Annotated in this window: 45 protein-coding genes (1 of these 45 only partly in view); 13 read left to right on the top strand and 32 right to left on the bottom strand. The window is 54.8% G+C overall.

Annotation, left to right across the window (positions count from 1 at the left end):
* Together C4S74_RS26840 and C4S74_RS26525 are read left to right on the top strand one after the other, a co-directional pair.
* The coding region (locus C4S74_RS26840; protein WP_219819055.1) for a hypothetical protein at window positions 1–267 on the top strand (267 nt) is incomplete at its 5' end.
* 129 nt (window positions 268–396) lie between these two features.
* Complete coding sequence (locus C4S74_RS26525; RefSeq protein ID WP_181024393.1) at window positions 397–567, top strand: hypothetical protein; 171 nt, start codon at window positions 397–399, stop codon at window positions 565–567.
* Window positions 568–709: 142 nt separating this feature from the next.
* Here the strand turns inward: C4S74_RS26525 and C4S74_RS12495 are convergent, their stop codons facing one another.
* The 3 genes from C4S74_RS12495 to C4S74_RS12485 form a co-directional block, all read right to left on the bottom strand.
* Window positions 710–1381 carry a GNAT family acetyltransferase gene (locus C4S74_RS12495; RefSeq protein WP_103995651.1) on the bottom strand — a complete coding sequence of 224 codons (672 nt, stop codon included), beginning with the start codon at window positions 1379–1381 and terminating at the stop codon, window positions 710–712.
* Window positions 1382–1457: 76 nt separating this feature from the next.
* Window positions 1458–2150 (bottom strand): GNAT family N-acetyltransferase, encoded by a 693-nt coding sequence (locus C4S74_RS12490; protein ID WP_103995650.1) that lies wholly within the window; start codon window positions 2148–2150, stop codon window positions 1458–1460.
* A 90-nt stretch (window positions 2151–2240) separates the two neighbouring features.
* A complete protein-coding gene (locus C4S74_RS12485) occupies window positions 2241–3098 on the bottom strand; it encodes a carbon-nitrogen hydrolase family protein (RefSeq protein WP_103995649.1) in 858 nt (285 codons plus the stop codon).
* 114 nt (window positions 3099–3212) lie between these two features.
* On the opposite strand from C4S74_RS12485, the gene C4S74_RS12480 reads away from it, so the two are divergent.
* The 3 genes from C4S74_RS12480 to C4S74_RS12470 all read left to right on the top strand — a co-directional run bounded on the left by C4S74_RS12480 (window position 3213) and on the right by C4S74_RS12470 (window position 6024).
* Window positions 3213–4007: a class I SAM-dependent methyltransferase gene (locus C4S74_RS12480; protein ID WP_103995648.1), complete on the top strand. Its 795-nt coding sequence runs from the start codon at window positions 3213–3215 to the stop codon at window positions 4005–4007.
* Between the two features lie 322 nt (window positions 4008–4329).
* On the top strand, window positions 4330–4791 hold the full coding sequence (locus tag C4S74_RS12475; protein ID WP_103995647.1) for a MerR family transcriptional regulator: 462 nt from the start codon (window positions 4330–4332) through the stop codon (window positions 4789–4791).
* Window positions 4792–4845: 54 nt separating this feature from the next.
* On the top strand, window positions 4846–6024 hold the full coding sequence (locus tag C4S74_RS12470; RefSeq protein WP_103995646.1) for an MFS transporter: 1179 nt from the start codon (window positions 4846–4848) through the stop codon (window positions 6022–6024).
* Window positions 6025–6094: 70 nt separating this feature from the next.
* Here the strand turns inward: C4S74_RS12470 and C4S74_RS12465 are convergent, their stop codons facing one another.
* The 3 genes from C4S74_RS12465 to C4S74_RS12455 form a co-directional block, all read right to left on the bottom strand.
* Window positions 6095–7699: a UDP-glucose--hexose-1-phosphate uridylyltransferase gene (locus C4S74_RS12465; RefSeq protein ID WP_103995645.1), complete on the bottom strand. Its 1605-nt coding sequence runs from the start codon at window positions 7697–7699 to the stop codon at window positions 6095–6097.
* A 46-nt stretch (window positions 7700–7745) separates the two neighbouring features.
* Window positions 7746–8738 carry a UDP-glucose 4-epimerase GalE gene (galE, locus tag C4S74_RS12460; protein ID WP_103995644.1) on the bottom strand — a complete coding sequence of 331 codons (993 nt, stop codon included), beginning with the start codon at window positions 8736–8738 and terminating at the stop codon, window positions 7746–7748.
* A gap of 86 nt (window positions 8739–8824) precedes the next feature.
* Window positions 8825–10000 (bottom strand): galactokinase, encoded by a 1176-nt coding sequence (locus C4S74_RS12455; RefSeq protein ID WP_103995643.1) that lies wholly within the window; start codon window positions 9998–10000, stop codon window positions 8825–8827.
* Between the two features lie 306 nt (window positions 10001–10306).
* Between C4S74_RS12455 and C4S74_RS12450 the strand changes: the two genes are divergently transcribed.
* From C4S74_RS12450 to C4S74_RS12425, 6 genes are read left to right on the top strand one after another with little or no spacing between them, the layout of a single operon-like run.
* On the top strand, window positions 10307–11173 hold the full coding sequence (locus tag C4S74_RS12450) for an AraC family transcriptional regulator (RefSeq protein ID WP_103995642.1): 867 nt from the start codon (window positions 10307–10309) through the stop codon (window positions 11171–11173).
* Window positions 11174–11214: 41 nt separating this feature from the next.
* Window positions 11215–11991 (top strand): prolipoprotein diacylglyceryl transferase, encoded by a 777-nt coding sequence (locus C4S74_RS12445; protein WP_103995641.1) that lies wholly within the window; start codon window positions 11215–11217, stop codon window positions 11989–11991.
* A gap of 5 nt (window positions 11992–11996) precedes the next feature.
* A complete protein-coding gene (locus C4S74_RS12440; protein WP_103995640.1) occupies window positions 11997–13409 on the top strand; it encodes a radical SAM protein in 1413 nt (470 codons plus the stop codon).
* Entirely contained in the window at window positions 13406–13840 is a 435-nt protein-coding gene (locus C4S74_RS12435; protein ID WP_103995639.1) for a hypothetical protein, read from the top strand. Before C4S74_RS12440 ends, C4S74_RS12435 begins: the two co-directional genes overlap by 4 nt.
* 50 nt (window positions 13841–13890) lie before the next feature.
* Window positions 13891–14799, top strand: coding sequence for a hypothetical protein (locus C4S74_RS12430; protein ID WP_103995638.1), 909 nt, complete (start codon window positions 13891–13893; stop codon window positions 14797–14799).
* Window position 14800: 1 nt separating this feature from the next.
* Window positions 14801–15406, top strand: a complete 606-nt coding sequence (locus C4S74_RS12425) for a hypothetical protein (RefSeq protein WP_103995637.1) — start codon at window positions 14801–14803, stop codon at window positions 15404–15406.
* 137 nt (window positions 15407–15543) lie between these two features.
* Here C4S74_RS12425 and C4S74_RS12420 read toward each other — a convergent pair whose 3' ends face one another.
* From C4S74_RS12420 to uvsE, 8 genes are all read right to left on the bottom strand, one after another.
* Window positions 15544–16503: an ABC transporter permease gene (locus C4S74_RS12420; RefSeq protein WP_009675785.1), complete on the bottom strand. Its 960-nt coding sequence runs from the start codon at window positions 16501–16503 to the stop codon at window positions 15544–15546.
* Complete coding sequence (locus tag C4S74_RS12415) at window positions 16504–17583, bottom strand: ABC transporter permease (RefSeq protein ID WP_009675789.1); 1080 nt, start codon at window positions 17581–17583, stop codon at window positions 16504–16506.
* Window positions 17576–19114: an ABC transporter ATP-binding protein gene (locus C4S74_RS12410; protein WP_103995636.1), complete on the bottom strand. Its 1539-nt coding sequence runs from the start codon at window positions 19112–19114 to the stop codon at window positions 17576–17578. The genes C4S74_RS12415 and C4S74_RS12410 overlap by 8 nt, the downstream gene beginning before the upstream one ends.
* A gap of 151 nt (window positions 19115–19265) precedes the next feature.
* Window positions 19266–20306, bottom strand: a complete 1041-nt coding sequence (locus C4S74_RS12405; RefSeq protein ID WP_103995635.1) for a BMP family ABC transporter substrate-binding protein — start codon at window positions 20304–20306, stop codon at window positions 19266–19268.
* 248 nt (window positions 20307–20554) lie between these two features.
* Complete coding sequence (gene ilvA, locus C4S74_RS12400) at window positions 20555–21811, bottom strand: threonine ammonia-lyase IlvA (RefSeq protein WP_103995634.1); 1257 nt, start codon at window positions 21809–21811, stop codon at window positions 20555–20557.
* A 193-nt stretch (window positions 21812–22004) separates the two neighbouring features.
* On the bottom strand, window positions 22005–25337 hold the full coding sequence (locus C4S74_RS12395; protein ID WP_103995633.1) for an efflux RND transporter permease subunit: 3333 nt from the start codon (window positions 25335–25337) through the stop codon (window positions 22005–22007).
* 213 nt (window positions 25338–25550) lie between these two features.
* Window positions 25551–27866: an S-layer homology domain-containing protein gene (locus C4S74_RS12390; RefSeq protein WP_103995632.1), complete on the bottom strand. Its 2316-nt coding sequence runs from the start codon at window positions 27864–27866 to the stop codon at window positions 25551–25553.
* Between the two features lie 175 nt (window positions 27867–28041).
* A complete protein-coding gene (uvsE, locus tag C4S74_RS12385; RefSeq protein ID WP_258042467.1) occupies window positions 28042–29001 on the bottom strand; it encodes a UV DNA damage repair endonuclease UvsE in 960 nt (319 codons plus the stop codon).
* A gap of 200 nt (window positions 29002–29201) precedes the next feature.
* On the opposite strand from uvsE, the gene C4S74_RS12380 reads away from it, so the two are divergent.
* Window positions 29202–29837, top strand: coding sequence for an FMN-dependent NADH-azoreductase (locus tag C4S74_RS12380; protein WP_103995630.1), 636 nt, complete (start codon window positions 29202–29204; stop codon window positions 29835–29837).
* A gap of 143 nt (window positions 29838–29980) precedes the next feature.
* Here C4S74_RS12380 and C4S74_RS12375 read toward each other — a convergent pair whose 3' ends face one another.
* The 17 genes from C4S74_RS12375 to C4S74_RS12300 form a co-directional block, all read right to left on the bottom strand.
* Complete coding sequence (locus C4S74_RS12375; RefSeq protein ID WP_103995629.1) at window positions 29981–30286, bottom strand: hypothetical protein; 306 nt, start codon at window positions 30284–30286, stop codon at window positions 29981–29983.
* A gap of 416 nt (window positions 30287–30702) precedes the next feature.
* On the bottom strand, window positions 30703–32781 hold the full coding sequence (locus tag C4S74_RS12370) for an ABC transporter ATP-binding protein (protein WP_181024392.1): 2079 nt from the start codon (window positions 32779–32781) through the stop codon (window positions 30703–30705).
* Window positions 32782–32787: 6 nt separating this feature from the next.
* Window positions 32788–34539: an ABC transporter ATP-binding protein gene (locus C4S74_RS12365; RefSeq protein WP_103995628.1), complete on the bottom strand. Its 1752-nt coding sequence runs from the start codon at window positions 34537–34539 to the stop codon at window positions 32788–32790.
* Between the two features lie 482 nt (window positions 34540–35021).
* Window positions 35022–36047, bottom strand: coding sequence for a cytochrome d ubiquinol oxidase subunit II (locus tag C4S74_RS12360; RefSeq protein ID WP_103995627.1), 1026 nt, complete (start codon window positions 36045–36047; stop codon window positions 35022–35024).
* Window positions 36044–37414, bottom strand: coding sequence for a cytochrome ubiquinol oxidase subunit I (locus C4S74_RS12355; protein WP_103995626.1), 1371 nt, complete (start codon window positions 37412–37414; stop codon window positions 36044–36046). Before C4S74_RS12355 ends, C4S74_RS12360 begins: the two co-directional genes overlap by 4 nt.
* Before the next feature lie 193 nt (window positions 37415–37607).
* On the bottom strand, window positions 37608–38330 hold the full coding sequence (locus tag C4S74_RS12350; protein ID WP_103995625.1) for a hypothetical protein: 723 nt from the start codon (window positions 38328–38330) through the stop codon (window positions 37608–37610).
* Window positions 38331–38341: 11 nt separating this feature from the next.
* Window positions 38342–38848, bottom strand: coding sequence for a hypothetical protein (locus tag C4S74_RS26225; protein WP_146065495.1), 507 nt, complete (start codon window positions 38846–38848; stop codon window positions 38342–38344).
* 24 nt (window positions 38849–38872) lie between these two features.
* A complete protein-coding gene (locus tag C4S74_RS12345; RefSeq protein ID WP_146065494.1) occupies window positions 38873–39811 on the bottom strand; it encodes an ABC transporter substrate-binding protein in 939 nt (312 codons plus the stop codon).
* Window positions 39812–39895: 84 nt separating this feature from the next.
* Window positions 39896–40870 (bottom strand): ABC transporter substrate-binding protein, encoded by a 975-nt coding sequence (locus C4S74_RS12340; RefSeq protein ID WP_258042470.1) that lies wholly within the window; start codon window positions 40868–40870, stop codon window positions 39896–39898.
* Between the two features lie 334 nt (window positions 40871–41204).
* Window positions 41205–42035 carry an aldo/keto reductase gene (locus C4S74_RS12335; RefSeq protein ID WP_103995622.1) on the bottom strand — a complete coding sequence of 277 codons (831 nt, stop codon included), beginning with the start codon at window positions 42033–42035 and terminating at the stop codon, window positions 41205–41207.
* 214 nt (window positions 42036–42249) lie between these two features.
* Window positions 42250–42510: a hypothetical protein gene (locus tag C4S74_RS12330; protein ID WP_103995621.1), complete on the bottom strand. Its 261-nt coding sequence runs from the start codon at window positions 42508–42510 to the stop codon at window positions 42250–42252.
* Window positions 42511–42600: 90 nt separating this feature from the next.
* The gene (locus C4S74_RS12325; RefSeq protein WP_103995620.1) at window positions 42601–43968 is read right to left on the bottom strand and encodes a sodium-dependent transporter; all 1368 of its coding nucleotides are present in this window, start codon (window positions 43966–43968) and stop codon (window positions 42601–42603) included.
* Between the two features lie 205 nt (window positions 43969–44173).
* Window positions 44174–45055 carry an ABC transporter ATP-binding protein gene (locus C4S74_RS12320; RefSeq protein WP_103995619.1) on the bottom strand — a complete coding sequence of 294 codons (882 nt, stop codon included), beginning with the start codon at window positions 45053–45055 and terminating at the stop codon, window positions 44174–44176.
* A 178-nt stretch (window positions 45056–45233) separates the two neighbouring features.
* A complete protein-coding gene (locus C4S74_RS12315) occupies window positions 45234–46289 on the bottom strand; it encodes an iron ABC transporter permease (protein ID WP_103995618.1) in 1056 nt (351 codons plus the stop codon).
* Window positions 46286–47293 (bottom strand): iron ABC transporter permease, encoded by a 1008-nt coding sequence (locus C4S74_RS12310; RefSeq protein ID WP_103995617.1) that lies wholly within the window; start codon window positions 47291–47293, stop codon window positions 46286–46288. Before C4S74_RS12310 ends, C4S74_RS12315 begins: the two co-directional genes overlap by 4 nt.
* A gap of 226 nt (window positions 47294–47519) precedes the next feature.
* Window positions 47520–48407, bottom strand: a complete 888-nt coding sequence (locus tag C4S74_RS12305) for an ROK family protein (protein ID WP_103995616.1) — start codon at window positions 48405–48407, stop codon at window positions 47520–47522.
* Between the two features lie 134 nt (window positions 48408–48541).
* Entirely contained in the window at window positions 48542–51034 is a 2493-nt protein-coding gene (locus tag C4S74_RS12300; protein WP_103995615.1) for a S1C family serine protease, read from the bottom strand.
* 197 nt (window positions 51035–51231) lie between these two features.
* On the opposite strand from C4S74_RS12300, the gene C4S74_RS12295 reads away from it, so the two are divergent.
* Complete coding sequence (locus C4S74_RS12295; protein WP_103995614.1) at window positions 51232–51612, top strand: LysM peptidoglycan-binding domain-containing protein; 381 nt, start codon at window positions 51232–51234, stop codon at window positions 51610–51612.
* 67 nt (window positions 51613–51679) lie between these two features.
* On the opposite strand, the gene C4S74_RS12290 is transcribed toward C4S74_RS12295, so the two are convergent.
* Window positions 51680–55123: the 3' portion of an S-layer homology domain-containing protein gene (locus tag C4S74_RS12290; protein WP_103995613.1), read on the bottom strand. It continues 810 nt past the right edge of the window; 3444 of the gene's 4254 nt are visible here — the last part of the coding sequence; its start codon lies off the right edge, out of view — the gene reads right to left on this strand; it ends in the stop codon at window positions 51680–51682.

The following is a 55123-nucleotide window of genomic DNA, read 5'->3' as shown; positions in this document are numbered from 1 at the left end:
CTTCAATCACTCGTTGTTCAGTTTTCAAAGGACAATCTTGTGTATGCTACTCTTTTGTATCGGCCCGTTTCTCTTGGCCGGAATTCCATAATAACATATCCTTTTTTTGAAGTCAATCTTTTTTTAAGATTAATTTCTCAGCTTTCGCTTCCGGCCTTGTTTTTCAAGGGCTTGTCCGTGTCAGCTAAATTAATGTACCATGTCAGCAATAGCTTTGCAACAGGTTTTTTATTCCAGTTGTTTTGTATGTACGAAACAATGCTATAAGCATATCCGTCTAGTGCTTTTTCTATACGCAGGAAAGTTACTCTTCTTTAAGAAGGTGCAGGCGCATATTCCCCGAACGGCAAACGAAAGCTAACTTCATCTGATTTGAGATAGAGAGGAGGAAGCCCCATGGAAAACAACACGCACAGAGGAAATTACAAGGGAACTGCGAATATGAATGCAGAGAATCAGGATATGGAGTTTGCGAACGACACTTTGGAGCTGGCTGAAGATAAACGAGCCATCCTAAATAAGGACAAGCTGGACACGCAAACCCCTGCTGTAAAAACGCAGGACTAAGCGAAAACAAAAGGGCGCCCATATGGGTGCCCTTTTTATAATTCTACGGAAAGGCTCAGCCATTGCCGTCCCGCTTGACCAGGAACAAGAAGAAGCGCAGGCTTGCTCCCAGTGCAGGCTCCTCCTATCATGCGTTATCCGCTTATAAGGGGAGCAGTGCTGTACGTTCCGCTGAACGGAGACGTGAGACCATCTCCTGCCACGTATGCGGTTTGTTTTCAAGTACGGCATAGTATCGGGTCAGAAAATCGGCGATAAGGGAAGACGGCAAGTATTCCGCGTCCTCATCCGTTGGCATGAAACATAAATCCAATTCGTTTACGGCTTCTCCGTCGTTCTGCCAGGAAGGGTGAACGTAAGGAAAGTCCAGTCTGCGGTAGCCCAGATGAGACAGAACCTCGCGGCGCACGAACGGATCCATCGGCTTTACGCCCCCAAACGTATGGTCTTCCACCCGGTAAGGATCATAGATCTCGGCGAACATGCCGATCATGGGCTTCCCGCTTTGAGCAGCCAGATCCGCCAGGTCATGCTGACGTTTACGGCTCAGGAATCTGCCGATGCCGAGGCCCGGCCGGCCGATTATGGTAAAGTCGGTCATTGCGATTCCCAGATCGGTGTAATAACGGTACTCGGTCGCACCTACAACTTCACCTTCGTGAACGGCTACAAACACCCGGATGCCCGGATCTTGCAGCGGTTCTTTCCACAGGTCAAAATCAAGCACCTCTTCAGCAGGAAAAACGGTCTGCATAAGCCGGTGCATTTTCGCAAATAAAGGGTCGTTGATGTCGGTAATACGTATGTAATCCATGGGCCTCATCCTCTCAAGTGTTGTTGCTTAAACTGCTATGTCCATCTCACATCTCTCCGGAAATAAAAAGCATCCTCTATAACAAGGGGTTTTTCCACTCCATCAAAAGGGCGTGGTTAAGGGAATCTTCGTCTTCCAGGTAATTGGGCAGTACGGCGACCGGCATGCGGCCGCAGCGGAGCAGAAAGGTCAGAACCGGGTCATGAAGCAGCCCCGCCAGAACCGCGTCGACGTATTGATCGGCGGTCATTTTGCCGGCCTGTGCCCCGTAACCGGGCATCCTTCCCCCGCCCAAGAGACGGCGCAGCCCCAAATGGACGACGGTCTCATACATGGAGAACATCAGCCATTTGCCCAGACCGAGCTTCCTGTAAGACGGCATTACGCAAACGTCCACTACATAGAGGGAATCTCCCTCGGGATCGTGGTTGCGGATATACCCTCCATCCGTGATTTCCTCCCAGGTATGCTCAAGGTGCAGGGGATCGAACCGGGTGCGGAGCGCCGTCATGGAGCCGACGATTTTGCCGCCGATCTCGATGCAGAGAGCTCCCTCGGGAAATAACCCCACATGGTTGCGAAGCTGCTCTTCGTTCCACCAGAGTTCCTCGGGAAAAGGCGGCGGAAAACTTAAGCGCTGTACCTCGATCAAAGCTTCGAAATCCGCTTCCGTGTAGCGTCTGATCAAAGAGGGAACCGGTTTCTCTCCGTCGAAAACGTACATTTTTTTCATATACTTGGGTGTCTCGGACTCCGATGTCGCATTCATCTCATTCCAGGCCCCCGCTTCGTTATAATTTTAGTGCCGCTTGCTCAACCCGCTTGCCTTTTTCAAATAGTGCGATCTTATGGTTATGTTTTATACCCAGTCGGTGTACAAATCGGTTCTGCGGTCGCGCCATGTGGTTACGGAGCCTTTCTCGCGGACTTCTTCCAAAAGGGCCAGATCCAGATCGGCGGTAATGATCATATCGTCGTTGATTTCACCTTCGGCCAGTATGCCGCGGGGAGGAAAAGGGACATCGTTCGGTGTAAGGACGGCCGCTTGTCCGAAATTTCCTCTCATAAAGTCAACGGTTGGAAGTGACCCGATCGTTCCGGTCACGACTACGTAGATCTGATTCTCGATGGTACGGGCATGGCAGGAGTAGCGTACGCGGTGGAAGCCGTGACGATCGTCCGTGCAGGAAGGGCAGAAAATAACGTCGGCGCCGCGGGCTTTGGCCATACGGACGATTTCGGGAAACTCCATGTCGTAGCAGACGAGAATAGCGATGCGGCCTTTGTCCGTGTCAAATACTTGAAGAGCGTCGCCGGCTCCCATGTTCCACTCTTTCACTTCCGTCGGGGTGATGTGCAGCTTCCTCTGCTCCCCTACCCGGCCGTCCGGATAAAATAAAAACGCGGAGTTATACAAGCGTTCGCCGTCTTCAATGATATGAGTGCCGCCGATGAGATGCATTCCGGTCGACTTGGCGAGTCCCTTGAACAGCTCCATATATGAGTCGGTAAAGGAGGGCAGATCGTTGATCGTCAGCGCTTCCTCCCCGGGATTGCGAATGGACAGCAGTTGGGTGGTAAAAAGCTCCGGAAAGAGCACGAAATCGGAATCGAATTCCTGCGCCGTTTTGACGTAATGCTCTACTTGATCCGCAAACTCCTCAAAGCTCGAAATGGTATGCAGATGATGCTGGACTGCGGAAACTCTGAATTTCAAAACGAACTCCTCCTTAGGCGGAAAAAACTTGTCCGCAAACCCGTATGAACCGGATGGATTTGCCGATGATTTTATTATATGATGAATGATTGTGGAACAAAAGGAGGAATCCCCGTGCAAAAACAATTCAGCGAACACAATCAGACGGCCTGGAACCAGCACGCTTACGAGGCTTGGCTGAACCGGTTCGGCACCCCTGCGGAAGCAGCTGCGCTTATCAGCCGGAATCCGGAGGGAGCCGTGCGGTCTTTCAGCCGTTTTCTCGGGGATCTCAGCGGAATTAAAGCCGTTAATCTGCTCGGCTCCCACGGCAGTAAAGCCGCAGCGCTCGCCCTGCTGGGAGCCAGCGAAGTAACGGTTGTAGATATCGCGGCGGAAAACGCCAAATACGGGACGGAGCTGGCGGAGGCTGCGGGAGTGCGTGTCCGTTACGTCGTCTCCGATGTGCTGGAGCTTCCCGAAGAAGAGCTGACCGGCGACTACGGTCTCGCGCTTATGGAATTCGGCATTCTTCATTATTTCTTGGAACTGAAACCGCTATTCGATGTAGTGTTCAGGCTGCTCGGTTCCGGCGGACGGCTGATCTTACAGGATTTTCATCCCGTTACGACCAAATTGATTTCTTCACGAGGATCGACCGCCAAGGTCCGGAAGCACAAAGTAACCGGCGATTATTTCGATACCTCTATAGAAGAGACGGATGTCGCCTACTCCAAATTCCTGCCGGGGCAGGATGAGTCGGCCTTAATTAAAGTCCGGCACCGTAAATGGACGATCGGGGAAATCGTTACGGCCGCCGCTTCGTCGGGATTATTTATAGAAATTCTGGAGGAAGAGCCCAACCGGTCTTCGGATATTTACGACAAAGGTATCCCGAAATCGTTCACGCTCGTGGCTAAAAAACTCTAGCGGGATGTAGCTCCGCCATGAAGGCCGCATCCAGATTCACAGGGGGATTGGACAGCGCGCGTCCGGATACCTTACCGCTATAAATTAGAACCGCCACAACAAGGTTTGTGGCGGTTTTTGCCGTTTGGCAAAGCCAAACCGATTTGGTTAGAAGACCCGGGAAACGATATACTTATAGAAGAAAGTTAATGGACATGGCTCTCCGTTATTAAGGATCCGGTTCAAGAAGATATACTGCAAATTGATCTATGGGGAAAAAGTTAACGTTGACGTTAACGTTAATTAGGAGTAATCTTGATATTAGCGACTGGGAGTGGTAAACATGACACGGTTAAAAATTGATGATGTCGCCAAGGAGACGGGATTGACCAAGCGGACGATCCGGTATTATGAAGAGATCGGCCTTCTGGAGCCGCCTACGCGCAGTGAAGGAGGCGTAAGGCTGTACACTCAGGAAAACGTGGACCGTCTGAAGAAAGTGCTGCTGGCCCGCGAGGTGCTCGGTTTTTCTTTGCAGGAGCTGCAGCATTTCCTGACGATCGATACGCTGCTTGCTTCCTACCGCGAAGGTTCGGACGGCTACGCCGTAGAGCTCAAGAAACAGGAGGAGCTAAAGCGCGTAGCGGACGGTCTCGCCGAACAGGTGGATATGCTTGATCTCAAGATTCATAAGATGGAGGCGTTCCGCAAAGATATGGAAGACCTGCTCTCCAAGGTGCGTGAAGCGATCGGCCAGCCTCAAACGGCGGCATCCTCCGGTAAGACTCCGTCTTCCGGACAATAGACGTGCTCGTGGCACCCACTTCCGGCCAGACTTGTGCGAGGGGTGCATATTTGTATGGATCAGGGAATAAAAAAGCAAACACGCGCACGTTACGTCACGGTGTTTGCAACTTTTCTTGCTTTTATGGGAATCGGGGTCGTCGATCCGATTCTCCCGATTATAGCCGAAAAAATCGGCGCGAATCCCGCGCAGATCGAGCTGCTTTTTACCGCTTATATCCTTACCATGGCGATTATGATGATTCCGTCCGGACTTGCGGCGACCCGCTTCGGCGATAAAAAAATGATGGTTGCCGGTCTCGCCGTCGTGACCGTCTTCGCTTTTCTGTGCGGCGCGTCCGGCGGCATTACCGAGCTCGCTTTGTTTCGGGCGGGTTGGGGCTTCGGGAACTCGATGTTCTTCGCCACCGCGATGACTCTGCTCATTGCTTTGACGCCTTCGGCCAATACCGCCGTCGGCATGTACGAAGCCGCGATCGGTCTCGGAATGGCGGGCGGACCGCTTGTCGGCGGACTGCTCGGCGGAATTTCCTGGCGGCTGCCGTTCATCGCGACAGGCTGTTTCGTTCTTATCGCGTTCCTGCTGGTGCTGTTCATGATTAAGGAACCGGAGAAAAAATCCGTCCGCAAAGCGGCGGGACTCAAAGAGCTTATGCATTTGGCGACCCATAAGCCGTTCCTGCGTGTGGCGGGTTCCTCCATGTTCTATTATTACGGATTTTTCGTCGTTCTGGCTTATTCGCCACTCATGCTCCATATGTCGGCTATCCAGCTCGGCCTTGTGTTTTTCGGTTGGGGCCTCATGCTTGCTTATGGCTCCGCGAAACTGGCTCACACTCTGGAAGAACGCTACAAACCTTCGCAAATCATTCCGTGGAGCCTGGGAGCGTTCTGCCTCATTCTGCTGCTGCTGTTCCTGGTTCACACGCTGTGGCTGCAGATTTTGCTGATTGTCGTCATCGGCTTGTTCTGCGGTTTGAACAACGCTTTGTTTACAAGCCATGTAATGGAGGTTTCTCCGTTTGAACGGAGCGTAACGTCCGGCGCCTACAATTTCGTTCGCTGGATGGGTGCGGCTATCGCTCCGGTGCTGTCGGGCTACATCGCCCACCACCTGTCGGCTCAGCTGCCTTTTGCAGTAGCGGCCGGCCTGGCGCTCGTCGCGGTCATTGCGATGTCCGTCTGGCGCAGCCGTCCGGCCAAAGCCGGGGCAAGCGGGCCGCAGGCCGGATAGGCGCTTACGGGCGGGCATCATAAAAAGCCTTTCGTTCCCCCTTACGGGAGGAACGAAAGGCTTTTTTGGCCTATTCGGCGGGTACGTAGCCGAGGCTGCCCAGGAAGCGGTCGAATGCCGCCTGACCGGCATCGCTCCGCTTGAACACGCCGGCATCTTCAAGCACCCGCTTGAATTTGCCGCCGATTTCCCGCTGCAGGAGTTCATGCGCCTCCTTCAGCGAAAGGGCCGTGCCGCTTGCGGCGACAAGCTCGCCGATCCACGCGGCATGCTTCTCCAGCGGATGGCCCGCCTCCAGGCCGTCCGCGCCGTTCCACGCGGAATCCCCGGTAAGGAATCCGGCGATTCCGCTGATTTCTTCCTGGAGACGGCCAGGAAGAACGGCCAGACCCATCACCTCAATCAAGCCGATGTTCTCCTTCTTGATGTGGTGAAGGTCGCGGTGCGGATGGAAGATGCCATCCGGATGCTCGTCGCTCGTGCGGTTGTTGCGGAGCACGAGGTCCAGTTCGTACTGCCCGGAAGCGTTGAACCGGGCGATCGGCGTTACGGTGTTATGGGGAACCCGTACACCGTCACCTCTTTCCGTAAACGCCGCGATGTCCGCCGACAGGTCGCTGTAGGCGCGCCATGCGGCGAGCAGCTCGTCGGCGGCGCGAAGGACATCCTCGCGGCCGCTTCCCGCGAGCCGCAGGACCGACATCGGCCACCGGACGATGCCGACCGAGACGCCGGGGTTCGTGCCGGAAGCGAACTCTCTCTCGACGGGAGCGAGCTCCATCGGAAATTTATGATTTCCCCCTTGAAAATGATCGTGGCTCAGAATCGAACCGCCGACAATCGGAAGGTCCGCGTTTGAACCCACAAAATAATGCGGAATCTGTTCGATAAAGTCAAAGAGCCTGCGGAAAGTCCCTTCCGATATTTTCATCGGGATGTGCTTTTCGTTCAAAACGATACAATGCTCATTATAGTAAACATACGGAGAGTATTGGAAGTACCAGGCCTCCCCGTCAATGGTCAGCGGTAGAATGCGCAGGTTCTGCCTGGCCGGATGATCCAGCCTGCCCGCATAGCCTACATTGTCCACGCACAGGAGACATTGGGGATATCCGCTCTGATTGAGCGTCCGCAGAAGGGCGATCTCCTTCGGATCTTTCTCCGGCTTGGACAGATTGACGGTAATTTCAAGATCTCCGTATTCCGTCGGAGCCGGCCAATACCCGTTCTTACGTATCCGGTCCATACGAATGTAGTTGCTGTTTATGCAAAGCTCGTAAAACCAGTCCGTCGCCCTCCGCACTCCGTCTTCCCTGGTGATTTCTCCGAACTGCCGGGCAACCTCGGACGGTCTCGGCATCAGCATCCCCATTAAACGGGCGTCGAGAAGATCTCGGTAAGTGGCCGTATCCGCTTCAAGACGTCCGCAGGCATATGCGTAGTCGAGTAAAACCTCGAGCATTTCTCCCGGCTCCGCGGCCACCGTTTCGTCTTCCGCGTCTGCGCCTTGATACGGCTCAGGAAGACCCAGCGCGTCCAAAAGCGCGTTCCTCGCCGCGCATACATCTAAGGCTCCGATCATCCCTTTCGCAAGGGCAAACGACACCAATCGTTCAACGGCAAGCGCTGCCTGATCAGCCTGAATTTGTGCTTTTTCCCGTTCCAAGTCCGTCATTCCTTCACTCACTCCTTACGCCCGGCAGGCAGGTAAACTCCAGATGCTACTTCTTGTCCGCGTATCCGTCCGGATGCGCTTGATGCCAAGCCCAGGCACTTGCGATGATCGCCTGGAGATTGTCCCGCTTAGGCTTCCAGCCCAATTCTTGACGGGCGCGTTCGGAAGAAGCGATAAGAACCGCGGGATCTCCGGCACGGCGGGCTTCCACAATCGCGGGAATCGGATGACCCGTCACCTCGCGGGTGATATCGATCACTTCTTTTACCGAAAATCCGTTGCCGCTTCCGAGATTGTAAACGCCGCTCTCCCCGCCCTGACGCAGCTTCTCTACGGCAAGAACATGAGCGTCGGCCAGATCGCTTACATGGATGTAATCGCGAATGCAGGTCCCGTCCGGCGTCGCATAGTCCTCTCCAAAGACGGAGATGTGGCTCCGTTGTCCGAGGGCCACCTGAAGGATAAGCGGTACCAGATGTGTTTCCGGCTGGTGATCTTCGCCGATCCGTCCGCTTTCATGCGCCCCCGCCGCGTTGAAATAGCGCAGGGACACGGACTTGATCCCGTGAGCGCGATCGAACCATTTGATCATTTTCTCCATAGACAGCTTGGTTTCGCCGTAGGCGTTCGTCGGCTCCGTCCGGTCGGTTTCGAGGATCGGCGTGTTTTCGGGTTCACCGTACGTGGCCGCCGTCGAAGAGAACACGATTCGTTTCACGTCGAATTTTTTCATTTTTTCCAGCAGGCAGAGAGTTCCGTAAACGTTGTTGTGGTAATATTTCGCCGGGTCCGTCATGCTTTCGCCGACCAGCGAATTCGCCGCAAAATGGATAACGGCGTCGATTTCGTTTTCCCGGAACACCGTGTCCAGAAAAGCTTCGTCCCGCAGATCGCCTTCGTACAGCTTTCCGCCCAGTACCGCACCGCGGTGCCCTTGCTGGAGATTGTCGACGATCACAACCTCTTCCCCTCTATCCAGCAGTTCCGCTACGGCATGAGAACCGATGTATCCGGCTCCGCCTGTCACCATAATCGCCATTTTTTCCGCCTCCCGATCGTTGTTTTTCTTTTCTATGGAAAAGAGCTCATCCGCTCATTGTATCCTCAATACAGCCCGGTTTCGGCCTAGCCTTGTATTCTACTTACGCCGTCTCCGATGCTGCAAACGTAGAAATCGGCGGTGAGACCCGTTTGTTCTTTGTAGCTCGATCCGACCTGCTCACGGAATGCTTCGATACTGTCTTCATGTACGAGTGAAACGGTACAGCCTCCAAAGCCGGCTCCCGTCATCCGTGATCCGAGAACTCCCGGAACGGCCAGCGCCGCCTCCACCATCACATCAAGCTCCCGGCACGTAACTTCGTAAAGATCACGCAAAGATTCGTGGGAACCCGTCATCAGCTTGCCGAAAGCTTCCAGATCATTTGCCTTCAACACGTCTATCGATTTCAGCACACGGTCGATTTCTTCCACGACGTGCCGCGCTCTCCTGCGGACGGTGTCGTCCTTAATGGCGTCTTTGTTCGCCTCGAACTGCTCCAGGCTGATTTGACCCAGAAGCGTCAGATCCGGAAAGCGGGTTTTCAGATCCCGGACGGCCTCCTCGCACTGGCTTCTGCGTTCGTTGTATGCCGAATCGACGAGGCCGCGGCGTTTGTTCGTGTTGCCGATCACAAGCTTGTAGCGGCCGCTTTGGAAAGGAACGAGTTCATATTCCAGGGTATCGCACATCAGCAGAATCGCATGATCTTGGCGTCCGTTGGCAACGGCAAACTGGTCCATGATACCGCAGTTTACGCCCATAAACTCGTTTTCCGCTTTCTGGGAAAGCAGCGCCAGCTCAACCCGGTCGACCGGGTACCCTTCCGCTTCCAGCAGCCCGTAACCCGTGACCACTTCGATGGAAGCCGAGGATGAAAGACCGGCCCCGTTCGGAATCTCACCGTGATACAGCATATCGTAGCCGGACCGCGGGCCTTGGCCTTTCTGCTGAAGCTGGGCGACGACGCCCTTCGGATAGTTCATCCAATCGTCTTCTTCCCGGTAAACCACATCGTCCAGGGAACAGGATCCTTTATGGGTGAAGTTGGTGGAAGCCATGCGAAGCAGACCTTCCTCATTTTTGCGCAAAAGAAGAGTGGTGCCGAAAGTCAGGGCAGCCGGAAAAACGTAGCCCCCGTTGTAATCGGTATGTTCCCCGATCAGATTGACACGGCCGGGAGCATGGAAAACTGTGATATCGTCTTCCACACCTCCGTAAAGTTCGGTGAATTGTTTTTTGAGGAGTTTAAGATCGGCCATTTCGGCACCGCCTTTAAATAGTTTCATATTTGAGTTGATATTCTAACGTATTATGAGTTCATCCTTCTACCTTCAGTATAAGCCGGAACACCCCGAAGTCCTATGGAATGATGTAAGGTTCATATGGAAAAATGTGATGTCCGATCAACCCTTGAGATGATAGGATAAAAGGAAAGCGGAGACGATGCAGGCCGGGGTATCCCTTTTGAGGGCAGTGATAGGCCAAAAAATATTTAACCTTACACTGCACCGCTTGCCGGCCCTTTTTCTCCACTTATTATCGCAAACAGGAGGACGTGAAGTCCAATGAAGCCCCAACCCACTTACTACGTCGTATCCAATCCGGAGCCGCCGGAAGATTCGGCTCTCCACATACTCTTCTCCGGCGAAAGCCAGACCAAGCCGCTTCACCGTCTGGGGCCGAAGGTGTACGATTACTACCTCATCCATACGGTTGTTTCCGGAAGGGGACGTTTTACCGCAGCGGGCCGGGAACGGCTCCTCGGCCCCGGCGACAGCTTCTGCATCGCGCCGGAGCAGCTCGTCGGCTATGAAGCCGACGAAGCCGACCCTTGGCGCTACTGCTGGCTCGCCGTCACCGGCGGAGAAGCGGCGGCGCACATGCGCAAGGCGGGCTTCACGCCGGAGCAGCCGGTTATTCACACGGCGCATGCGGGCAGCCGTGTTCCGGCGCTTTTCCGGCGCCTGCAGCGCGCGCTGAGGCATAAGAGCGGGACGGCCTCGCTTCGTGCGCTCGGGTACCTTCATCTGCTGCTTGCCGAATACGCCGATGCGGCCCGGCCGCCCTTACCCGAGACGGGCAAGGCCCATTCCCGCTCCCGGGCGGAGGTGACGGTGCAGCAGATGCTGCATTACTTGTCCGCGCAGTATGCCGAGGACATCTCGATCGAGTCCATGGCGGAGGCGCTCGGGTACAACCGGGCTTATCTGTCCCGGCTGTTCAAGGAGCATACCGGCCAGACGCCGGTGACTTTCTTGTCCAAGCTCCGTGTCGATAAAGCCCGGCAGCTTCTGCGGGAGCGGCTGGAACTGACGATCGAGCAGATTGCTTTTTCCGTGGGATTCCGCGATCCGCTTTACTTCTCCAAACAGTTTCGGAGATGGTACGGCCTCTCCCCTACGGAATACCGAAGTGATATGACACGTATGTAACGTGTGGTATAATTTACCTTAACTTTAGCGGGGAGGAACTCATGACTTTTCCAGTGTTTATCAACCTCGGCTTTATCCGGCTGCATCCCCACCTTGTTTTTGAAGCACTTGCCTATTTTATTGGATTCCGGCTTTATCTCTATACCCGAAGCAAGGAAAAACTCCAGCCGAGCCAGGCTCTATGGATTCTCGTCGGTGCCACGCTGGGTGCCGCCGCCGGTTCGAAAATGCTTTACTGGCTGGAAGACCCCGCTCTGACATTGGAGCGCTGGAACGATATGTCGTATCTGATGGAAGGCAAAACCATAGTCGGAGGGCTGCTTGGTGGGCTAATCGGCGTGGAATGGACCAAAAGAAGAATCGGGCACACCCGGTCCACGGGCGACGATATGGCACTCCCGCTCCTTGCGGGGATGACGATCGGACGGATCGGCTGTTTTCTGACCGGTCTGGATGACCATACCTACGGGACACCGACAGGCTGGGTAACAGGTGTCGATTTTGGCGATGGAGTTCTTCGACATCCGACTCAGCTCTACGAGATCGCCTTCCTGCTTCTTCTGGGCATCGCAATCGTCCTGCTGAAAATACGGTCCAGACAAAGATCTATTCACCTGCCGGATGGGATATTGTTCATTATTTTCATGGGAGGCTACCTTCTTTTCCGCCTGCTGATCGATTTTATTAAACCGACTCCCCACCCATACGCCGGACTGAACAACATTCAGCTCGCCTGCCTGGCGGGCCTGGTCTATTACTCGCTGCTTCTGCGGCGTAAGCTTGCTGCGAAACCTACCTTAATCGGGAAAGGAACCTGACCTCCATGCCTACCAAAAACCGTCCTTATTTGTTCTACGAGCTCACCAACAGCATATGCTCCCAATGTCTCCGTAAAGTAGAGGCCAAGGTCATTATCGAGGATGAGAATGTTTATCTGCTTAAATATTGCGGCCGGCACGGCCGGGAAAAGGTTCTCATCTCGGACGATGCGGAGTATTACAAGCGGTGCCGCGAATTTTTGAAGCCCGCGGAAATGCCCCAGCACTGGAACACCCCGATCCGTTACGGATGTCCGTACGATTGCGGGCTGTGCCCGGACCATGAGCAGCACAGCTGCCTGACGCTTCTCGAAATTACGGACAAATGCAATCTGCAGTGTCCCATCTGCTACGCCGAATCTTCTCCGAAACGGGAGACCTGGCGCTCTCTGGAGCAGATCGAAACCATGCTTAACGCTATCGTACGCAACGAAGAAGAACCGGATATCGTGCAGATAAGCGGCGGCGAGCCGACGATCCATCCCCAATTTTTCGAGATTCTCGATCTGGCCAAAACGAAACCCATTAAACACCTTATGGTGAATACCAACGGGCTGAGAATCGCCCAGGACCGGGAGTTCGTGCGGAAGCTGGCCGGCTATATGCCGGGGTTCGAGCTGTACCTCCAGTTTGACAGCTTTGAGGAAGAGGCCCTCCGCGAGCTGCGCGGGGTAGACCTGCGTGACGTGCGCCAGCGTGCGATCGAACATCTCAACGAGTTCAACATCTCGACCACCCTCGTGGTGACGCTGAAAAAAGGACTCAACGACTCCGAGGTCGGCGATATTATCCGTTACGGGCTGCAGCAGCGCGCCGTCCGGGGCGTCACGTTCCAGCCGGTTCAAGTGGCCGGCCGCACCGAGGCGTTCGATCCGGCCAAAGACCGGCTGACACTCAGCGAAGTGCGCCGGATGATTATCGAGCAATCCGGTATTTTTCAGCCGGAAGATATCATACCGGTCCCGTGTCACCCGGACTGCCTCGCCATGGGATATGCTCTGAAGCTGGGAGGGCAGGCCGTACCTCTGACCGGAATGATCGATCCTCAGATTTTGCTGGAAGGCGGGCGCAATACGATCGTATTCGAGCAGGATCAGACGTTGAAGGAGCAAGTCTTCGACCTTTTCTCGACCGCTCATTCTCCCGAGTCGTCGGCGCTTTCTCTTAAAAATCTGCTCTGCTGCCTGCCCTCGGTCGCCGTACCGGAACATATCGGGTATGACAATGTGTTCCGCGTGCTGATTATGCAGTTCCTGGACCCCTACAATTTCGATGTCCGTTCCGTAAAAAAATCATGTGTGCATATCGCCCATCCCGACGGAAGAATCATCCCGTTCGATACGTATAATTTATTTTACCGTGACGGCCGTGAAGCACTGCTGGAGGAGCTGCGCGCGGAGACAGGAGGTCTTGCATGAGCGATCATAAAAACGATCCCGCCGAGAACGGCACGCTGCCGGAGACGGGAGTTTCGTCCGAAGCCGGAACAGAAAAAGAACCGGAATTCATGCGGAATTCCGAGCCTGGAGATCACGCAGCGGGTACAGGCATCGAACAAAATTCCTCTCCGCCCTCTCCTGAACATGGCGAGTTCGGCCAGACTCCTGGTCCGTGGAGAGGACCTGATGTGTGGAAAGGAATCGGCTGGGTGGCGCTCGGCCATCTCCTATGGCTCTTTGCCATGCCGATGATCTTTGGGATCGGCATCGTACAGATGATCTATGTATTACCGCTTCTCCTTATTTACAGCAAACGGACAGCCGTCGTTCAAGGGATTCTTATAGGAGCGGGAATAACGTTCCTTTTGAATGCCGCTTGTTTCGGTTATGTCCTGATTAATTTCGGCTAGATCTTCTGTCGGAAGCCAAGAGTAAAATATGCCGGAACGGAGGCTGTTCGTTGAAAAAAAATCCGTTGATTGCAGTCTTTCTTCTGGCTTTGGTCAGTTGGATCGGAAACCTGTGGGTTTATGAAAAAAATCAGCTGCCGGAGCCTGTCTTTCTTTCGCATTTTATTGATCTCCCCCTTGAAAAGGGAGCCAGTTTTAAACTCTCTTATCTGGAGAATCATCGGGGCCTTCACATTGTAGACGTACAGGTTCCGGGGCTGCCCTATGCTTCCGTCAATTTTCTAAATAAAAACCGGTATACCTATCAAAATTATCAATCGGTTCTGATCTCTCTGGAACAGCAGATCCAGGAAACGGAACCGCCTGCAGCCCCTGTGCAAATCAAGCAGGTTCGCGCCTGGCTCAATGACGGAAGTTCACGCATGCTGGATATCGGTCACGTTACCCTTACCCCACCGGCTAGAACTACCGCCGATCGCTCCTTGTTCGAATCTTCAAGTGGCGGAACCTCCAATCAGAATGCCGGGTACACCCTTAAGACAACCAAGGAAGATCTTATACTGACGGGGATGGATAACTCTTACCCGGATGACAGTCTCCCCCGCATGAAATTGTATCTCGACACACTCTCTTTGGAACAGGAACCCGGTTACCGGTCCTCTCTCCGATCCGGAGATATGGTTGATGTGGAAGGACTCCCGATTGAAGACATTTCATTTCCTCTAGCCATACAAAAGGGAAATTACGTACGCTTATCTTACCGGCTCGAAGACACGGGAACTGAATCACCGGAGCATAAAGCGGCCGAAACATATAATCGGATCGAAAAAGCCGTCCGGCTCAACGCGCAAACTTCCGACGGCTTTAAAGACGACATGACCTTATTTATAAATCATGAATCCGATTTAAGCGCTTCAAGCATCCGAACGATCGTTCAAGCCAGAAGGGAGCTGCCTTAAGTTGAACCGCTTCTATGTTCGGATCTCGTGGGGATTGACCCTCGTTTTTGTTCATTTTCGTATTCAAGCCGTGGATCTGCTTCCCGATTTCATCGGATTTTGGATGGCCGCTTCCGCACTCGGCGGGCTCGGAAGGCAGGAGCACGCGTTCCGGGTGGCGCGCCTGCTCGCTATTGTGCTTATCTTTCTGTCGCTTCCTAATCTAATCAACGCGGGCGAAGCCCCGGTAGCGGACGAGGCGTTTTCTTTCTTCGGGTTCTCGTATGGACTGCTCTATTCCGCTTTTTTGCTCGCCTTCATCTATTATCTGTGCACGGGCATTATCTCGGCCGCTAAAAGAAACAGCTTATCCGAACTGGCACTAAGCGCCCACATCCGCAGGTCCGTTTTTTTGACGGTTACGGGGGCCACGCTTATCCTGAGTCCTCTGGCGTTAAATACGCCGGAAACCTGGCAGTATCTTCTGATTATGTTAGTTATAATCGGATTTTTGTCGGGAATATCCATTATTCTGCTCCTTCGCAGGGCAGGCCATCTGCTGGGACCGCTGGTACCAGCCCCTGATACACGAGAGAGCCTACTTAGCGGCGAAGACAAACATACGTAAACCGGGGATCGCTTCCCATTGGCCCAGCCAAGATAACTAATGGAACAACTTCTCCTGCTGCCTTTACCCGCTGGAAACGAAAAAAAGCTGCTTTCCTCTGAAGAGGAAAGCAGCTTTTTTTCGTTGATCCCGTAGGCTTAACGCTTGCCCGGATCGTAAGGTTCGCCGAGAGCGGCAGGCGGATAAGCACGGCCGACCGCACCTGCAAGCACCAGAATGGTCAGGACATACGGGAGCATAAAGATAAACTCCTGCGGGATGCTCTGCGACCATTCGAACAACTGCACGTAGTTCCGGATCGCTTGGGAAAGACCGAAGAAGACGGCGGCTCCAAGCGCCCCAACCGGGTGCCATTTACCGAAGATCATGGCCGCCAGGGCGATGTAGCCCTGGCCGGAGATGGTGTTATGCGAGAAGTTGCTTGTCGTCGTCAGGGCGATAGTCGCTCCGCCCAGTCCGGCGAAAGCGCCGCTCAGCATAACGCCGATATACCGCATGCGGCGGACGTTGACACCGACGGTGTCTGCCGCGCTCGGGTGTTCCCCGACGGAACGGAGACGCAGGCCGAACGGCGTTTTAAACAGTACATAGTACGAAACCGCTACAAGAATCAGCGCGATATAAGTGGTCGGATAGGCCGTGAAAATACCGTAACCGAGTACCGGAATCTGCGACAGACCCGGAATCGCCCATTTGCTGAATACTTCCGTCAGCGTTTCCGTTTGGCCGGCACCTTCGAAAAGAAGCTTGACGAGGTATACCGTTACGCCCGCCGCAAGGAAGTTGATAACCACACCGCTGATGACCTGGTCCGATTTGAACGTGATGGTCGCAACGGCATGAATAAGCGAAAACAGAACCCCGAATACGAGAGCCGCCAGAAGTCCGATCCACGGGGACATGCTTCCCATGCCGGCTTCCTGCGCGTAGAACGTGCTGACCGCCGCGGCGAACGCGCCCGACACCATCAAGCCTTCCAGTCCGATGTTGGTAACCCCGGAACGCTCCGAGAAAATACCGCCCAGGGCCGCAAAAATGAGAGCCGTCGAGAACACCAGCGTTGTGTTGATCAGCTGACCCAAAATATCCAAACTCATCTAGACCACCTTCTCTTTCTTACGCTTGAAATAGAGAGGGGCAATCACCCAGCGCACGATGCCTTGTGCGGCTACGAAGAAAATGATCGAACCGATAACGATCCGGATCAACTCCGGCGGCACATCGGCGCCAAAGCTCATTCCCGCGGATCCGTAAGTCAAGATACCGAACAGAGAAGCGGCAAGAAGCACGCCGAACGGGTTCGTCAGTCCCAGCAGGGCAACCGCGATTCCGTCGAAACCGTAACCCGGCGACGCCGGCATAACGGTCTGGTAGTGGAACACGCCCAGCACCTCGAACACGCCGGCCAGACCGGCGAACATTCCGCTGATAAACATGGCCTTGACGATGTTCTTGTTCACATTCATCCCCGCATATTCGGCGGCATTCGTGTTGTGGCCTACGGCACGGAGCTCGTACCCCTGCTTCGTCTTCCACAGGAAGAAGTAGAAGAATACGGCGGCAAGGATGGCAAAAAGCGTTCCCCAGTGCAGACGGGCGTTATCGAACATCGCGGACAGCCAGCCTAAGCTGACCGAAGCCGTCGGCTCAATGTCAACGGAACGCTGCTGCCCTTTCAGGAGCAGGAAATGGTTAACCGTGTAGTTCGCCAGATAAAGGGCGATCCAGTTGAGCATGATCGTGGTGATAACTTCGTTTACACCGCGCTTCGCTTTCAGATAGCCGGCGATAGCCGCCCATAGTCCGCCGAGAACGGCGCCCACGATAATGGCAAGCGGCGCGTGAATGATGGCGGGCAGACCGCCCAGCTTGATGCCGACGAAGGAAGCTCCCGTCATCCCGACGATAAACTGGCCCTCTCCTCCGATGTTAAACAAGCCCGCACGGAAAGCGAAAGCGACGGCAAGCCCCGTCAAAATGAGCGGGGTAATCTCACGGATCGTCTCGCCGAAATCGTACATATTCCCGAACACCCGCGAAAACAGCGAGGAGTACGCGGTTATCGGATTGTACCCGCCCGCCAGCATAACGATGGCGCCGAATACAAACCCGAGCACGATGGCCGCGAGAGGAATGATAGCGGAATCCCGCATAAAAAATTTCATGACTTTATTCATGGGTCACACCTTCCCGCTTCATACTGCCGGCCATCATCAGGCCAAGTTCCTGATCGTTCGTTTTTTCCGGCAGAACTTCCCCGACTATTTCCCCTTCGTAAATGACCGCGATCCGGTCAGATACGTTCAAAATTTCGTCAAGCTCGAAGGAGATCAGCAGAACCGCTTTGCCCTGGTCGCGCTGGGCGATAAGCTGTTTATGCACGAATTCGATAGCGCCTACATCAAGGCCGCGGGTCGGCTGCGCCGCGATAAGCAGATCCGGATTCCGGTCGATCTCCCGGGCGATAATCGCCTTCTGCTGGTTCCCCCCGGAGAGAGAACGCGCTTTCGTATGAATGCTCGGCGTACGGACGTCGAACGCTTCGATCAGCCGTTCGGCTTGTTTATCGATCGCCTCGTAATTCAGAAAACCGCCGCGGTTAAAAGCGGGACGGTGATACGTCTGGAGCACCATGTTCTCGCTCATGGAAAAATCAAGAACAAGCCCGTGTTTATGCCGGTCTTCGGGAATATGGGACACGCCCGCTTCCGAAATATGACGCGGTGAGCGGTTGACGATTTCTTGGTCCAGCAGCTTGATCGATCCGCTGTCTACTTTGCGCAGACCGGTCAGCGCCTCGATCAGCTCGCTCTGTCCGTTGCCGTCCACACCGGCGATTCCGAGGATTTCCCCGGCTTTCACGTCAAAGGACAATCCGTTCAGAACAGGCAGACCGTCGTGCGATTTCGCCTTAAGTTCGCGCACCTGCAGGACAGGACCTTTCGGCTGCGCCGGCTTCTTGTCAACTTTGAAAGAGACGCTCCGGCCGACCATTTTCTCGGCCAGCTCGCGCGTCGTCGTCTCGGATGTTTTGACGGTGTCGATCACTTTACCTCTGCGGATGATCGTAACCGTATCGGAAATTTGCATAATTTCCTTGAGCTTATGCGTAATGAGGATGATAGACTTGCCTTCGGCGACGAGGCGTTTCATGATATCCATCAGCTCAATAATTTCCTGAGGGGTCAGAACCGCTGTCGGTTCATCGAAAATAAGGATGTCCGCACCACGATAAAGCGTCTTCACGATTTCGACACGCTGCTGCATGCCGACGGAGATATCTTGTATTTTAGCATGGGGGTTTACTTGAAGGCCGTACTGTTCGGAAAGCTTTTTGACCTGTTCGGCTGCGGATTTGTAATCAATGTTCATGCCTTTCTTCGGTTCCATTCCCAAGATGATGTTCTCGGTAACGGTAAACGGCTGAACCAGTTTAAAATGCTGATGCACCATCCCGATTCCAAGCTCGATCGCCTTGTTGGGGCTGTCGATCAGAACCGGCTGGCCATTGACTTCGATACCGCCTTCATCCGGCTGGTACAAGCCGAAAACAATATTCATCAAGGTCGATTTACCCGCACCGTTCTCTCCAAGGAGGGCGTGAATCTCCCCTTTTTGCAGCTTAAGAGAGATGGAATCGTTTGCGACAATCCCGGGAAAACGCTTTGTGATTTGCTTCAACTCAACGACAGGGGTCGCTGCACTCATGAAATCACCCTTACTAAGGTTATTGGTAGAAGGTCTGGAAAGTAAGAACAAGGCCAGTTATGCAACCAGCCTTGTTGTATGCTCCATCATAAAAACGTACATAAACACGCGTCATGGTACATGGTAAAAAGGGTGCAGCCTAAACGAAATCTTATTGCTCAGGTACTTTGATTTCGCCTTTGATGATTTTCTCTTTATACTCGTCTGCAAGCTTCAATACGTCCGCAGGAACGTTCTTGCTGGAAGTGGAAGCAAGGCCTACGCCGTTGTCTTTCAGACCAAGCGTTACAGGAGCGCCCGGCTTGAAGTTGCCGTCAACAACCATTTTGGAGTACTTTGTTACGGCTTCTTCAACGCCTTTAACCATGGAAGTCAGAGTTACTTGATCGCCGAACTCCAGGGATTGGTCTTTGTCTACGCCGATAACCCATACTTTTTTGCCTTGCTTGATGCGGTCGTTCGCTTCGTTGAATACACCGTTTCCTGTTGCTCCGGAGGAGTGGAAAATGATGTCCGCGCCGTCGTTGTACATAGTGGCCGCCGCCGCTTTGCCAAGGTCCGGCTTATCGAATGCGCCCGTGTAGTTGATCAGGACTTTAGCGTCCGGATTTACAGCCGCAACGCCCGCTTTGAAACCTGCTTCGAAACGTTTGATAACCGGAATGTCCATACCGCCGACAAAACCGATTTTATTGGATTTCGTCATTTTTGCAGCTACAACACCGACCAGGAAAGAACCTTCGTTCTCGGCAAAAGTGATGGACTGAACGTTCGGAGCTTCCACCACGTTATCGATGATAGCGAAGTTAGCCGTCGGGTTTTGCTGAGCTACGGTTTTCATAGCGTCCGCGATAACGAAGCCGATGCCCCAAGTCAGGTTGTATTTACCTTGTACAAATTGATTCAGGTTCGGAACATAATCGGAATCCGCTTTACTTTGCAGGTACTTTGTGGAGATGCCTGTATCTTTCTTCAGCTTCTCAAGCGCTTCCCAAGCGGATTGGTTGAAGGACTTATCGTTTACGCCGCCAACGTCAGTTACCATGCCGATTTTAACATCGGACTTCTTCTCGCCGCCGGCCGCATTGCCGTCGCTTGGCGCTGCGCCGTTGTCGGCCTTCTTGCCGCAGCCTGCGAGTACAAGCGTGAATGCCAGCATCATAACCAGCGACAGCTTGAAAAATTTCTTCATAAAAGTAAAACCCCCTGTTTGGTTTTTGTAAGCCTAATCCCTGCATCAATAGTATTGGATACGAATTGTAAAAATATGTCGAGAGGACTAGGTTAATTATACCGCGTAACCGATTATACATGTTGGGTAATCCAAAATCCACAACTAAATATACTTCTGTTAATTAAAATTTTTTGTCACCGAGAAAACGCTGCCAAACCAGGCGGCAAAAGAGTCCCGCACCCCATGGGGGACGGGTCTTTTAGCGGTCAAATGAGCAGATTAAACAGAGTGGGGTCGTTATTAATTTCGACATAATTAATATCTTTTTTGGATAATCTCGAGATAAGACCTTCGTAATCGTCCTTGTTTTTCAGTTCGATACCGACCAGAGCGGGCGCATTGTCGCGGTTGTTTTTTTTCATATACTCAAATCTCGTGATGTCGTCGGTCGGTCCCAGCACTTCTTCCAAAAACTCGCGGAGCGCTCCGGCTCTCTGGGGGAAGTTGACAAGGAAGTAATGCTTCAGCCCTTCATAAATGAGAGAGCGTTCCTTAATCTCCTGCATCCGGTCGATATCGTTGTTGCCGCCGCTGATCACACATACTACGTTTTTACCCACAATTTGGCTGCGGTAAGCATCCAGTGCCGCTACGGGCAAAGCACCAGCGGGTTCGATGACGATGGCATTATTGTTGTACAGATCGAGGATTGTCGTGCATTCCTTGCCTTCCGGCACCAGCACGATATCGTCCAGAACGCGCCGGCACATCTCGAAGGTTATTTCGCCTACCTGCTTGACCGCCGCCCCGTCGACGAACTTGTCCACCGTCTCCAGGGTCACGACCCGGCCCGCCTCCATGGAGCGCTGCATGCCTGCGGCTCCTTCCGGCTCCACGCCGATCACCGCAGTTTCCGGGGAAACGGACTTGACGTAAGCGCCGACTCCCGCCGCAAGTCCTCCGCCTCCGATGGAGGTGAAGATGAAGTCAGGCGACACCGGCATCTGATTCAGCACTTCCAGACCGACCGTCCCCTGCCCGGCAATCGTCCGCGGATCATCGAACGGGTGGATGAAGACCTTATTCTCGCGTTCGCAGTAAATACGGGCCTGGGTGGACGAATCGTCGAAAGTATCGCCGATCAGGACCACTTCCACGTAGGGGCCTCCGAACATTTTGACCTGGGAGATTTTCTGGCGCGGAGTAGTGGTCGGCATAAAGATCTTGCCCTCAATCCCCAGATGGTTGCAGGAATAGGCGAATCCCTGGGCATGATTGCCCGCGCTGGCGCATACGACGCCCCGGCTCCGTTCTTCTTCCGTCAAACTTTGAATGACGTTGTAGGCACCCCTTATTTTAAAAGAACGGACGACCTGGAGGTCCTCCCTTTTCAAATAAATATTGCAGTCGTACTGCCTGGACAGAAGCTCGCTGCGCTGAAGCGGCGAAGGCTCAATCACCCGGCTTAGCGCATGGTTGGCGCGTATGATTTCTTCAACTGTGACAGTGCTCGGATTGCTCAAGACAGGACTTCCTTTCCGATGTGGTAATGGTATTCCGATTATTGTAGCACAAGTCGGGGTTTGCGCGCGTGTCTCCGCCGAAAAATAACGAAACCCGCCTCCCGTCTAAATCCGGGAAACAGGTTTCAGATGCAGAAAAGCAATGAATATCACCCCGGGGTATCGGGGCGGATAATGCCGGACAACGTGACGCCTAATCCTCCAGCTCGGAAGCCGGGCGTCTGCGCCGGAACTTCGCCAGGAATTCGTAGACGACGGGCACGATGATCAGGGTCAGCAGCGTCGACGAGATCAGGCCGCCGATCACGGTAACGGCGAGCCCTTTGGAGATCAGACCGCCGCTCTCGAATCCGAAAGCCAGCGGCAGAAGGGCGCCGACGGTAGCGAGAGCCGTCATCAGGATAGGCCGTAGCCGTGTGGCGGCCGCCTCCAGGAGTGCCTCGCGCGTTTTCATGCCGGCCTTTTCGTTATGAATGACCCTGTCCAGCAGGACGATGGCATTCGTGACGACGATGCCGATCAGCATAAGCGCACCCATCATGGCCGACACGCTCAAGGTCTCGCCTGTCACAAGCAGGGCGACAATCGCGCCGATGATCGTAAAAGGCAGCGAGAACAGGATCGCGAACGGAGTCAGCGCGCCGCCGAAGAACATGACGAGCACGAGATACACGATAGCGACGGCCGCGATCATCGCCAGACCGAGCTGAGAGAAGGTCTCGTTGATCTGTTCCGTTACTCCGCCGAAGTCGACACGGACGGAAGCGGGGAGACCGAGCTTGCCAATCTCGTTCTTCAGCTCCGTCGAAGCCGCGCCCACATCCTTGGAAGTAATATCGGCCGAAACCTCCGCATACAGCTTCGTATCCCGGTGGGTGACCGCATTGGGCGACCGGCCCTCCTCTATTTTGGCCACGTCTTTCAGGGGAACCTCCACGCCGAGCGGGGACGCGACGGTAGTATTTTCGATCGCGGATAGGTCCGCGTACGTTTTTTTGTCCGCTTGTACATAAACCTCGACCTCTTTGCCTTCCACGCCGACCTTGGTCAGAACGGGACGCTCGCGTTCCTGGCTGAAAGCCATGGCGATCTGGCCGGCCGTCAATCCGAGCTTGCTCAGCTTGGCCGGGTCGGCGACGATCGTGTACTGGCCGTACGATTCCGAAAGACTGGAGCCCACCTTATCGAATGCCGGCCGGTTCTTCATCAGAGCCTGGATTTTATCCGCGGCCGCACGGATTTCGTCCAGCTTCTCTCCATAAACGTAGAGGCTCAGCTTGCTGCCTCCTACGCCGCCTCCCATATCCATCGGCTTCCAGCTGCCCGGAACGGTTTCTGTCAGCCCCTGGACCAGCCTCTGTTTCTCAGCCGTGAAATCGGCGAATTCAGGATCGTATTCCACATAAAAAAGCGCGGACTTGGACGGTCCGGGAGACATGGGGTTCTGACCGCCCACCGAGTATTGCAAATTACGGACGCCGCTGCGCCCGAGCACATATTTCTCCGCTTCCAACGCCTTCCGCTTCACATCTTCCAGCGTCTCGCCCGGGGCGGGCGTGTAGGTCACCATGGCGTATTTCTGCTCTTCTTCCGGAAGAAAACTGACGCCCACCCGTGTTGTCAGCAGGAGGCTTCCCGCCAGCAGGAGAATAGCCGTGCCGAAGGCGATAAGTTTATGATTCAGCGTCGTATCCAGGATGCGTCTGTAAAAACGCCCCAGACGGCCGGTTTCGTCATGGCCCCGGCGGCTCTGGCCTTTGCCGCGGACGCGCAGCCGGATCGATTCGGCCGGGTCCATGCCAAGCGGCAAACCGGCGGGCGCGCCTCCCTCCGCATAGGCGGGAACCGGAGGCGGACCCATCCGCTCCAGCCTGCGCCGGAACATGGAGTGCCCGAGCATCGGCACGATGGTGACCGCGACGAGCAGAGAAGCAAGGAGCGCGAATACCATCGTCAGGGCGAAGGGCAGGAACAGCTGCCCGACGGGTCCGCTCACGAAACCCAGCGGGAGGAAGACCGCAATCGTCACGATGGTCGACGATAGGATGGGCATAAACATCTCCCGCGTCGCTTCGCGGATGAGGGCTTTGCCCCGCAGAGGCTCGGTCGGACTGGACATCCGCCGGTAAATATTCTCGATGACGACAATCGAATCGTCGACGACGCGGCCGATGGCGACCGTCATCGCCCCCAGCGTCATGATGTTCAGCGTGATGTCCATCTGCTGCAGCAGCAGGATGCCGATGAGCAGCGACAGCGGGATCGAGACGATGGAAATCAGCGTCGTCCGCCAGTTGCGCAGGAACAGCATGATGATCAGCACGGCGAACAAAGCGCCGAAGACGGCCTTGCTCAGCATCGTATTGACCGAGTCCTCGATCGGTTTTCCCTGATCGAGCATGATCACGGTCTCCACGCCTCTGTTCGCCTGCCGGAACCCGGCTGCTTTCTCCTTGACGGCGTTCACGACGTCTACCGTGTTCGCGTCCGGCGCCTTCACGACCTGGATGCCGATGGACTCCTTGCCGTTCGTGCGGGAGATCGAGTCGGCCCTGTCGGCCAACTCGATTCCGGCCAGCTCGGCAAGCTTCACGGTCGGCAGACCGGACGCTCCCGCCGCCGGAGCTGCGCCGCCCGCCCTGCCGACGCCTGCTGCGCTGCCCGGGACGGCTCCGCTTGGGCCGGACGCTGCACCGCCCGCCGCACTGCCGCCGGCCGCCGCTCCGGAGCCGGTGCCTGCCGCGCCCGCTGCGCCTGCTGCGCCAGCCGAACCGGCTCCGCCGGGAACGAGCGGAATCTCTAGATTCCGCAGGTCGTCCAGGCTCTTTACGTTCCCGTCTACGACGAGGGTTTTCTCCGTCCGGCCTACTTCGTAAAGGCCGAGGGGGACCTGGACAGCGGCTCCCTGGATGATTCCTTTGACCGTATCCTCGCTCAGCCCATAGGCCTTCAGCTTGTCCCGGTCAAAGGTCAGACGCACCTCCTGCTGATGCTGACCCGAGATCTCCACACTGGCCGCACCCGGAATTCCTTCCAGCGCCGGAATCAGATCGTTTTCGATCTGCCGGGTCAGCTCGTCCAGCGACTGCTCTTCTCCAGCTACGCTTAGCGATACGACCGGAAATGCATTTATATTGATTTTGGACACTTTCGTTTCCTGCGCCCCGCCGGGCAGCACAAAATCGGCAACCGCTTCTTTCACCTCGGAGGCGGCCTTATCCATATCCTTCTTGTAGGAATATTCCATCACGATGGAAGAGACGTTTTCCATGGATGTCGAACTAACCACGTCTACACCGTCCAGGCTCCGGACCTTCTGCTCGAGAGGCCCCGTAATCCGGTCAGCCACTTCTTCCGGCGCCGCCCCGGGGTATACCGTCGTGACCGTAAGCACCGGCACTTCCAGATTCGGAAGCGTCTCCTGCTTCATACTGAGACCCGCGTAAATACCCGCAGCCGTAACAAGAATCGTCAGCAGCCAAATAACCAGCTTATTGTTCAGAGAATACCGGATAATCCCTCTCACTATTTTCACTCCTGTCTGTTTGTCTGATTGTGCTGTAAAAACAGTGACTCCTCTAATAAGGGTAACCCTGCGAATCTCCCTGAGCAAATAGAGCCCGACTCAATTCCTGCAAGTTAGTTACGGAGGTCTCCTGCCTATTCTCCTTTTTTCCCAAAAAAAAGACTGCCGAACCCGGCAGTCCCTTAAATTTTATTCAGTTGTGCACAATGAAAATTAGCGCTTCTGCAAATAACGGTAGAATGCTGTCGCCGCTTGAGCGCGCGTCACTTCAAGCTTCGGACTGAACTTGCCGCCGTCTGCGCTCATGATGCCCATTCCGGTCACGATTGCGGCGTTCCCGATGTTTTTCAGCTCGGAAGCATCCGCAAAGTTACGGTTAAAGACGTTATCGAACTCCGTCAGTTTCTTGTAGTTCAGCGCACGGACGATCAGAGATGCCATTTCCTCGCGGGTGATCGGCTGGTCCGGATTGAACTCGTCGGACGTCCGGTCGATCCACTTGCGGTCCAGAGCCGTTTCTACATAGGAGAAATACGCGCTGCTTTTGAGCACATCCTTGAACGAGTTGCTGCGGCCGTCCATCGCCCCGGCCGGATAATACCCGCCGTTGTCGGCAATGACGAGCATCTTGATGAGCTCCCCGCGCTTGATGGACTGGTCCGGCTTGACCTTGCCGTCCTTCACCTCAAGGGCTTGATAATCAAGCATCAGCTGAAGCTCGTTTTGCGCCCAGTGGCCGGCGATATCGTCAACTTTCACCGGCTCCAGAGAAATGACTTCGCCGTTATCCCGGCTGCGCCATTTGCCGCTCTCCGCATCAAGGAAATAAGCGGAGTTTTCGTATTTGTTCTCCAGCGTGTATACAAGCTGGGCCTTCTGATTCTGGCTGTTCGCCAGATATTCGCCGGAAGCTACGAGAACATTGTAGCGCTCGATAGGAATTCCCGGCGGAATTTGGCCTTCGATGCCGGCGCTCTGGTAAACGAGACGAAGCTGATATTGGGAGAGCAGAAGCTCTTTCGCCTTGTCTTTATCCAGAACGGCCGGTTTTTTGGCCGGGAACGCCAGCTTGCTTATATTCACGTAGCTGTTCTGGACTTCGCCCGTACGTTTGTCCACGGCCACATGGACGTTGTCGTTCTCTACCCGCACCCCGTCAATAATCCGGGAGAACAGGAAAGTGTACGTGTTATCCTGGTCGATCCCAACGATTTTGCCGTCCGTCTTGGGAGCTTCCGTCGTTTCCAGCACAAGCTGATGTGTATAGGAAGGGATCGTCTTCTTGACGAAATCAACGGCCTTCCCTTTCGCTTCTTCAAATGAAACTTTAATTTCCTCCGGCTTCACCGTACGGCCGGTGCTGTAGTCGTAGTTGGAGAAGTTCGACAGTTCACCGGTTTTGGCGTCGATAACGAGGGACACGTAGCCTCTGTTATCCTTCGCTCCGTCTTTACCCGGAAGCGCCCACTGGAAATTCCAGTTAGCCTCCGTCTGTTTTGTGGATTCGTTCTCATATTCGCTGTAGTTCGCTTCTTCAAGCTTGGCATCCGCCGGGATTTTCACCAGCTGCTGGGCCCGTTTAAGCGCCGCTTCCTTCGTCGTCACCGCTGTTCCCGTACTCTGCGGCTGTTCGGTCAGTGCCTTGACGGCGGCAGGAGCTTTGCTCTCATACAGCGGCTTGCCTGTTTTGGCGTCAATCTGAAGCGCCGCCATGCTGTAGGAGATCGCCGGTTTGAGCTCCTTCGACTGGTAAGGAATGAGGTATTGAAGCACCGGTTCCGCTTGATTGCGGAATGCTTTGTCGGCCTGTTCCGGGTTAACGACGCCTTCCTTTTTATCGAAAGCGGCATCCTTATCCCAATACACGCGGTAATCGGAAAGACGGCCTTCGCTGTCCACGGCCACCGTGATATTGTTTTGCGGGAACGGAACCCCGTCCACCACTCTTTCGAAACTAAACCGGTAATCTTCGTACACGGTCAGCGGAGTTTTGCGTGAAGATTCCCGCAGGTCGTTGTATTTCACCTGCTTTTGAAGCTCGGGACTTAATTTCGCTATGTAATCGGATGCGATAGTTTTAGCTTGATCCAAGCTGGTTTTCGGCGGATAAACAGGTTTGCTGTCGGGATTTTTGCTGTTGAAATTATACCCGAGCAACTCGCCGGAATCCGCATCCAGACTATAGGACAAATAAGAAGAATAATCTTTCTTCTCTTTATGACTGAAATTCAAATTCCAGGCTTTGGCAGGTTTGCCGCCGAATCCCCTGGACACGGTTAAATTAGCCCCCTGCAAAGAGAAGCCTTCCGGAAGGGCAACGTATTTTTTAGCCAGCTCGACAGCCTGCTCTTTAGTTATTTTTACCTCTTCCTGGGAAATGTCGATCTGCTCTTTCCCTTGATCCGAAACCGGATTCGCAACAGTCGCGGACGCCCCTGTAATCGCCTTGCTCGCCATAACCGGCGTAACCGTGCCGAACAGCAGTGCGGAAGTAACCACTGCCGTACCTGCTTTCAGAATAATTTTCAAACGGACCTGCCTCCTTCGAATAGGTGGAATGGAACATACTGGATTCCAGTTCTCACCATCTGAGACGGACAAATCCGCGCAAAGGTTGCGGAAGAATCTCCCATTCCGCAACCTGTTACTTTTTTGTCATTTCTCTACGGTTTACGGCAGAGCTACGGGCCTTCTTCTCCCCTCGTCACATCGATAAAATACCGCCGTCCAGCCTCTTGATCCCCCTCACTGAAGAAAGATCCCCGGCAAGCTTCAGGCAGGCGTAATCTTTACGTTTGGCCTCCACCATCACATCCAGCCGCTCCAGTCCCTCCTCCTTGCACGCTTTCAGAAAAACAAGCAGCGGTCCCGCTTCCACATAATCGGCATGAGAGCGGAAGTCTTTGTCGTTCTTCGGCGAGGAAACATGAACTTTCATCGGGCGGCCCTTCCATGTCTCCGCTATTTGCGGAAGCAAGTCGATGCCCGGCCGGGCTGACGGATTGCACCAGTCGTGATGAAGATCGAACATCATCGGAACCCCGCTCCGCCGGCACACGGACAGCGTTTCTTCGGCCGTGTAGGTTTTATCGTCATTTTCTAAAGTCAGCCTCTGCAAAATATGCTCCGGAACCCGCGGCAGATTCGAGACCAGACGTTCGGCCGACGCCGTCTTGTCCCCGTAGGCTCCGCCCACATGGATATTAATGATGCAGCAGTCGCTGCCCATTCCCATGCCGTCGAGAATGTCCGCGTGATACTCCAGATCGCGCAGCGCGGCATCCACCACCGCGTCCGAACCATTCAGCAGTGTAAACTGGTTGGGATGCATGGACAACCGGATATCATGGCGGCGGGCAAAAGCCCCCAGCTCGGCAAGCTGCTCCCTGTACACCTCTTTGATCCCGATATGAACATCGGGATGGGTCGCGAGAGGGATCAGCGAAGAACTGAGCCGGTACAGGCGGATCCCGTGCGCCGCATTATAATAAAGGATTCTGCGCGTAGCTTCCAGATTGCGGCGGCCCACCTCGATCGCTTTTTCCAGCGATTCTTCGTAAGGCCCTTCTTTGAACCTTTTATACGTAAACGTGGAGCTCGGTGTATTGTGATAAATAGCCAACGCTTGCGATACATAGCCGATGCGAACTTCCAAGCTTCTCACCTCTTTTTCAGGGTTCCCGTGCCTAAGCTTTTTACCCCGGCGCTTCCGGGTTGTATCTCCGAATGAAAAGCTGAGTGAATTTGGCAGGCATACCCCTTAAGCGGACGGCAGATATTATCCCCGTATGGTGGTCAGCAGAAGCGTTCGAAATCGGGCGCCTCAAACCGACAAATCTACCGCATCCGCAGGAGGGTTCCTTCATGTCTACGCTTCTCTATATTACGGCACACCCGCATGACGACCGGACTTCCTACAGCATGGCCGTCGGCAAAGCTTTTCTCGATGCTTACCGTGAAAATCACCCCGGAGACGACATCGTAACCCTGGACCTGTACAAAGCGTACATTCCGCAAATCGATACCGACGTCTTCAGCGGCTGGGGCAAGCTTCGCTCGGGCAGCTCTTTTGATCAGCTTTCCGAAGAAGAAAAGAAAAAAGTGACGCGTTTCGGCGAACTGACGGATCAGTTTGTGGCGGGAGACAAATATGTTTTCGTTACGCCGATGTGGAACTTCTCCTTTCCTCCCCTTATGAAAGCTTATATCGATACGATCTGCACGGCGGGCAAAACGTTCAAATATACGGAGAACGGATCCGTCGGCCTGCTTACCGACAAAAAAGCGCTGCACATCTATGCATGCGGCGGCATCTATTCGGAAGGCCCTACAGCCGGATCGGACTTCGGAAGCCCGTATCTGAAAACGATCATGTCTTTCTTCGGCATACCGTCTTTCGAAACGCTTTATGTGGAAGGCATGGCTCAGTTCCCCGACCGCGCCGAGCAGATTAAACAAGACGCCATCAAAAACGCACAGGAAAAAGCCCGGACCTTCTAGTCCGGAAGATTCGAAAATGGAAGGGGCGGCGGAGATAAGCTCCCCAAAGGCCCCTTCCCTCAGACAGAAAAAACCCGTAAATCATTGGATTTACGGGTTTTCTTTCGTTCAAAGCGCCGCAGCTTCCCGGGAAGGAGCTGAGCTTAGTATTGGTCGCGTCTGATCAGGGAAATGTTGTACGCGGACACCAGCAGACCGACGATTCTCGTGACATAGCCGACGAGCGGGATGAAGCTGAGGAACGCCAGCACGATGTTGACGACCGCCGGAAGCAGTGTCCGGTTGCCGTTGATCAGGCCGATCACGGCGCTCACGAATACGAGAGGCACCACCCAGCCGCCGGACCATAAGAATCCGAACGGGATAAGGCCGACAACGTAGCCGATAATGATTCCGATTTCCACAATAAGCTGAACCACATTCAAAACGCGTTTCGTTTCCGAACTCACGATAAATCCCTCTTTTCGCAGGATGGCGGCGTATGAATGAAACGCCCCGTCCTATTTGATTTTCCACCCGGATGGGAATAGCTCTCGGGCCGGACAACCCTACATAAACGCGGGAGCAGTCCGCGAATCATGCAAGCCGTTTCACCCGGAATTTTGTGACCCTTCGTTTAATTTACGTACGAGGACGTCTTCGCGTTTCATTCGTCCGCCTTCTTTCTTCCTAATTATACCTTAAATTTTATAAAAAAAGGACCCGGACTTATCCGGGCCCGGCATAAATAGTGAAGGAAAGGAAAGGAGGCCCTCTCCCGAAAATCTGCTGCAAGCTTGGCACAGTCACGAATCGTCCACCGGCATGTTCTGCCGCGTGAACCGGACGACGGGCAGCGGCGGGCCGGAGCCTCCCCAGGCGGCTTCTAAGTAGAAGAGGCTATACCGGTTGTGACACCGTCCGGGGCAGCGCCGCCTCCCTGCTGCAGGCGGTACATCTGGGAGTATCGGCCGCCAAGCTCCAGCAGTTCTTCGTGATTCCCCCGTTCCACAATCTCTCCGCGGTGCAGGACCAGAATCAGATCCGCGCTGCGGATCGTAGACAGCCGGTGCGCGATGATGAAAGTGGTCCGGCCTTTCTTGACGACATCGAGCGCGGCCTGAATCACGGCTTCCGTCTCCGTATCGATGTTGGCGGTCGCTTCGTCCAGGATCAGAATCGCCGGATCGAAAGCAAGCGCACGCGCAAACGAGATCAGCTGCCGCTGGCCCGCGGAGAGGGTGCTCCCTTTTTCAAGCACAGGCTCGTCAAAGCCACCCGGCAGGTTGGCGAATATGCGCTCGCCGCCGACATCGCGCAGCGCCGCATCCGCCTTCTCCCGCGAAATCGTGCCGTCTCCGAGGCTGACATTGCTCGCAATCGTGCCCGTGAAGAGGAACGGATCCTGCAGTACGATTCCCATGTGCTGACGCAGGAGCTGCTTGGGCATGGCCGTAATATCCTGGCCGTCCACCCGGATCGTTCCTTTCTGCGGATCATAGAACCGGAACAGCAGATTCATGATGGAGCTTTTGCCGGAGCCGGTATGACCCACCAGTGCCACTGTCTGACCTTGCTTCGCCTCGAAGGAGATGTTCTTGAGCACATAATCTTCCTTGTAAGCAAAGGAAACCTGCTCGAAGCTGACGTTGCCTTTGTAGCGGGGCAGACGGCCTTCGGCCACGTCTTCGCCGGGCTCATCCATCAGCTCGAATACGCGTCCGGCCGAAATGATGGATTGGTCGAGCGTCGCAAGCTGATTCACGATTCCCGTGATCGGCTGGAAGAGCCGGTTCAAGTAGTCGATGAAAGCATACAGCACCCCGAAGGAGATTACGGATTCGGCTCCCGTCCCCATCGCGGCGCCCCCGAAATGCCAGAGCAGCAGCGCGAAAGATATGTTCCGCAGCACCCCGACCAGGTTATGGGAGGTGAAGGCGTTCAAGCTTTGCAGCTTCTGCTGGTGTTTGAGGTAGTCCTCGTTGAGCGTTTCAAACTCCTCCATCGTCTCTTTCTGGCGGCGGAACGCACGGATGATCGTCATCCCCTGGATCGCTTCATTGATCATCCCGTTAATGTCGCTTAAGCGCGAACGGATGATTTTGTTGTACCGCGAAGCGTATTTACGGTAAACGATGATCCAGACCACCAGCAGCGGAACGATCAGAAGACAAATCGCGCCCAGCTTCACGTCCAGTAGGAACAAGGCGATAAAGATACCGGTGATATAAACGAAGCCGGTGAAAAAGTTCGCCAGAACCGTCACGAACAAATCGCGGACGGCCTCGGTATCGTTGGTCACTCTGGATACGACTTTTCCGGCCGGTAGATTATCGAAATAATGGATGGGCAGGCGCTGAATCTGCCTGTACACATCCAGCCGCAGCTTCTGGATAACCCGGTTCGCGGAAACCTGGAGCATATATCGTTCTCCGAAAGTGAAAACAGCCGCTACGGCCAGCAGCCCTAGATAAAGCAGGGCAAGCCGGATTAATTTGGCCAGTTCCGGCCGGTAGAACACATACAGCTCGCCTTGGGTCAGCGACTTCGCCTCGTATACGGCGTTCTCTCCGCCTCTCGTGACCGTCAGCTTGCCGTCCTGCCAGGACCGCTGGCCGTCGAAGGCGATTGGCCCGTTAACGAAAACGAACCGCGTGCCGACCTGAAGCAGCCTGGCTTCGTCACCGCGCGCTTCGCCTTCCGCGAAACGGTCTCCGCGTTTGTAGACGTCACCTCCGTAGGTTACGGTGTCCCCGTTTTCAGCGGCAATTCCGGCACTGCCGGCTTCCTGCCGGATTTTGTACCAGGGCTGCTCGATTCCGAGGATATGCGTGTCGATCATCCGCTTGGCGATAAAAGGACCCGACAGCTCCGCCGCCACCGCGACCGTAAGCATAAGAAGGGCAAGAATAAACAATTTTTTATGATGAAGTGCGTACTGCACCAAACGTTTGCCTGTGTGCAAGGCCGATCACCCCGCTTCCGTCAAATTGGATTCGACCTGCTGACGCTCGTACTGTTCCTTATACCAGCCGCCCAGCGCCAGCAGCTCTTCGTGGGTTCCCGCTTCGACAATCCGGCCCTCGTCGAGGACGAGAATCCGGTCCGCGTGCTCGATGGCGGACAGCCGATGCGTGGAGATGAGCGTCGTTTTGCCGGCACGCTCCCGCCGGATGTTCTCGATGATTCTCGCTTCGGTCCGTGCATCCACGGCCGACATCGCATCATCGAGCAGCAGAATTTCCGGGTCGGCGATCAAGGCTCTCGCCAGCGAGACACGCTGCTTCTGGCCGCCGGACAGGGCTACGCCCTTCTCGCCGACAAGCGTGTCGAGCCCGTTCGCCAGCGTCCCGATGTCCTGCGTGAAAGCCGCCCGCTCGATTGCCTGCAGCACTTCGTCCTCGCTGGCGTCGGACTTGCCGAACTTGATGTTCTCCCGCACGGTCTTGGAGAACAGAATCTGCTCCTGCGGCACGTAGCCGATCCACGACTGCAGCTTCTCCAGCGGAATCTGCTGGATAGGCACGCCGTCGATGGTGATCGAGCCGCCGCCGGCCGGGTACTGCCGCAGCAGCTGCTTCAGCAGCGTGGATTTCCCGCTGCCGGTCCGGCCGACCACGCCGAGGGTCTCCCCTTGGCGCAGCGTGAAGGTAATGTCCTCCAGATTGGGAATAACGGAGGACGGGTATTTGAACGCGGCTTCCCGGAAGCCGATCGTCCCCGGCTTCGCATCCGCAGCCGGCTGCGGGACGTCCTGCACATCGGGCCGGTATCCCAGCGTTTCGTTGACCCGGTCCAGAGAAGCATTGCCCCGCTGCATGATGTTGATAAGCTCGCCTATCGCGAACATCGGCCAGATCAGCATCCCGAGGTAAATGTTGAAGGATAGGAGCTGCCCCAGCGTAAGCTCCGTCTGAAACACGAGATACGCGCCGTAGCCAAGGCCGATCAGGTAACTCGCCCCGACGAGCAGCTTAATGGTCGGATCGAACAAAGCGTCGATCTTGGCGACCGCAATATTCTTGTCGTACACATCCTCCGTCAGCTCGCGGAAGCGTTCCTGCTCGTTGGCTTCCTGAACGTACGCCCGCAGAACCCGGACGCCCGCCGTCGCTTCCAGCACCTGGTCGTTCATCTGGCCGAACGCATCCTGCGCGATCATGTACCGCTCGTGAATCGTTTTGCCGTAAAACTTCATGGCCAGCGCAATGAACGGAAGCGGCAGCAGGGCCGCGAACGTAAGCTTCCAGGAGATCGTGACGCCCATCGTAAAAAGAATTACGAGCATAAACGCGCTGGAATCGACCAGCGTCAAAATACCGAAGCCCGCCGTAGCGGAGACGGACCGGAGATCATTGGTGGCGCGGGCCATCAGATCGCCCGTCCGGTACTTTTCGAAAAAGGTCGGCGTCATCTTCAGCAGATGCCGCATAAATCTGGAACGCAGCACGCGTTCCACCAGAAAAGCGCCTCCGAACAACTGGTACATCCAAACATAGGTCATCAAATAAATAATGACCGTAATTCCCAGCGTCCACGCGATCATGGCGAACAGCCGGTCCGCCGTAATCGAGCCCATATGAATCTCGTCGACCGCGTAACCGAGAATCTTCGGAGGAATAATTTCCGCGATACCGGCCACGATCAGCAGCGTAATCGCTACGGTGTAGCGGATCCAATGCCTTTTGAAAAACCAGCTCAGCTTCTGCAAAATACTGAACAAACAGGTCACCTTCTTTCTTAATCCACGAAAAACGCTCTTTTTCTCCGTTTCCGCGTTCGTTTCTATGTAGAAAAATGAGGGCGGCCTCCTTGCGGGGCCACGAAAAAAGGACGCACCGTTCAACAAACAAACGGTACGTCCTCAAAAAGCGCGGCAAAGTCTGCGCTTCATTAAACCGGCTGCTGGCAGCCCTTATTCAGGAAAATGCGGGCGTCTGAACGCCGCTATCCCGACGTGCGGTTTAACGGGTGTACCGAATATTGAGCTGTTCCCTTGTTCACTGCATACGGATGCAGTCCATGCACAGGCAACATTCTAAACATCGATACCACCCTTTCTTCTCCGGTCATTTTTCTGCGCTTTCGCGTCAACTAGGTGTGATTGTATCACCCGTTGGAAAGGAATGTCAACCCGAACAAGCCGGAGAAAATCGTTATAACCAAACTGGAACAGGGCCCCGGAAGGGCCCCGTTTGCTCCGATCTATTCCTTTTGCAGATAACGTTTGTCTTTGAGAAAAAGCCTCCAGAACAGGTAGAAAACCGGGACCAGAATAGCCGAGCTGACGATATATCCGATAAAAAGCGAACGGAACATCGTCGGGTTCGTAATCCCTTCGTCGAACGTTAAATGAGGATACACCAGGTAAGGCATGTGAGCGGAAAAATACGCATAGCTCGCCAGTCCGTACTGGATGATGACCGTGATGATCGAAGCCCGCGGGTAACCGCTGCGTCCGTCCGGCCTTCTTTTTAGCAGCAAAATATAGGCAGTGATAAAGGCGGCCACGGAAAGGCCAAACCAGGGGGCGTAGCGCTTGAAACCCTCTACCATCCAGGGCGCATGCTCGGAAAAGGTGCTCACGGTGAGCAGGGCCATCAGAAGGTTAATCGGCCCCCAGATAATCGCCAGCCTGCGGTAATCGCGGTACGTCTCCTCGTCCCCCGCCTCGCGGGAGTAGTCCGCCAGGAAGAGCGCGGACATGAACAGCTCGGTCGACAGCCCGAAGCCCAGATGCGCGTACTCCGTCAAACTGGTGAACAGTTCGCCGAGGTGAAGGGCCGGCACACCGTTTTCGACGGTGACGAATCCCCCCAGCGTGATCGGCAGCACGCTGACCAGAAGCCCCGGAATAAGGAGGCCCGTTATCCCGGAAACGACCCGCAGCAGGCGGCCGTGCTTGGCCACGGAATAGGCGTAGACCATGAACGTGCTGCGTATGAGCAGCAGCAGGAGAACGAGCGAGACCGGCACGAGCAGGGCCGCGCCCAGCATGTGGGTCGCCTTCGGGAAGAAACCCGCAAGCGCCACGACGAACAGGACGAGAAACACGTTCGTCACTTCCCACGTCGGCGACAAATACCGGTTCGCGAGGGCTCCCGCCTTCGTATGATGCTGACCGCTGAAGTACATCGCCCAGAACCCCGCGCCGAAGTCGATGGAGCCGAGAATCGAATACGTGAACAGGAATACCCACAGTACGCTTACCGCCAAGGTTACGTCGCTCATGTAATCGCCCCCTTGGCAGCCTGAGGCTGTTCTCCGTTAGCGGCGGCAAGTCCGAGTGCTTCCGAGACGGGATGCCGCTTGAAGTAGACGTGCATGACGATCGACGTCACGACAAGCAGGAACGCGTAGACGGATATGAACATGACGAACAGGGTGCCGATGCCCTTGGACTGCAGGGCGGCTTCGCTGGTCCGCTGCACGTGGTAAACCGTCCAGGGCTGCCGGCCGGTACAGCTGAAAATCCAGCCAATTTCGATGCCCAGCATGGAGAGCGGCCCCGAAGCGACAAGGACGGTCAACAGCCAGCGCGGGTAGGGCTTTTTGAACCAGATGCGGATGAGCAGGCCCAGGAAGGCCAGTGCAAGCAGGAACATGCCGATGAACACCATCAGGTTAAAGAGGGTGTGAATGTACAGCGGCGGCCAGTTCTCCCGCGGGAATTCGTTGAGGCCCCGGACCACGGTGTCGAAACGGTTGCCTGCTAGCAGACTGAGAAAGCCCGGCAGCTCGATCGCGCCCTTGATGGACTGCGTCTCTTCGTCGACTTTGCCGAAAATCGCAAGCGGGGCGTGAGACTGCGTCTCGAACAGCCCTTCGGCGGCGGCGAGCTTTTCGGGGATGTGATGGTGCAGCATCTGGGCCGTCGCATGTCCGTTGACCGCCGTGAAGGCCGTCATGATGCCGCCGAAGATGAGCGCGAGGAACAGTCCCTTGCGGTGGTAATCCGCTTCGCGGGGAGCTTTGCGCGCCTTCAACAGCTTATAGGCCGCTACCGACGCCACGGCGAAGGCGCCTGTCATATAAGCGGTAGACAGCACGTGCAGGGCCGTCGACCAAAAGCTCGGGTTGAACACGGCCTCCCACGGACGGATGTCGACGAAGTCTCCGTTCGCGTTGATGGTAAACCCCCGCGGCGTGTTCATAAAGGCATGCGCGTCCGTGATCATCACCGCCGAAGCGCTTGCCCCGATCGCCACGAAGATGACGCTGACGATCCGGGCGATCGGAGGCAGCCGGTCGGCCGCGTACAAGTAGATCGACATAAAGAGGGCCTCGAAGAAAAAGGCCCACATTTCGATCTGAAACGGCAGGGCGATCACCTGCCCGACGATCCGCATGAAGCCCGGCCAGAGCAGAGAGAGCATCACGCCGACGATCGTTCCCGACGGGATGCCTACGCCGAGCAGAATACCCGAAGCTTTCGTCCACCTTCTGGCGAGCACCACGTAGTCCCGGTCTTTTTTGACATGATACATAATTTCCGCAAACACGATCATCATCGGAACCCCGACCCCGAGAGTCGCAAAAATAATATGAAACGCCATTGACGTGCCGAACAGCGCCCGCGCCATCACGACGGTATCCATAGATCCACACTCCTTTTGTAGCCACCCGGCCCAATTCCTTCCTGTAATATGGATCGAAAAGGAAGAAATTATGCGTTTGGTCAGTGAGGAGAGATAGTACCTGATTCAACTATTGATTGTCTCCGTTAAAAGGACAAGAGCCGTCCGAAAGTAGGTAACCTACCTTTAGACAGCTCCTTCATACAGACCCTACTTAATTTTTGTTCATTCGAAAATGTGTAGAAACTTCCTTTTCTACCGCTTTATCAACCATTGTTTTCAGAATTCGTGTATCTTCTTTATGGTCGGTTTTCCACAGCTGCGCATTAAACTGGGAGGGTGAGACAGAGGAGACCGTGCTTGAATGGACTATTTTTTGCAGCGAAGGTTCCAGTTCCTTTGCTCCTTTTTCTACTATATCCAAAATAAAAGGTATTGCAGGAGCACCCAGTTCAACCAATTTTTCATTTTTCCATTCCGCAGACTCCGTGGAACTCACGATTTTGTCTACTTTATCCGGAACAGTTTTCAAATGGAGGTTCCATGATCGTGTAAATTCTTCGGGGTCCGACCATCTAAATTCACTTTTTTTCAAATCAACTTTGGCTATTTCTTCAGCCGCAGCTGCCAAAATATATTTATCCAATCCAAAACTGTTTCCTTCCGTAATCCGCTCTTCAATAACAGGCAGCGCCGGGTAACCCATTTTAACGATTCGCTCATATTCTTTATTGTTTTTAATAAAAGCATAAGGATTGGAGCTAAGGCCTAAACTAGGATCTTCTCTTGTTAATCGGTCTATTTCTTTCCGCATATCGGTTAAATTTATATAGGTTTTAGTTGATAGTGAGGCAGAGGTAGGTGGGCTGAACAGGTACGTATAACTAAGACCCAAAAATAGTCCCGCAAGCGCACTAAATGTAATTATTTTTTTCACACGTATCCCTCCTAATAATAATATTGGACTGCGGGTCCGTATCCCGGAGAACTAGTATAGGGGCTCAGTGAATATGTCTTAACCAGTTCGTATGCTCCCCATTTAGAATCTGTTACGTTGTTAGTTCCCTCTACTACTTTCCCTATATGTCCAACATTATTTAACGTACCATAAGTAACCAATTTAGGTGGATTGTTAGGTGATCCATTATTTATTGGACTGTAGCCGAATTGTTTTAATACATTAGTCATTTCACCGGATGTTGGATTATTCTGACCCCATGGCCAGATTGTATAGTCCCTGACCCCCAACACATAAGCTAGACAATTGTATTTGCTTGTGTAAGTATTCCTGTTAATCTCATAACTGACATTGCTTCTAACATAAGACTGATAAAATTCTATCGGTTTAGCATAGCCTCCTTGTTCAGCATAAGCTGTTACCGCAAAAAAAACAGATGCAGCCGAAAATACGGATATCATACCATTTTTTATTTTTTTTCGGTTATTCGGGTTCATTGGATCCCTCCATAAATCACTATTTTATTCTTGGTTTAAAAAGTTAGCCAGTAAAAGGATATCTTGGTGGAGCGTACCGGGAAAGCCGAATGAAGTAGGCAGCGATAAAATTCGATTATCTCTGACGGCCTTAATATTTTTCCAGGCGATCCTTTCAAGAACCGGCGTGTAGTTCCTGTTATTAAGCGCTTCATACTCGTTAATGAGAATATATTGAGGATCGGCCGATCGAATAAAACCGTCCTGGATTCGGACCTGACCAGGCACAAACGGTTTCTCATTCGCCGCGATATTACTCCCTCCCGCTTCGGTCAGTATGTTCTGTTCCAGACTTTGAGGAACGATTGTCGAATACTGTGGATTCCCGTCGTCTCCTTCATTAACTTGGATCTCCCAAAATACTTTTTTAGGACCGTCGGCGTTTAAAGTTTCTTGCGCTTTTTGTAAGGCTTGGGCAAGCCGCTCCGAGGCATTGTCTGCTGTTTGACTTTGATTCAGCATCTTGCCGATTTGTTTCATTTCTTGAGCAATTTTAGGAATTGTGGTTTGATCGGCAGCGTATACAGTCACTCCATTACGTGACAATTTATCCGCGATGGTGCATGATATTTCCGCTTCGAATTCTCTTCTCCAATCGATTAAAACCAAATCCGTCTTTTCATCTTTTATTTCGTGTAACATGGCTTCGATTGATGGTCCCGCCCCCCCCATAAAAGGTTTACTTTTATGACCTGCCCCGATGGTCTCCATAAAATCGTTTTCCCAAGAATCAAGTACAGTCACCGTTTTAGGTTCTTGCGGAATAAAAACATCACGCCCACAGCTATCCGTAAGCTTTAATGGATAAGAGGCCTTGGATGTTGTTACGTCCGGCATTGGGGATGAAAATGAACAACCGAAAACCAGTGTCAAAGCCGATGCGAGTACAAGCATACCTAACCAGCGTTCATGTTTAATGGTCAATCCCCCTCTTGCATGATCCTCCGCTTTGGATAACCTTTCCAGGATTATGAATAAAACTTCCCTCCTTAATCCAGTATGCTTGCTTCAATTATTTACAGTAATTCGGCTGTAAGCTTCTGGATGAATAGCCTTAAGGAGCGCCATTAGATTGTCTGGTAGGCCGCTATAGCGCATTTCATCAAAAGGATAAACATACAGTTGTGAGGTCCGTATGGCACGCAGGCTCTGCCACTCCTCGCGTTCCTCAGGAGGAACATACTCGGGTGAACGGAAGTAATTTTGATATAAAATCAGATCCGGATCAGCCTTGCGCAGTTGTTCCAGCGTGGTGGGGAAGCTATCCGGGCTTTGGTTGTCTAACCACGGCAAAATATTCTCTCCTCCGGCCGTTGAAAGCAAATCATCTTCCAACGTATTTTTTCCTACGCCTACGCTGGACACTTGATTATTCTTGGAAAAAGAACGATTGTACCCGAGCTCCCAGTAAATTTTTTTCACCGGCATTCCCTTTCGGGCTTCCTTCACCTGCGCGATTACCTTCCCCAACTTGTCCGAGGCCTGTTCCGCAAGCTCCCGCCTGTTTAGAATGATCCCGACGGTAAGCATATCCGAAGCAATCCGGGCAATCTCGGAATGCCCTGTTACCCAGATAGGAAACCCCATTGTTCGAAAGCTTTGTATATTCATGCACATCTCCGAACCTGGATAAACCAGAACGGAAGGAGCTGGGTAGATGAAAAAATCCGGTTTGGATTTAGCTAAAATTGTTTCCCGCGCTCCCCATAAACTACTTGCCGAATCTTCCGTTACTTCGACGATTTTGTCGCTTGCGCCAATAACTTTCATAAAGTCTTTAAGTTCATCATTGTCTACCGCAACTCGTTGTGGCTCACTCGGGATGGTAACCTCTTCCCTGCAAGCATCCTTTAAGACTAGAGGGTACTCTGTTTGCTTGGCAGCTTTTAGCTTCAAGGCAGGAGAGTCAGGGTCGTTAACAAGCTGTTTATTCTGGGACTGTTCGGAAGAACAGCCGGAAGCTAAAACTATACTTGACAGCACAGCCAAATTTACTATAAAGCGCCAACACGGTTTATTTTTAAGTTGAATAGACGCAGCCTCCTTCCCGGTTCACTGATTACAAATTATCTCGAAACAACCATACAATTTTTTTACATATTTGTAAGTCGAATCACACAAAGAGTACATAAAATTATATTCTTTTCATAAGTTCAAACCGGAGGTTCCATAGGACGTATATAAATACTACTCACACATTCATATGGGTCTTTAAAAGCTTCATCATTAAAACTTAAGATTTGTTGCATGCTTCCAGCTGCACACCAAAAAAGCCGCCCCGGCCGGATAGCCAGGGCAGCTTAAACTTACTCCTATTTTAAAAGTCGAAATTGTCCGGGTCCGGACCCACACGCTGATCCAGATTCAAAGCGTCGATACGCCCTATCTCCTCCGCGGTAAGCTCGAAGTCGAAAATATCGGCGTTTTGCGCGATACGCTCGGGCGTGATGGACTTCGGAATGGTGACGACTCCGCTTTGGACATCCCAGCGCAGCACGGTCTGAGCCGGGCTTTTGCCGTACTTCTCGCCGATCTCGATCAGCACCGGGTTATCCAGCAGCTGGCCCTGCATAAGCGGGCTCCATGCCTCCAGCTGGATACCGTTCTTGCGGCAGAAATCCCGGAGGGGCTGCTGCGTCAAGCGCGGGTGAAATTCCACCTGGTTCACGGCCGGAACGATCTCGCTATCTTTCAGGAGATCTTCCAGATGATGAACATGGAAGTTGCTCACGCCGATTGCGCGCACGCTTCCGTCACGGTACAGCTTCTCCAGCGCTCTCCACGTTTCCTTGTATTTGCCCTTAACCGGCCAGTGAATGAGATACAGATCTATGTAATCCAGACCAAGCTTGCCGCGGCTTTCTTCGAAAGCCTGCAGCGTCGTTTCGTAGCCTTGATTGGCGTTCCACACCTTTGTGGTGATAAAAAGGTCCTCGCGTTTGGCGCCGCTGTCTCTGATCGCCTGGCCCACGCCCGCTTCGTTCCCGTAAACTGCCGCCGTGTCGATGCTGCGGTAACCCACTTCGATGGCGGTGCGCACAGCGCGCTCGACATCTCCGCCTTCCGCGGCTTTCCACACCCCAAGCCCGAACCAAGGCATTCGGACATCGTTGTTCAGAACGGTTGTATCGTTTAACTGTTTCGGCATTTTGACCAGCCTCCATTTTTCTGGGTTTACAAGGCATATGACGTCTGCTTGTTTCTTTTTTATGATAGCACAAAACGAAGGGACGAACTAAATCATGCACGTAAGAGCGGCCGCCGAAGGTCTGCAAGCCCGGTTACTGCACAAAAAAAGCCCCGTTCCCCACAGCCTGGCTGAAGGGAACGGAGCCGCCTGAACCTGCCGGGGCAGGGAAGCTTCAGGAACGCGTGCCGTTATGCAGGTCTTCTATCTCCTGCCGCAGGCCGGTCTCGACTTCCTCGAACGCAGGCTGATTATGGCTCAGCGAAGCGTCCTCAACGGCGCGTTTGGCATGCCGGATGGCCTGATCCGCCTGCTCTTCAAGCTTGGCCGTCGGGTGGGACAGCGCCTGGGAGACGGCGTTGTGGACCTTTTCCAGGGAATTTTGCGCCTGGGAAATCGGGTTTTGCGACTGCAGACTGGAATCGCGTTCGGTCATGGTTGAAGCCTCCTTCGTCTCGATAGGAATTCAGACTCCTATAGGATGAGGCAACCTTGCAGGGTTTATGCTAACAAGCTGTTTGACCGACTAAGAAATGATTCCGACCGAATACAGGAAAATAAGGACGATCAGCGGCGGAATCACGATGCGAAGCAGAAACGCCCACACACGCAGCAGCGTGCCTTTGAGACCGGCTTCCTCCATGGCGCGTTTCGAGGCGTACGCGATAAAGAGCGTAACGACCAGGCCGCCGACAGGAAGGAGAACGTTGGAGGTGACGAAGTCCAAGGAATCGAACACCGTCTTGCCGCCGATTTTGAAGCCGCTCAGAACACCGCCGACCGACAAGGCGGACGGTACCCCGACGATAAAACAAACCGCGGTCGTCCAGGACGTCGCCTTAAGCCGGGACCATTTCCAGCGGTCCATCGCGAAGGCCACCGGCACTTCCAGCAGCGACAGGATCGAGGTGAAGGCGGCGATAGCCAGCAGGATGAAAAACAGTCCACCAAAGGCCGCGCCCAGTGGCATCGAAGAGAATGCCGCGGGCAGCACGACGAACACGAGTCCGGGGCCTTGAGCCGGCTCCAGTCCGAAGGAGAACGTCGTCGGGAAGACGATGAGACCCGCGATAAGGGCGTACAGCAGATTGCCGCCCGTAACCGCTACGGTCGCCTTGCCGAGGGACTGTTCTTTCCGCACGTAAGAGCCGTACGTGATCATGACGCCCATCCCGATCGACATCGAGAAGAAGGCCTGTCCGAGGGCAACGAGCGCGGATTCGCCCGTCAGCTTGCTGAAATCCGGCTTCAGGAAAAATTCAATGCCCGCTCCGGCTCCCGGAAGCGTCAAGGCGCGTGCCATCAGAATGAGCAGCACAACCGCAAGCGCGGGTATGAGCACCTTGTTGAATTTTTCGATACCGCCGGATACACCGCGCGCAATGACCCAGCCGGACAGCCCCAGGATGAGGAACTGCCAGGCAATCGGGCTGTAGCCGGAAGTGAAGGTTTGAAACTGAACGGCATAATCCGTTCCTTTGTACAAGGCACCCGTAAAGGAACTAAGCGCGTAATGCAGCGTCCAGCCCGCAATAACGGAATAAAAGGAGGTGATCATAAAGGAACCGAACACTCCGAGAAAACCGAAGAAGCTCCAGCGTTTGGAACCCGACAAATTAAGAAAAGAGGTAGAGGCGTTGCCCCGTCCCGCCCGTCCTATCGCCATCTCGGCCAGTAGGACCGGCATACCGACGATGATAAGACAGATGATGAACAGGAGCACAAAAGCCGCTCCGCCATATATCCCCGTTATATACGGAAATTTCCAAAGGTTGCCGAGACCGATCGCACTCCCGATCGCCGACATGATAAAACCGAGAGAAGAGAAACGCTCCCCGCTCTTTTCACCTGCTGCCGGGCCTGAAGCTCCCCCGTTTAAATCTTGTTTGCTCAATGCTGTCACCTGCTTGTATTAGTCTAGGATTTTAACGGTCTGTATATAAGTCTGTATATAAACAGAGGTTTATTCTATCGGAAAGGAGAGGGTGTGTCCAGTTATTATTGACCTATGTTCAATAAATCAATATAAGTTCTTGAGGACTACCGGGCGAAACAAAAAACGGCCGCCCGCAAGGGCCGCCGCGTCACGATCTATTCGATTAAACCGGCAAAGGCGCCGGGTCAGACAAAGGCGAATCCGGGGACGTCGCGGTTTTGGCGTTCACGTAATTCACCATCTCCTCGCAGCCCGGAAGTCTGCGCCCTTTGCCGAAAGGCACACACGTAGGCGTTCCGAAAATAGGATCACGGACCAGACGGCAGTTCAGGCCGAACACATGGCGGACCAGTTCCTCCGTCACGACTTCCTCAGGCTTGCCCGCGGCATAGACCTTCTTGTCGCAAATAGCGACGATATGGTGCGCATAGCGGCAGGCCAGGTTGAGATCGTGAAGAACCATGACAATCGTCGTGTTCTCCTTCTCGTTGAGCTCCCACAGAAGATCGAGAATTTCGATCTGATGCGTCATGTCGAGATACGTCGTCGGCTCGTCAAGCAGGATCGTATTGGTTCCCTGCGCGAGCGTCATGGCGATCCAGGCCCGCTGTCTCTGCCCGCCCGACAGCGAATCCACCTGGCGCTCGGCCAGCGGAGCCATCCCCGTCGCTTCCAGCGCCTTCGTTACCGCAGCCTCGTCTTCCCGGGTCCACTGTTTGAGCCAGTTCTGGTGCGGATAGCGCCCCTGCTTCACGAGTTCGAAGACAGTCATTCCTTCCGGAGCGGTAGGACCCTGCGGCAGAATCGCCATCTGACGGGCCACTTCCTTGGTGGACTGCTTCGCGATTTCCTGGCCGTTCAGCAGCACGGCTCCGTTTTTGGGCTTCATCAGCCGGGCCATGGAGCGCAGCAGCGTCGATTTACCGCAGCCGTTGCAGCCGATCAAGACGGTAATCTGACCTTTCGGAATCTCCAGATCGAGATCCTCGATAATATCCGTTTGATTGTAAGAAAGCGTCAGCGACTTGGTTTCGATCCCATACATACGCTCAATCTCCTTTGCCAAGAAAAAGTGGTGTTCATCCAGATGACGAGAGGCGTCTAATCTTTTTGTGCGGCGGCAGGCGCTGTTAACTTCCACCCCGCAGGGCTGTCAGCCGCACATGCGGGCTGCAGCCGTCTCCAGGCGCAGCGTCTTACTATCTATATACCGGATCGCTTTTTCACGTGTTCCGGGATTTATACAGCAGGTAAATAAAGTACGGGGCACCGACGCAGGCCGTAAATATCCCCGCCGGATAATCGTGCGGCGGAAACGCCGTGCGGCCGATATAATCGGACACCAGCACGACCAGAGCGCCGAACAGCCCCGATGCGGGCAGCAAAGCGCCGTACGCGCTTCCGACAAGCCGACGCGCCATATGCGGCGCAATCAGCCCGACGAAGGTGATGCCTCCGCCGAAGGCTACGGCCGAACCGGCAAGAGCGGTGCTGAGCAGAATCAGCACGACGCGCTGGCGGTTCACCCGGCTGCCCACGCTGGTGGCGACCGAATCGCCCAGGGCCTGCACATTGAGGCTGCGCGCCATGTAAGCGAGAATCGGAATCAGCACGGCCAGCCATAAGGCCAGCGCTCCGACATGGCTCCAGTTCGAGCCGTACACGCTTCCCACCTTCCAGGTGACGGCCTGGGTGGTCAGCACCGGCGGGGCGAGCAGGATCAGCATCGTGTTCACCGCGGACAAGGAAGCCGCGATCCCGATGCCGATCAGCACGAGCCTTACCGGCGGCAGCCCGTTCTTCCAGGCCAGAGCCATGATAACCAGCGCCGTCAGCGAGGCCCCGGCGAAGGCCGCAAGCGGCAGCCACTGGGCCTGGGAAAGGAACGTGCTGCTCGTGCCGGTCGTCATCACGATGAACGCGACGACGAACACGCCGGCACCGTCGGTAATGCCGATAATATCCGGGGACGCCAGCGGATTGCGGCTGACTCCCTGCAGGATCGCTCCGGCCATAGACAGAGCCGCCCCTACCATGACCGCCACGAGAACACGCGGCAGCCGGAACGTGTGAATGACGAGCGCATCCTGCGGCGTTCCCATCCCGAACAGCGTGCGGAGCACCTGCAGCGGGCTGATTTTGATCTCTCCCGTGCCCGTCGAGACGAGCATGAGAAGGAAGAGCAGCACCGCGAGAACCGCGGTGACGAGCAGGGCCCGTTTATCCAGCACGAATGAAACAGACGGCCATTTTAGACGAATATGTTTGTAGCGGCTCATGAGGAAGTCTTAAACCCCCTCCGCGCGATATAGACGAAAAACGGCGTTCCGATAAAAGCCGTCATCACACCGACAGGCACTTCCTGCGGCATGATGATGAAACGCGACAGCGTATCGGCCGCCACCAGCAGCAGCGCACCGCAGATTCCCGCGTACGGGATGACCCAGCGGTGATCGAAGCCGACGAGTGACCGGACGAGGTGCGGCACGATAATGCCGACGAATCCGATCGGACCCGCCACGGCGACGGAGCCTCCCGCCAGGAAGACGACGACGACGGCCGCGATCAGCTTGATGTAAACCGTGCGCTGGCCCAGCCCGACGGCCACGTCATCGCCCATCATCAGGACGTTGATCTGGCTGGACAGCAGCAGGGCGGCGATCCAGGCCGCTCCCAGATAAGGCAGCACCGGGAGCAAAATGTCCAGCTTGCGCCCCTCGACCGACCCGGCCAGCCAGTACAGGACGTCCTGGATGCGCGTCTCGTTGGAGAGCAGCACGCCCTGCGTCAGCGAGTTCGCCAAGGCGGCGACCGCCGCTCCCGCAAGCGTCAGCTTCATGGGCGTAAGCCCTTCGCGGCCGACGGAGCCGAGCATGTACACGACCGCCGACGCGACTGCAGCACCCAGAAAAGCGATCCACGCCAGCGTGGACAGCGAGCTGACCGACAGCAGCGACATCGCGATCACGATAAGCAGGCCCGCGCCCGCATTAATGCCGAGAAGCCCCGGCGAAGCGAGCGGGTTTTTCGTAAGCGCCTGCATGAGCACACCCGCGATAGCGAGGCTCGAACCGACGGCGGCCGCGATCAGCGCCCTGGGCATCCGCGCTTCGCGGATGATCAGATGCTCGTTGGAGCCGTTGAAAGCACGGTAGGCATCCCAGGCGGTATGCCAGCTCGTGCCCGTATATCCGTAAACGATGCTGCATCCCATAGCGAGTATAAGCAAAGCGGCACCGGCCAGAAGTCCTATGGTTTTGAATGTGTTCGTTCTTAGAGGCAAAATCGGCAAACCCCTTTTGCGAGTACCGGGCATACGTCCAAACCCTTTACGCCCTATCCCTATTCTCCCTTTAGTGTAAGATACGCCCGGCTCAATGTCAATGAAGTTGATAATCATTATCACACCTAAACGTGACGATTTCCGGGACGATTATACTTATTCTTATCTAAGAAAAAATACCCATCCGCCCGGTTTCGGGAGAATGGGTACGGTCTTTACGGATCCGCTATCGGATTTCCGATCCGAGCGCGCGGGCGGCCAGCGCGAGCGCGCCGCAAATTCCGGCGTTGTCGCCGAGCTGCGGGTACACGACGTAGTCGGCGATCCCCGCCATAACTTCTTCTTTCTGAACGTAACCGTTCAGAAGTTCCTGCAGGCGGGCGTGGATCAGCGGAAATAGCTGCTGCTGTTTCATCACGCCTCCGCCCATGATAATCTTCTCCGGCGACAGGATCAGAATGTAGTTCATGAGCGCCTGGGCCAGGTAGTCGGCTTCGAGTTCCCACGCTTTGTGGTCCGTGCCCAGCCCGGTTCCCTTCACTCCCCAGCGCGCCTCGATGGCCGGGCCTGCCGCCAGTCCTTCCAGGCAGTCTTTATGGTAAGGGCATTTTCCTTCATAAGTGTCTTCCGCATTGCGGCGTACGAAGATGTGACCCATCTCCGGATGCGTAAGCCCGTGCACGAGCTTGCCGCCAACGACCGCTCCAGCCCCGACGCCGGTTCCCACCGTAATATAGAGGCAGCTCTCCAGCCCCTTGGCCGCTCCCCAGGTCGCTTCCCCGAGCGCCGCGCCGTTCACGTCCGTATCGAATTCCATCGGTACGTCGAAATGCTTTTTCAATTCGCCCAAAATGTTATAGTTGCCCCAATGCGGCTTGGGGGTCGTTGTAATATAGCCGTAAGTCGGGCTCTTCTTATTCGGATCTACCGGCCCGAACGAGCCTACGCCGAGCGCCTCGATTCCTTTGCCCTCGAAGAACGCACGGACGCTGCCCATCGTCTCTTCCGGCGTGGTCGTCGGGAAGCTTGCCCGCTCCAGTACCGTTCCGTCCTCATTGCCTATCGCACAGACAAACTTGGTTCCGCCTGCTTCAATTGCTCCTAATGTACGCATCTGCTGTGTCCTCTCCTCTTCCGGTTACGAAAACAGACGGTCAGGAGAACGCGTCTCCCGGCCGTCTGTTCCTGTTATGCCCATTGTAAGAGATGCCGGATGGACATGCAATCGTTCCCGTCACACAAATCCGACTATTTTCCGAAAACTATCGACCGGACCGCCTTGTTCAAACGCTCCGCATTCGCTTCGGTATGCACCGCGTCGTTCAGGTACGCCGTGATTACGTAGACCTTCCCGTTTCTCGAAAGCACATACTCGGTTTCCTCGTAACCGACTTTCTTTACCGAGTAATGAACGGTAAATTTGCGGGCTGTCGTTCCCAGCAGGCTGACATCCTCCGCTTTGACCTTGTAATCCGCATCGGCCTCGGCGCTTTCCTCGTGGCCGGCGTTTATTTCCGCGGCCTTCTCCTGCCAATCTTCCCCTTCCTCCACGCCTACGGCAAAGTAACCGCCGGTGAAGGTAAATAGAGAAGCGCCGCCTTTCTCAAACTCCGGGTACCCGTAGTCTTCCCCGTATTCGCGGGTCCACGTTTCCGGTATTTTCACGGAATATCCGTAGTCCTCGTCGGCGTAGCGGATCGTACGGTTCTTGTCCAGGATTTCCTTCTCGTCCTGAATGAAGCCTACGCCGGCGTCCATTTTTTTCACATCCAGACGAATGGAAGAGATTACGGTTCCGAGCAGCTTGTCTGCTTCGCCGGCCTTCAGTTCTTTCGGGTAATGAATCGAAAACTTGTATTTGTATCCTTCTTTCACCAGGTAAACATGGTGGATACTTTCCCATTTGTCGCCCATCGTCGAGGAAAACGTGACCTCCCGCGACTCCGTGCCGTCCAGTGTTCCCTGTTTTATTTCCGAAGTTTCCCTGTAAGAAGGCACGAAGGTTTCTTCGAAAGCCGTTTTGTCCCGTTTCACCCAGGCATCGAGCGTATCTCCCTTTGTCTGGGAAGTCACTTCGATGGAGATACCCTGGGTCATGGTGTCGTTCGAATACTGGATATCGGGCCGGTAAGGAGATTCGTTCCATTTATCGGGCAGAGCAAAGGTAAGCCCGTACTCGTTCGATACTTCGTCTCCGCCGCCGCTTTTCGTCTTGGCAATGTCCTTGAGCTTGGCGTCCTGACGGTCGAAAGCGGTCCGGAAGCTGTCGAGCAGATCGCCGTAGCTGTTCGGCCCCGCTTTCGTGCCGTTCTCTTTGTCCTCGCTGTAGGTCAAAGCCAGCCCGTACAGCTTGTCATGGTCCTGATAAAGCCGGATCTGGTAAACCATGCCTCCCAGCTTCCCGGATACTTTGGCGTACGGCTGCGGGCCGCTCTTGACGTACTGCTTCTCCAGAATCGTGCCCATTTTCAGCTCTGCAGCGGTTTTAAGCAGCATGGCGGGCGAAAGCTCGTCATCCTGATCTTCGACGGAGACGGAGAGCGTGAAGTCGCCTTTGGCGTCGGCAAACCGAACCTCCGTACCGTCCGCGCTCTGGAACTGCTTGATCAGCCCGCTCGGATATTTCATCGACCAGCCCATGCTGCTGTCTCCGATTTTCGTCTTGCCCCGGTCCGTATTCAGTCCCGTGTTATCGGTATTATCGGTCTGACGGGTATCCTCGGACTTCTCTTCACCCAGCACGACCTCACGGGTTACCGTCTTGCCTCCCGCCTGCATGGTCAGCTTTACGCTCTGACCGGGCAAGTACTGCTTCAGAACTTCGTTGTATTGAACGGTCGTGTCTACCGCCTTGTCACCGATAGATACCAGGGTGTCTCCCTCTTCGATACCCGCCTTTTCGGCCGGTGAGCCCGGTTCGACACGCGACACCGTCAGGCCGTCATCGGAAGGAAGGCCCACGGCCGCTTCCCAGCTTTCTTCCAGCTTCAGCCCCAGAAACGGGCGCTTCACTTTGCCGTAAGCTTCGAAATGTTTGAGCACGTAGTCTACGGTATCCATGGGAATGGCAAACCCGAGATTGTCGACTCCGTACTCCGAATATTTGAGCGTATTGATGCCGACCACTTCGCCCTTCATGTTCACGAGAGCGCCCCCGCTGTTGCCCGGGTTGATCGCCGCATCCGTCTGGATAAGCCGGTATTGATCGTTCACCGAGCGGTCGATGCCGCTCACGATCCCCACGGTTACGGAGTTGCGCAGCGCGAATGAAACCGGCGTACCGATCGCGACGACAGTCTCACCGACGCGAAGGCTCTTCGGATCGGCGAACGAGGCTGTCTGCAAGCCGGACGCTTCGATTTTGACGAGAGCCAGATCGCTCTGCTCGTCCAGATTGGTCACTTTGCCGGTATGAGACTTGCCGTCCGATGTCACGATGACGAGGTTGCTCATGCTTTTCACGACATGCGCGTTCGTCACGATGACTCCGTTCGATTTAATGATCACTCCCGTGCCGTGCGCCAGATCGTAGCGGTCTTTATCTGTGCCTTTATCGGTTTTGCCGCCGGTCGGCTTGCCGATGATGGCCACTACGGACGGCGATGTGCGCGCGATAATTTGCGGCAGCTCGTCCGAATCGGCCGCAGCCCGCACAGGCGTGCCGAATCCGAATCCGGAAGCGGCCGCCAGCATGATCGCCAGCACAATTCCGCACAGCCGGAAGGTATTGCGTTTTAGCATTGCTTGACCCCATTCCCCATGAAAATTTTGGTAATATCTATATTCCGCTTCAAATCTAGCACATTCCTCCGGGGTCGGCAATGGAATTTTTTTATGTCAAAACATCTCGCTCCAGGCTCACGTCCCGCACCGAATGCCCAGCCCGCACATACAATACGTCAGTTACTATCCTGACTCCGACCATGGGAGGAACGTATATGATTACTTACGTCGTGCAGCCCGGCGACACGCTGTATCTGATCGCTAACCGCTACAACACAACGGTGGAGGCTCTGCTCCGTGCCAACAACTTGTCCACCCCTTATGTCTATGTGGGGCAGACGCTCTATATTCCCGCTCCCGGACCGGTGCCTGGTCCGGGACCTTGGCCTGGGCCTGGACCTACACCGGGACCGGGACCCGGACCTGGACCCGGTCCGGGGGGTCCCGGCTTCGGAAACCTGGAGCAGCGCGTAAACCGGCTGGAACGCGAATTCAACCAGCTTAACCGGGAGCTGGGCAGACTCACGCGGGAAGTCAACCGGCTCGATCAGCGGCTGGATCGTCTGGAGCAGCGGGTTACCAAGCTGGAACGGTAAAAAAGCTGTGCCGGAAGCGGCAAAAAAAGGACTTTGGAGCGTATTCGCCTCCAAAGTCCTTTTCGTTTTACGGAGTGTGCCGACCCATGAACTGGTACGACCCCTTCGGGAACATGTTCCATTCCCCGTACTTGGAAAACTGCTTCGATCCGGTAGAAATGCCGGATTTCCTTACAAGCGTTCCTCCGTCAGGCAGGAACTGCACCATCGAAGCCGGATCTCCGACCACATCGACAACCTGGCCGTCTTTTTTCAATACCAGAGCCACCGTATTCAATTCGGCAGGATTGTAAAATCTCATTTCGTCGTCGTTATAGTAGGTAGCTGTCGTTTTATCAAAGAAAGAGTAAAAAATAGAATCAATAAAAATGTAAGGAGTAATAAGCGGCTTGCCCGGCCCCTGATCAAGAAGCGGCTTGCTTATCACGTTCATTTTCCCGGTTTTCTTCATATATTGATGCACTTCAAGCGTATACCCGGTCGGTTTCTTGCTCGGATCCATATCTCCGCTATAGAAAAGCTCGATCGCGACCTCTCCGTTCCCCGCATCCAAATATTCCGAGAAGAAAATTTGCGGGGTGCCCTGCGCCTCGGTAACGACTTGGAATACGGCCGCTTTGCCTTGAGCGCCGATTACCCACATATAAGGGGTTTCGTTGCCCAACATAATCTGGGTCCCGTTAAAAGTAGTCGGACCGCCGACAATCATATCTGCCGTGCCTTTATACACGCGGAACGAGTTCTCGCCCGGGAAAAGCTCGGTCAAATTGTAAGTGAGCGGGTCCTTTACACCCTGTTTGGTCCGTACGGTAACGATCCCGCTGTTTACGAGCTGAGCCGTGCGCACGTTGATCCGGAACTCGGCGGTCCCGCCCTTACCGTCGTCCGCCGTAACCGTCACCTGTCCGTCCGCGCTTCCCATGCCCGGGTTCAGCGTCAAGATATTGCCCGACACGGCGGCCGAAACGACCGCAGGAGAAAAGCCCGACACCGTGTACGACAGAGCATCTCCGTCCGCGTCCGTGAAGTACGAAGCGAGATCGAACGTCCGCACATTCGTAACGCCCGGTGTAAGGAGCTGATCCGGGATGATTTTCGCCACCGTCGGCGCGCTGTTCAGACGCTGGACGACGCGGATGGCGAATTGCGTGCTCTGATCGCCTTCAACCGGGTGATAGACGCTTAGGGTAACCGTAGCCGTCCCTTCGCTAACCGGCGTCATGGTCAGTTTTCTGTCCGACAACAGGACCGTCGCAACAGAAGTATCGTACGTGCTGGCGGTTACCGTAGCAGCGGAATCGAAGCCCGCCAGAAGGGCGGTCAGATCCAGCAGCTTAGGCGTTCCGAGCTCCACCGTCTGATCGGGGATCGTGCCCAGCGTATTCGGCATACGCACGTTGACGGCAAAGGTCACTGAAGCTTCGCCGCCCCGTCCGTCTTTGGCGGTAACCCGGAAAGCGGAGGTGCCGGCCTGAAGGGCGTGCAGCTTCAGCTTCTGCCCGGTTACCTCCCAGGACGCCGTACCCGGAACCGATGACTGGATTTCATAGACCAGAGGGTCCTGATCTCCATCCGTAAACAGCTGCGAAAGATCCAGTTCGCCGTCCGCTCTGCCCGCAACGAGGTACACATCGTTGGGATTCCGGACAGCCGCCGGCGCACGGTTAACGGATACGGTGAATGAAACGCTCACCTCTCCGCCCTTGCCGTCTTTGGCCGTCAGCTTAATCACCGCCTGACCGCCCTGGAGCGCCGTCAGCAGCAGGGAATCGCCCTCACGGACCACCCCGACGACGGAAGGCTCCGATACGGTATATTCGTAAACAAGCGCATCTTGATCCGGATCGGCAAACACTTGCGCCAGGTCCAAAGCGGTATCCGTCTGGCCTACGGCAAGCAATCTGTCCGCAGGCTGCAGGCTCACCACGGGAGACTGGTTGAAGGGGCTGACGTGAACGGTCAGATCGGCAGTGCCTTCTCCGCCTTTGCCGTCCTTCGCCCGCAGCTTGATCACCGTGGTGCCGGGCTGGCTGGCCTGGATCGTCAACATGCCGGCCTGGACACTTGCGGCGGCAACGGCCGGATCGCCCGGCTCCGCTTCGTAAGTGAGCGCGTCTCCATCTCCATCCGTGAACAGCCGCGAAAGATCGAGAGACGAATGGACAGCTCCCGGAGCCAAATACACGTCAGCCGGATTTTGCGATGCCGCCGGAGGGGTATTTACCGTGAGCCCGAACGTAACCGACGCTTCGCCTCGCGTTCCGTCATTCGCCACGATATCGTTCTGGGCCGTCACGGTGACAGACGTGTGCCCTGAGCGGAGAGGGGACATAGTCAGTCCGTCCCCGTTTACCGACACATCCGCGATTGCCGGATCTGACGAGGAAACGGAGTATGTCAGATTCCGCAGCGCCTTGTCGCTGAAATAATCGCTCAGCCGCACAGCGCCGGCGGTTCCGTTCAACTGGATAAGCTGATCCGGAATGGTCCGGGCGACCGGCAGCGCATAAACGGTAACCTTGACGGACCCGCTGATTTTATTGCCGTGCTGGTCGTCGACGGAAATCCGAATCGTTGCGGTCCCGTTTGCCGCTGGCGTCAAAGTTGCCGTACTGCCGCTCGTTGATACCGTAACGACCCTGTTGCTGCTGGAGATAGCCGAAATTTTCAGGATGTCTCCATCGGGATCCGTAAAAAATGCCGACAGGTCGATCGAGGTCCCCGTTCCCCTCTCCATGAAGATATAGTCGGCGAACGGAGTCACCTGGACCGGCGCGCCGTTGGACGAACCCGAAGAGGAGGAGCCCCCTGTGCCGCCGGAAGGAGCCTGGCTTCTCGTAACGGCCGAGTCAGGCACGCCCTGACCCAGCGAAACCGTCGTCACTTGGGCCGACACTCCGACCACCACTTGGGAGCCCGCATTCGCGACCTGCAGCTGATCAATCGTCCCCGTGCCGTCGATGCTTACGGATGCGGAACCCGTTACGTTGAGCTGCCTGATCGATGCGCTCCCTGTTATCTGAGCGGACTGCGAGCTCTGTACCGTAACCTGTCCGAGCGATCCGTGCAGATCCACCTTCGCGGAACCGTCCGAAAGGGTAAGCTCCGGCACCCGGGCTTCCACGCCGACTTCCAACTGGGCCGAAGACCGGATGTCCATTTGCCGGACAACGGTGTTGCCCGAGGCCACGATCCGCACGTTTTCTTTAAGAACCGTCACGCCGTTCAGCTCGGAATTTTCAAAAACGACCGTATTGTCGTCTCCTCCGGCTACTCTCGTATGCCCTTTCACCTTGATACCGTTTGCGTAAAAATCGTTTTCCAGCCCCTCCGCAACGGTCAAATCGCCGTTGATTTGCAGGCCCGTCACAGACAAATAATTATTCGATACGATCAGGTCCCCGGGGAGAACAGCCCCGTTTCCGTCCAGTACCAGGTTGCGTGAAAATTCCTCTTCCCCTTCCCCGGCCGGACTTCCGGATGCGCGCAGTTCGAGTGAACGGATCGCGTC

It is taken from the genome of Paenibacillus sp. UNC499MF, from assembly GCF_900107975.1.
Classification (GTDB): Bacteria; Bacillota; Bacilli; order Paenibacillales; family NBRC-103111; genus Paenibacillus_F.
Note: the sequence above shows the minus strand (reverse complement) of the source record. Positions and strands in the feature narration are given on the sequence as shown.

What these genes read in the sequence shown, in the direction of transcription:
- C4S74_RS26525 (WP_181024393.1), top strand. Translation starts at nt 397, where the DNA reads ATGGAAAACAACACGCACAGAGGAAATTACAAGGGAACTGCGAATATG.
- C4S74_RS12495 (WP_103995651.1), bottom strand. Translation starts at nt 1,381, where the DNA reads ATGGATTACATACGTATTACCGACATCAACGACCCTTTATTTGCGAAA.
- C4S74_RS12490 (WP_103995650.1), bottom strand. Translation starts at nt 2,150, where the DNA reads ATGAATGCGACATCGGAGTCCGAGACACCCAAGTATATGAAAAAAATG.
- C4S74_RS12475 (WP_103995647.1), top strand. Translation starts at nt 4,330, where the DNA reads ATGACACGGTTAAAAATTGATGATGTCGCCAAGGAGACGGGATTGACC.
- C4S74_RS12470 (WP_103995646.1), top strand. Translation starts at nt 4,846, where the DNA reads ATGGATCAGGGAATAAAAAAGCAAACACGCGCACGTTACGTCACGGTG.
- C4S74_RS12465 (WP_103995645.1), bottom strand. Translation starts at nt 7,699, where the DNA reads ATGACGGACTTGGAACGGGAAAAAGCACAAATTCAGGCTGATCAGGCA.
- galE (WP_103995644.1), bottom strand. Translation starts at nt 8,738, where the DNA reads ATGGCGATTATGGTGACAGGCGGAGCCGGATACATCGGTTCTCATGCC.
- C4S74_RS12455 (WP_103995643.1), bottom strand. Translation starts at nt 10,000, where the DNA reads ATGGCCGATCTTAAACTCCTCAAAAAACAATTCACCGAACTTTACGGA.
- C4S74_RS12450 (WP_103995642.1), top strand. Translation starts at nt 10,307, where the DNA reads ATGAAGCCCCAACCCACTTACTACGTCGTATCCAATCCGGAGCCGCCG.
- C4S74_RS12445 (WP_103995641.1), top strand. Translation starts at nt 11,215, where the DNA reads ATGACTTTTCCAGTGTTTATCAACCTCGGCTTTATCCGGCTGCATCCC.
- C4S74_RS12440 (WP_103995640.1), top strand. Translation starts at nt 11,997, where the DNA reads ATGCCTACCAAAAACCGTCCTTATTTGTTCTACGAGCTCACCAACAGC.
- C4S74_RS12435 (WP_103995639.1), top strand. Translation starts at nt 13,406, where the DNA reads ATGAGCGATCATAAAAACGATCCCGCCGAGAACGGCACGCTGCCGGAG.
- C4S74_RS12420 (WP_009675785.1), bottom strand. Translation starts at nt 16,503, where the DNA reads ATGAGTTTGGATATTTTGGGTCAGCTGATCAACACAACGCTGGTGTTC.
- C4S74_RS12415 (WP_009675789.1), bottom strand. Translation starts at nt 17,583, where the DNA reads ATGAATAAAGTCATGAAATTTTTTATGCGGGATTCCGCTATCATTCCT.
- C4S74_RS12410 (WP_103995636.1), bottom strand. Translation starts at nt 19,114, where the DNA reads ATGAGTGCAGCGACCCCTGTCGTTGAGTTGAAGCAAATCACAAAGCGT.
- C4S74_RS12405 (WP_103995635.1), bottom strand. Translation starts at nt 20,306, where the DNA reads ATGAAGAAATTTTTCAAGCTGTCGCTGGTTATGATGCTGGCATTCACG.
- C4S74_RS12380 (WP_103995630.1), top strand. Translation starts at nt 29,202, where the DNA reads ATGTCTACGCTTCTCTATATTACGGCACACCCGCATGACGACCGGACT.
- C4S74_RS12360 (WP_103995627.1), bottom strand. Translation starts at nt 36,047, where the DNA reads ATGAGCGACGTAACCTTGGCGGTAAGCGTACTGTGGGTATTCCTGTTC.
- C4S74_RS12355 (WP_103995626.1), bottom strand. Translation starts at nt 37,414, where the DNA reads ATGGATACCGTCGTGATGGCGCGGGCGCTGTTCGGCACGTCAATGGCG.
- C4S74_RS26225 (WP_146065495.1), bottom strand. Translation starts at nt 38,848, where the DNA reads ATGAACCCGAATAACCGAAAAAAAATAAAAAATGGTATGATATCCGTA.
- C4S74_RS12335 (WP_103995622.1), bottom strand. Translation starts at nt 42,035, where the DNA reads ATGCCGAAACAGTTAAACGATACAACCGTTCTGAACAACGATGTCCGA.
- C4S74_RS12330 (WP_103995621.1), bottom strand. Translation starts at nt 42,510, where the DNA reads ATGACCGAACGCGATTCCAGTCTGCAGTCGCAAAACCCGATTTCCCAG.
- C4S74_RS12320 (WP_103995619.1), bottom strand. Translation starts at nt 45,055, where the DNA reads ATGTATGGGATCGAAACCAAGTCGCTGACGCTTTCTTACAATCAAACG.
- C4S74_RS12315 (WP_103995618.1), bottom strand. Translation starts at nt 46,289, where the DNA reads ATGAGCCGCTACAAACATATTCGTCTAAAATGGCCGTCTGTTTCATTC.
- C4S74_RS12305 (WP_103995616.1), bottom strand. Translation starts at nt 48,407, where the DNA reads ATGCGTACATTAGGAGCAATTGAAGCAGGCGGAACCAAGTTTGTCTGT.
- C4S74_RS12300 (WP_103995615.1), bottom strand. Translation starts at nt 51,034, where the DNA reads ATGCTAAAACGCAATACCTTCCGGCTGTGCGGAATTGTGCTGGCGATC.
- C4S74_RS12295 (WP_103995614.1), top strand. Translation starts at nt 51,232, where the DNA reads ATGATTACTTACGTCGTGCAGCCCGGCGACACGCTGTATCTGATCGCT.